Below are 57671 nucleotides of genomic sequence, written 5' to 3'. Positions count from 1 at the left end.
CAGCTCGGCGACGATCACGGTGAGCCCGGCGGCGGGCCCGCTGACCTGCAAGGGGGCGCCGCCGGCCAGCCCGGCCACGATGCCGCCGACGATCGCGGCGATCAGTCCCGCGGCGATCGGGGCGTTGGAGGCGACCGCGATGCCGAGGGAGAGCGGGATCGCGACCAGGAAGACCACCAGCGAGGCGGGGAGATCCCAACGCAGAACGGATACGCTCAGTGTCTTTATCATCACACGGCGTAGGCAATCATGAGGCACCGACATTCCGCCGACGCAAAACGAGGCGGGGCCCACCGGTGTCGGTGGGCCCCGCCTCGTCGCCGGTCAGCGGCGGTAGTCGCGGTGGCTCTCCCAGTCGTCCTGCTGCCGGTTCTGGTCGGAACCGGGGTAGCCGGAGTTGCCGGGGTTGGCGGGGTTGGCCGGGTTGGACCCGTACGGGCCCCCGCCCGTGTCGGACGGCGAGCCCTGGTAGCCGCCCCCCTGCGAGCCGAAGTAGCCGCCCCCGTACGCCTGGGTGGCGTTGGGGTCGTAGGCCTGCGTGGCGTTGGGGTCGCCGTAGCCGGAGCCCGCACCGCCGGATTCGGGCTCGGTGGTGCCGTTGTAGCTGCTGCCGCTGAAGTCGCCGTAGCGTCCGGCCTCGCTGCCCGAGCCCGTGTCGCCGCCGAACGAGCCGTAGGAGTCGCGGCCGGTGCCCAGCGGGTCGTCGTAGCGCGAGGAGTCGCCGTACGCCGGGGACGTGGGGTAGCCCTCGCCCTGGCCGGAGCCGCCGTAACCCGCGCCGGACCCGGACGGCAGCCCCGACAGGTTCTGCGTCCCGGCCGGGTCGGAGCCGGTGCCCGGGGACGACCAGGGCCCGGTGGAGCCGCTCGGCCCGTACGAGGAGGACGGCGAGGTGCCGGAGCCCAGCGGGTCGTTCAGCGGGTCGTTGAGGGATCCGCCGTACGAGCCGCCGCTGTCGGGCAGGCCGGAACCCGGGGCCGGGCCGGATGTGCGCTGCCGGTCGTGCTGGATGCGCTGCAGCAGCTCGTCCACGGTCGGCAGCTTGTGGCCGTCGGTGTCGGCCGGAGAGCCGCCGGGTGCGCCGCCGTAGCCGCCGCCCGGGGCCGCGGGAGCGGCGGGTGCGGGGGGAGCGGCGGGCGCGGGCGGCTCGGCCGGGCGCGGCGGCTCGGAGTGCGAGCCGAGCGGCAGCCCGAGCGGGTCGGACACGCGCGGGTCGCCGGCGCCCGGCGGGGGCGGCAGCGGCCGGTCGAACGCGTCGGGCCGGGACGATCCGGGCGGCGGGCCCGCGGCGACCGGACGGCCGCCCAGCGGGTCGCCGGCGTCGGGCGGCGGCGAGGAGGGCCGGTACGAGGACAGGTCGGACCCCCCGTAGGAGGGCTCGGACCCGCCGTAGGAGGGCTCGGACCCGCCGTAGGACGGGTCGGACCCGCCGTAGGACGGCTCGGGCCCCCCGTAGGAGGGCTGGTCGAGGCCGGAGCCCGACCCGAACGACGACGTCGACGACGGGTCGGAGGAGCCGTAGTCCGGAGCCCGGTAGTCGGAGCCGCCGAACGGCCCCTGCGGGCCGGTGCCCATGGACTGGCCGAGCGGGTCGGCGTTCATCGGGTCACCCGCGGTGGCGCCGGGGTCGCCGCCGTATGGTCCGCCGCCGAGCCCGGGGTCGCCCCCGTACGACGGGGACTGCGGGAACGCGGGCTGCTGCTGCGGGGGCGCGGACTGCGGGCCGGTCGCGCCGTAGTCGCCACCGGGCGGGCCGTACTCACCACCGGGCGGGCCGTAGTCGCCGCCGGACGGGCCGGACGCGGCGGCCAGGCCGCCGGGGATGCCGGGCCCGCCGGGAGCGGCGTGCTGCCCGCCCGGACGGTCGGCGGGGCCGCCCAGCACGCCGGGGCCGCCGAGCGCGCCTACCGCGCCGCGCGAACCGGGCGCGTCGGCGCCCAGCGAGACGGGCTGGGTCAGCATCGGCTCGGGAGCGGACGGCATGGGCGGCTCGTTGCGGTGGATCCCCATCGGGTCGCCCTGCGCGTGCATCGGGTGCTCGTGGACGGGCTCACCCGGCATCGGCTCCCCGGGCATCGGCTCGTCGGCGCGCGCGTTCAGCGGGTCGGCGGCCGGGTCGACGGCCTCGTCCGCGTGCTTGTCGTGCTGCCAGGGGAACTTGGGCTTGTCGAAGGTGATGGTGGCCCAGTAGTCGTCGTCTTCCATCTCGTCGCTGGCCTGGCCACCGGGAGCGGGTGGCGCGGGGGCCGGGGCGGGGGTGGGAGCGGCGAGCGGGCCGCCGGCGACGCGCCGGTCGTACTCGGGCTCGGGCTGGCCGGGCCCGGGGTGGCCTGGCCCGGGTGGCTGGCCCTGCCCGGGGGCGTAGCCGTCGCCCTCGTAGCCGCCGGCCTCGTAGCCGTTGTCATAACCGGTGTTGTCGTACCCGGCGTCGTACCCGGGGCCGTAGCCGTCGTCGGCCATCTCGTCCGGCGGGGCGGAGCGGTGGCCACGGGGAGCCGGCCTGTCGTCGGCCATCCAGTCATCGTCGTCGTCGCGTCCCGCCCTGCTGGCCCGCAGGCCCAGGGCAACCAGGACGACCACCAGCACCACGACCACGCTGAGGCCGAAGACCACGAAATACGTCATGCCACCACCCAATGCCTTGGTCCGGCGAGAGTCGCCAGAGCGGCCCCCGGGATCGTCCCGATTATCGCCAGCGGCCGGGCCTCGGCGGTTCTACACCGAGTCTGGCCGACCGCTATGACCGTTGTCACACCCTTCGCGCACATCTACCCTCACACGGCGCGCACCGATTGGCCAACCCGGCGCTCGCGCCCGTACCGGCCCACCTGTACGCCCCTTTCGGTTCCGGCCCCCCGAGGGGTCCGCCCTGACCTCGCGTCCCGGTGACGTTGCCGTTCCGTGACCGCAGGGTCAACGCGACTCATCGCTTCCGAAGTTCCCGGTGATCCGGCCCCGACCCACCGTGTGCTCGGCGATGGCACCCAGCGATTCCTTCAGCGAAGCGCCGCTGCGGAACGGAACCTCGGTGTCCAGCGCGTAGATGGTGAAGCGGTACCGGTGTTGCTCGCCCTTGGGAGGGCAGGGCGGCGCGTAGCCGACCTTCTCGCTCGTGTTCTGTCCTTCGACGGTCTTGCTCAACTGGGCGCCCTCGACCAGTTGCTGGACGGTCCCGTCGATCCCGCCGATCACCCAGTGGACATAGGCGCCGGTGTCGGCGTCCGGGTCGTCCATGACGATCGCGAACGAACGGGTCCCCGCGGGGGTACCCGACCATCGCAGCGGCGGGGTGGTGCCCGCTCCGCCAGGGTACGTCCTGCAGCCGTACCGCGTGGGCAAGTCGCGCCCATCGCGGAAGACGGGGCTGGTCACGGTGAACCACTCCGACAGTTCGGCGCCGGAGGTCTGCGGGTTGCCGAGGAACCCGCAGCCGCTCAGGCCGAGGGTGCCGGCGAGCGCGAGGGCACCCGCACCGGCCGCGATCGGACGCCGGTATCTGCTCATCATCGCTACGCTCCCGGGCGAGATCGTACGCCGCGCCCCGCCAGGCTCTCCGCACCGGGGCCTTCACGGCGGCGCGCGCGTTTCCCGGTGGCGTGCCCCCTTCCTCGTCCGGCCCCACCTTAGAGGTTCGCCTGCTGTGGGACGGGGCTTTCGCGGCCCGGGTTCCACCCCTCGGCGCAGGTGGTCGCCACGCTGTGATGTTCGTCATGAGATGTATCGTGCTCTATGTCCGAATCTTTGCGAAGGAGTGGCGTAATTCACGCGGAAGCAACGCTCCAAATTGACAAGATCGAAATTTTTTACAAAATTTCGCCATGATCCATTGGTGTTGGGTGCGGTCCATCAGGTAGCTTGTGAATGTCTTCACAAGCCGACCGTGACTGAGGAGGCCGCAATGGCCAGGACCGCCGAGGGCACCCCTGGCGCTCCCCACGTGCTCATCGTGGGTGGCGGCTACGTGGGCATGTACACGGCACTTCGACTGCAGAAGAAGCTCCGCCGCGAGCTGAAGCGGGACGAGGTCAGGATCACCATCGTCGACCCGAACTCGTACATGACGTACCAGCCGTTCCTCCCCGAGGCCGCCGCCGGGAACGTCTCCCCGCGGCACGTCGTCGCCCCGCTGCGCCGCGTGCTGCCCCGCTGCACCGTGCGCAACGCCCGGGTGACCGAGCTGAACCACGGCGAGCGATGGGCCATCCTGCAGCCGCTGGCCGGCCCGCCCGAGCGGATCTCCTACGACTACCTGGTCATGGCCGCCGGCTCGGTGTCCCGCACCCTGCCCATCCCCGGCCTGGCCGAGCACGGCATCGGCTTCAAGACCATCGGCGAGGCCATCCACCTGCGCAACCACGTGCTGGCCCAGCTGGAGATCGCCGAGTCCACCGACGAGGAGGAGATCCGCCGCAAGGCGCTCACCTTCGTCTTCGTCGGCGGCGGCTTCGCCGGCGTCGAGGCGCTGGCCGAGCTGGAGGACATGGCCCGCGGCGCGGTCAAGTACATGCGCAAGGTCACCCCGCAGGACCTGCGGTTCGTCCTCATCGAGGCGGCCGACCGGATCCTGCCCGAGGTCGGCCCCGACATGGGCAAGTGGACCGCCGAGCAGCTGCGCGGCCGCGGCATCGACGTCAAGCTCAAGACCTTCCTGCAGTCCGCGGTCGGCGGGAACATCGAGTGCTCCGACGGCAGCGCCTTCGCCGCCGGCACCCTGGTGTGGACGGCCGGCGTCAAGGCGTCCCCGGTCGTGCGCAACTCCGACCTGCCGTTGAACGAGCGCGGCCAGGTCAAGGCCACCGAGTACCTCACCATCGAGGGCGTCGTGCGGGCGTTCACCGCCGGTGACAACGCGGCCGTGCCCGACCTCACCCAGGAGGGCATGTTCTGCGCCCCCAACGCGCAGCACGCCGTCCGCCAGGCCAAGGTCCTCGCCGACAACCTGGTGCGCTCGCTGCGGGGCAAGTCCCTCAAGCCGTACGTCCACAACAGCGTCGGCTCCGTCGCGGGCCTGGGCCTGCACAAGGGCGTGGCCAACACCTACGGGTTCAAGGTCAAGGGCTTCCCGGCCTGGGTGATGCACCGCACGTACCACGTGTCCCGGGTGCCGACCTTCAACCGCAAGGTGCGGGTGCTGGCCGACTGGACGCTGGCGCTGTTCTTCAAGCGCGAGACCGTGTCCCTGGGCAGCATCGAGCAGCCGCGCGCCGAGTTCGAGCTGGCCGCACTGGGCGATGTCAAGGCCAGGGAGCGGGCCGGCGACGAGTCCAGGGAGAAGGCAGCCGAGAACGCGGCCTGACGCGCCGAGGCCCCGCCGGAGCCTCCGGCCGGAAAAATCCATAGGCGATGCCCCGACGGTCCATGGGATCGTCGGGGCCGTCGTTTTCAGGGGTTGGAACGGCTTCCGGCGGTGTGGGGGAGAATCGACGGGTGCGGATCGGGATCCTGGGGCCGCTGGAGGTGGTCGCGGACGGCCGTCCGGCCGAGATCGGGGGCGCGCGGCTGCGGGCCCTGCTGACCCTGCTCGCCCTGGACGCGGGCCGCCCGCTGACCGTCGAACGCATCATCGACGACCTCTGGGAGGACCGCGCGCCCGCCACCGCGCCCAACGCGCTCCAGGCCCTGGTGTCCCGGCTGCGCGCCGTGATCGGCCGCGGCAGCGTCGAGTCGCGGCCCGGCGCGTACCGGCTGGTCGTCCCGCGCGCGGCCGTCGACGCGCACGACTTCGAGGCCCGGGTGCTGGCCGCCCGGCGCATGCCCGGCGCGGAGGCCCGCTCGGACGAACTGGGCGCCGCCCTCGGCCTCTGGCGCGGTCCGGCACTCGCCGACGCGGCCGGGCTGCCGTTCGCCGACGGGCCCGCCGCCCGCCTGGAGGCGCTGCGCCGTGCCGCGCTGGACGAGCGGATCGACGCGGACCTGCTCCTCGGCCGCCACGAGGGGCTGATCCCCGAGTTGAAGGCGATGGCGGCCGCGGAGCCGCTCCGCGAGCCGCTGCGGGGACGGCTGATACGGGCCCTGTACGGCGCGGGCCGCCAGTCCGAGGCGCTGTCGGAGTACGCGTCGGTCAAACGCGCGCTGGCGGAGGAACTGGGCGTTGACCCGTCCCCCGACCTGGAGGCCCTCCACATAGCCGTCCTGCGGCAGGACCCCGCCCTGCTCCCTGGCGCCGCCGAAGAGCCCTCGCCCCCGGCCGCGACCTCGCCCGTCTCCTCGCCCGGACCGGACACCGCGCGGACCAAGCCGAACCACAACCTGCGCGCCCGCTTGACCAGCTTCATCGGCCGCGACGAGGACCTCGCCCGGATCGGCGGGAGACTGGCCGCGGGACGCCTGGTCACGCTGACCGGGCCGGGCGGCTCGGGCAAGACCCGGCTCTCCCTCGAAACCGCCGAACGGCAGCTCGATCGCATGCCCGACGGCGTGTGGCTCGCCGAGCTGGCCCCCGTCTCCGACCCGGCCGAGACGCCGCTGGCCGTGCTCACCGCCCTCGGGCTGCGGGAGGCCGCGCTGGTCACGACCGGGCACGGCCGGGTCGCCCTCGCCGAGACGAACGACCCGCTGGACAGGCTGGCCGCCGCGCTCGCCGGGAAGCGGCTGCTGCTCGTCCTCGACAACTGCGAGCACCTCCTGGACGCCGCCGCCCGGCTCGCCGACCGCGTCCTGGCCGACTGCCCCGGCGTGCGGGTCCTGGCGACCAGCCGGGAACCGCTCGGCATCACCGGTGAGGCCCTGTGGCCGGTCGAACCGCTGGAACCGCCCCCGGACGGCGCCGGCGTCGCCGAGGCCCTGGCCAACCCCGCCGTGCGGCTGCTCGCCGACCGCGCCGTCGCGGCCTCCCCCCGCTTCGCGGTCACGCCCGCCAACGTGGCGTCCATCGTGCGGATCTGCCGGGCCCTGGACGGCATGCCGCTGGCCATCGAGCTGGCCGCCGTCCGGCTGCGCGCGATGACCCCCGCCCAGCTGGCCGACCGCCTGGGCGACCGGTTCCGGCTGCTGGCCGGCGGCAGTCGCACCGCGCTGCCCCGCCACCAGACCCTGCGCGCCGTGGTCGAGTGGAGCTGGGACCTCCTGGACGAGGCCGAGCGCGCCCTGTGGCGGCGGCTCTCGGTCTTCGCCGGCGGCGCCACCGTGGAGGCCGCCGAGCGCGTCTGCGCCGGGCCCGAACTCGACCCGGCCGAGGTCCTGGACGTCCTCACCGCGCTGGTCGACAAGTCCCTCCTGATCGTCACCGCCGCCGAGCCGGGCCCCGTCGCCGAGGCCGACGACCCCCGGCCGCGCTACCGGATGCTGGAGACCATCCGCGCCTACGGCGCCGAACGCCTCGCCGAGGCGGGCGAGGAGGACCGGACGCGGCGGGCCCACGCGGAGTACCTCGCCGACCTCGCCGAGACCGCCGAGCCGCGCCTCTACCGCCACGACCAGCTCTACTGGATGGCCCGGCTCAACGCCGAGCACGACGACCTGCACGCCGCGCTGCGCTGGACGATGTCCGTCCCAGACGCGGCCCTGGCCGTACGGCTCTGCGCCTCGCTCGGCTGGTACTGGTTCCTGCACGGCATGGTCCGCGAGGCCGGGGAGCACTACGTCGAGCTGTTCTCCATGCCGGACCTCCCGGAGGATCAGACCACCGTGCTCGCCCTGGCGCACGGGGTGATGCTCACCTTCGACGGGCCCTGGGAGAACTCCCGCTCGGTGGAGTGGCTGCGGCGCGCCCAGGAGATCGGGGAGCGGCACGGCGGGCCGGTGCGGCATCCCGTCGTCCGGGCGATGACCGTGACGATGAACATGTACGTGACGGGCTGGAGCGCGGAGGCCATGGAGATCGTCCGGCCCCTGCTGGGCGACCCCGACCCGTGGGTGCGGGGCATCGGCTACTTCATCCACGCCCAGGTCGCCATCAACTTCGGCAGGCACGACGGCGTCGACGGCGACTTCCTTGAGGCCGAACGGGCCTTCCGGGAGGCGGGGGACCGCTGGGGCCTGTCGTTCGCGCTCACCGGCAAGGCCGAGCTGCTGGCCTGGCGGGGCGAGCACCGCGCCGCCGCGGTGCTGTACGAGGAGGCGCTGCGGCTGAACGAGCCCCTCGGCAGCGGCATGGGCATGTTCATCCAGGTCCACGCGAGGCTGGCCAACGAGCTGTACCTCCTGGGCGAGCGGGAGCGGGCCAAGACGCTCCTGGCCACCGCGCTGCGCGAGGCCGAACGGCTGGCCTTCCCGGACGCGCTGGCCGGCATCCACCAGCAGTTCGGGGAGTTCGCCCGGCGGGAGGGCGACCGCGCGGAGGCGATCCGGCGGTTCGACCGGGCCGAGGAGCTCTGCCCTCGGACGGGCGGGCCGCCCCAGTACCGCGCGCTCATCCTGGCGTCCCGGGCGCAACTGGACGCCGAGCACGGCGACGTGGACGCGGCGCGGGCCCGGCTGCGGGAGGCGCTGGCCGACGCCGTCCAGGCGGTGGACCATCCGATCGCCGCGCAGGTGCTGACGGGGCACGCCTTCCTGGCCATCGGCGAGGGCGACCCGGCCCGCGCCGCACGGCTGCTGGGCGCCGCGCACGGTGTACGAGGCGCCCGCGACCTGTCTCAGCCGGAGACCCGCGCCATCGAGGACGCGGCCCGCGAGGCGCTGGGCGAGGCCGCCTTCACCGCGTCCTACGAGAAGGGCCGCGCCCAGACCTTCGACGACGTCCTCGACGCCTTCGGCCTGGCGCGGCCGGTACCGCCGCCGGCCCTCGCGGGCCCGTCCGGCGACGGGCCCGCGACCGGCTGACCCCGCCCGCCCCGGAACCGGGAGGGAAGGGAGCGACCGGAGGACGCCAGGGGGCAGGCGGTCAGGCGCGCTTCTTGAAGGCGCGCAGCGACAGCGGGGCGAACACCAGGGAGATGGCCACCCCCCAGGCCAGCGCGATCAGGGCGTGCTCCATGACCGGCCCGCCGACCAGCAGGCCGCGCATCGCCTCGACCAGCTGCGTCACCGGGCTGTTGTCCATCACCCACGCCACCGGGCCCGGGATGCGGTCGGTGTTGGGGATGAACGCCGTGCTGAGGAAGCTCAGCGGGAAGATCACCACGAACCCGAAGATCTGCACCTTCTCCGGGTCGTCCACCTTCATCGCGATGTAGACCGACGTCCACGAGAACAGCACCGCGAAGCTGAGCAGCAGCAGGAACGCCATCAGCAGCGCTAGCGGGCCGGTCTCGATCCGGAACCCGATGATGAACCCCACGGTCAGCAGGATCAGCATCGACCAGGCCTGCTTGGTGGTGTCGGCGATGATCCGCCCCGCCAGCGGGGCGCTGCGGGCGATCGGCAGGCTCCGGAACCGGTCGAACACCCCCTTGGTGATGTCGGTGTTCAGCCCGAACCCCGTCGTCATCCCGGCGAACAGCGCGTTCTGCGCGATGATCCCCGGGATCACCACCGGCAGGTACGCCTCGACACTGCCCGCCATCGACGGCCCGAACACGTACGCGAACAGCAGCACGAACATGATCGGCTGGATGCTGAGGTCCAGCAGCTCCATCGGGTTGTGCTTGATCTGCACCAGGTTGCGCCAGGCCAGCGTGCCGATGTTGCGCACGGCCGTGGCCGGCGAGACCCGCCGTGACAGGCTCGGCACCGCCGGTGCCGCGACTCCCGAAACGCTCAAGCTCTGGCCTCTTCCTTCTGCTCGGCCTCGGCCAGCTCGCCGGCCTCGGTGTCGATGTCGTCGGTGTGGTGGCCGGTGAGGGCGAAGAAGACCTCGTCCAGGCTGGACTTGCGCATGGACAGCTCGCCCAGGACGACACCGGCGTCGTCGAGCCGGCGGACCAGCGCGGGCATGATCGCCGGATCGGTGATCGGGACCGACACCAGGCCGTCGCGGACCTCCGGGGCCGTCCCGGCCAGCTCGCCCGCGACCCGGGTGACCGTCACGTTGTCGGCCTCGTGCACCGGCCGCAGCTCCAGCACCTGGCCGCCCACCTGGGCCTTGAGCTCGTCGGAGGTGCCGTGCGCGATGACCTGGCCGCGGTCGATCACGATGATGTCGTCGGCCAGCTGGTCGGCCTCCTCCAGATACTGCGTGGTCAGCAGCACCGTGACGCCGTCGGCGGTCAGGCCGCGGACGATGTCCCACAGGCCGGTGCGGCTGCGCGGGTCGAGCCCGGTGGTGGGCTCGTCCAGGAAGAGGATCTGCGGCCGCCCCACCAGGCTGGCCGCCAGGTCGAGCCGGCGGCGCATGCCGCCGGAGTAGGTCTTGGCCGGCCGGGCGGCCGCCTCGACGAGGTCGAAGCGGTCCAGCAGCTCGCTCGCGCGGGCCTTGGACGCCGCGCGCGACAGGCCCAGCAGCCGGCCGATCATGACGAGGTTCTCGGTGCCGGTGAGCATCTCGTCCACCCCGGCGTACTGGCCGGTCAGTCCGATCAGCTGCCGTACCTGGTGGGCCTCCTTCACCACGTCGTGACCGCCGACCCGGGCGCTGCCCTCGGTCGGCTCGATCAGCGTGGCCAGGATGCGGGTGGTGGTGGTCTTGCCCGCGCCGTTGGGGCCGAGCACGCCCAGGACCGTTCCGGTGTCGGCGGTGAGCGAGACCCCGGCCAGCGCCTGGGTCTTGCCGAAGCGCTTCACCAGGCCGTCGGCCTGGATGGCATAGGTCATGTGATCTCCTGTTTCGGGACAGCCGGACCTTTCACGGCCTTGGCAGAGAGAGCCTGCCAACCTATGAGGAGTCCGGAGCGCTGCGCATCCAGTTTTTTCGCCCCCGCTGACAGATCGCTGACAGCGCGCTCTTGCCTGGGCCCAGGCTCGCACCCGGGTCTGACAAAACCCTGAAGCGGCGTCGACACCTGCTGGAACAGGGCGCCCCTCGAGGGCTATTCCGTCACCGGCGCGTCGCGCCCCGGCCGGTACCGGACCGACCGTGGCCTGGGTGGATCTAGACTCGTCACCGTGACGGCGGTGCGGCCCACCAACCCATCCGACGGCGGAGCACCGCACCCGCCGCGGTTGCGGCCGCCCGCCCACCGGGTCTCGCCGCGCGCCATCGCGCACTGGGCGATCGAGGCGTTGCTGGTGTGGGGCCTGGCGTTCGGCCTCGCCTGGGGCGTGGCCGCCTGGGTCGACTCCGCCGGCTGGGCGGACGGCACCGACTGGACGGGCGTCCCCCGCTGGCTCCTGGGCAACCTCGGCCGGCTGCCCGCGCTCACCGGCGCGGCCGGTCTGCTGATGGTGTTCGTCGCCCCGGTCTGGCGGTTCCGGGTGCATCGCTGGGAGGTGCGCGCCGATGTCGTCTACACCCGCACCGGGTGGTTCAGCCGCGAATGGCTGCTGGTGCCGGTGAGCCGGATCCAGACCGTCGACACCCGGCAGGGGTGGATCGAGCGTTTGCTGGGCCTGGCCACCCTGGAGGTCAACACCGCCTCGCACACCGGATCCTCGGAGGTGTCCGGGCTGCCGGCCGCGATGGCCGCCCGGCTCGCCGAGGACCTGGCCCACCGTGCGCACGACCTGCGCGACGACGCCACGTGAACGTCGAGGCCGCCGCGCCGCCGCCGCCCGGCGCCGCCGCCGGCACCGCGCGGCTGCACCCCCTGACCTTCGTCGTCGGCGCCGCCCGCGAACTGATCGCCCTGCTGGCGGCGGGCGCCGCCGGGCTGGCCGTGGGCGGCCTGTCCACGGCGTTCTACTTCACCCTCATCGGGCTCGGCTTCGGGCTCCTGCTCCACCTGGTCACCTGGGCCACGTTCACCTACACGCTGTACGACGACCGCATCGAGCTGCGCCGGTCGCTGGTCGGCCGTTCGGTCAAGACGATCCCGCGGCAGCGGATCCGCGGCGTCGACATCAGCGCCGCCCTCCCGCACCGGCTGCTGCGGCTGGCGATCGTGCACATCGACGCGGGCGCGGACGGCGGCGAGGGCGAGCTGAACGCCGTGTCCCGGCAGGAGGCCGAGCGGCTGCGCGCGCTGCTGCTCGGCCGGGCCGGCGCCGCGCCCGAACCGCGCCGGGAACTGGCCCGGATGCCGCGGCGCTGGTTCGTGTTCGCCCCGCTGAGCGGCGCGTACCTGCTCACCCCGTTCGCGCTCGCGGGCAGCCTCCTGGGCACCCTCTACAACCTGAGCGACGACTTCGGGCTGATCACTCCCGAGCGGCTGGCCGGCCTCGGGCACGACCTGGTCGGCCTGCCCACCGTCGTGGTCATCGCGGCGGCGGTGCTGACCCTGCTGGCCATGCCCGCGATGTCGGTGCTCGCCTTCGCCGCGATGAACTGGCACTTCACGGTGTACGCGCGGGACGGGTCGATCGTGGCCGAACGGGGTCTGGTCACCCGCCGCAGCGTCTCGCTGGAGCGCCGCCGCATCCGCGGCGTGGAGCTCACCGACAACCCGTTCGAGCGGTTCGCCGGTGTCGTGCGGCTGGACGCCCTGGTCACGGGGCTGGGCGACGCGGTCCAGCGGGGGCGGCTGTTCCCCGCGGCGCCGCGTCCGATCGCCGAGGGCCTCGCGTCCCGCGTGCTCGGGCCGCCGCCGGGGCCGCTGCTGCCGCATCCGCGGGCCGCGCGCGGGCGCCGCGTCGTGCGGGCGGTCGCGCCCCCGCTCGGCGTGGGCGCGCTGGCGCTGCTGGCCGGTCAGCCCTGGGTGGTGTACGGGTGCCTGGCCGCCGCGGTGCTGGCCGTACCGCTGGGCATCGACCGCTACCGGCAGCTCGGCCACGCCACCGACGGGGTGCGGCTGACGCTGCGGTCGGGGTCGCTGCGCCGCCGCCAGGTCGTCGTGGACCACGACGCGGTCATCGGCTGGCGGCTCCGCCAGAGCCCGTTCCAGCGCCGCCTGGGCCTGGCCACCCTGGACGCCGCCGTGGGCGCGGGGGAGGGCGGCTACCCGGCCCTGGACATGGCCGAAGGGGACGCGATCGCCTTCGCCGCGCAGGTCACCCCGCACTGGGTGGAGCCGCTGTCGTTGCTGGGGGACGACCCGCCGAGCCCCCGGAGCTCCTGACGGACCGGAGGGCGGGGGTGCGGGAGCCTTCGCGCGTCAGTCGGGGCGGCGCGCCCCGAACATGATCTCGTCCCAGGACGGGACGGAGGCGCGCTTGCCCTTGGACTTGCGGCGGTTGCGGGCGGGGCGCTGCGGTGCCGCCGGGGACTCGCCGGCGGCCGCCGCCGCGGCAGCGGCGGCGGGCGGGCCGACCGGCTTGTCGGCCGGGGCGGCGGGCATCGCCGGGCGTGCCGGGGACTTCTTCTTGGCCGGGGGACGGCCCGGCTCGCGGTGCGCGGGCCGCTGCGGCTTGGGCGGCGGCTGCGGCTTCTCCCGGGCGGCGGGCTTCTCCGGCGCGGCCGGGGGCGGCTCTTCGGCGACCGGTTCCTCGACCTCGGGCTCCTCGGCGACAGGTTCGTCGACCTCGGGCTCCTCGGCGGCCGGTTCGTCGGCGGGCTCGGGTTCCTGAGCCGCCTGCTCCTCCGCGGCGGCGGGCTCCGGCTCGGGCTCCGGCTCGTCGACCGTCTCGGCCGTCTCGGCCGCCTGGCTCTCCTCGTCCTCGGACACGGGCTCCTCGGCGGGCTCCGGCTCCGGGGCGGGCTCTTCCTGGACGGCCTCGGGCTCGTCCGCCACTTCGGGCTCGGGCTCGGGCTCATGCTCCTCGGCGGTCGGCTCCTCGGGCTCGGCGGCGGCGATGTCGTCGTCCTGCGCCTCGGGCTCGGCGGGCGGCGCCTCCGGCGCGGCCTCCGCGACGGGCGCGGGCTCGGGGGCGGGGGCGGCCTCCGCGACCTCGGGCTCGGCGGGCTCGAAGGCGGTGGAACGCTCCTCCGGCTCCTGGGGCGCCCTCTGGAGCGGCCGGGCGGCCGGACGCGACGCGACCGGCGGCTCGGAGGGCCGCGCGGGGCGCCGCTCGGGCGCCGGCTCGGCGATGCGGGGCCGGTTCACGCGCGGGGGCTCGGCGGCGCGCAGCGGCTCGGGACGGAGCTCGGGACGGACCGGGGCGGCGAAGTCGCGGCTGTCGGAGACGACCTTCATCGCCGGGCGGCGCGGCACCAGCGGGGTGACGGTGTCGGTCTCGCCGAGCGCCTCGTCGTCGTCCCACTCCACGGCGGTGAGCCGGGCGGCGACCTCGTCCAGCGGGGAGACGTGCCGGCGGCGCGGGTCGAAGACCCACTCGGCGGCGTGCGGGCGGCCGTTGTCGAAGAACGACAGCCGGATCCGCCAGGTGCTGTCCTCGCACTTCCAGGAGTCCCACTCGACCTCTTCGAGGTCGACGCCGCCGCGGCCGAGCCGCTCCTCGACGGTCTCGCCGAGCGGCGGGCCGGGCGTGGACTCGCCCGGGCGGCGCACCGCCACCCGCTGCGCCTGCTGGGCCATGTACTCGCGTTCCTGCAGGACCGGGCCCTCGAACCAGCGGACGCGTTCGACCGGGATGCCGGCCGACTCGGCGATCTCCTCCGCGGTCTCGCCGGACCGGATGCGAGCCTGGATCTCCTTGGGGCGCAAGGGACTCTCCACTTCGATCTCGAACTGGCCGAGGCGGGAGAAGTGCCCACGGACCGCTGCGCGCAGCCGATCGTCGACGGGCAGGGTGAACCGGGTGCCTCGGCCCGCGGTGGCCAGGACGAGGTACGTACCGTCCTCGCTGACCGCGACGAGGCGCAGCTCCTGCATGCGTGTCCTTCCTGCCCTTCCTGACGGCACGGAGGGTGCCGGACCGGCCGCGCGGTGCCGTGCCCGTCATGCCACGGGCGCGGCCCGGCGGTTCGGCCCGGTGCCCGCCGAGGGCGCATGCGTGCCCTTCCCCCGGGTTCCCGAGTCTCTCTTTCGGACACACCTGCTGCCAGCACCGTACCCGGCATGTCCGAACATCGCCGCTCTCGAAGCCCTCCTCACAAGGCCGAAGAGGGCGCTGACCAAGCTTGCCGGGGCCGGAGTGCGGAGGTGGTCGCCCTTCCCGTTTCTTGTGGATCCTTTTCCACACTGTGCCCGACGCGACGACCAGGCTCCAGTCCTTTGGGGTTGCCATCATCACGTGCCTGGCCGGAACACGACCGGGATGTCGCGAGTTCCCGTCTTGGAGTTGTTGTGGTCGACCGAAACGGGGGATTGAGTCGATGCGGCGGGCGGTGCCGGACCTGAGCACGACGCAACTGGCGGCCGGGGGGCTGGCCACCCTGGCGGCGGCGGTGGGCGCGTCGTTCCTCGGCGTGTACGGGACGATCATCGGCGCCGCGTTCATGAGCGTGGCGTCGACCGCCGGCGCCGCGGTGTGCAAGCACTTCCTCGACCAGGGGAGGACGCGGCTCAAGGAGCGGGCGCACCCGCACGGCGCCGGGGACGCCGCCGGGGCGCGGGCGGCGGCGGACCGGGCGACCAGCGCCGATCCGACGCGCACGGTGGTCTGGCCCGGCGGATACGACGGGGGCTTCGGCGGGGGCTTCGACGGGGACGGGGACCCGGGCGCGACCCGGTTCGATCTTCCGCCGGACGTGACCCGCGCCGACCGGTCGCCCGCCGAGACCGTCGCCGACGACTTGGCCGCGGCCGCGGCCGGCGGCGCAGGGGGCGGCGCAGGACGGGACGCGGCGTGGCGGGACGCCTTCCGCAGCACCCTGGACTGGGCCCGGCGGCGGTGGGCCGTGCTCGCCGTCTCCTCGGTCGCCGTCTTCGCCGTCGTCATGGCGGGCATCACGGTGATCGAGAAGATCACCGACAGGCCCGCGTCCGGATGGGTCGGGGCCAACGACGGCCGGGGCACGACCTGGGGCAACCTCGGGAACGGCGGCGGCGGGAGCGGCGAGACGCCCGCCGAGACGCCGTCGCCCGAGGGCACGCGGGAGACCTCGCGGCCCAGTGACGGGCCGTCCTCCGGCCCCGACGCGCCGGAGAGCCCGGCCCCGGGGCCGTCGCGGGAGCCCACGTCCGGGCCGACCGGTGACCCGGGGCCCGGGGCGCCGTCCCAGGAGCCCACGTCCGGGCCGACCGCGCCGCCGACCCCGCAGCCGACCCAGCCGACCGGCCCCGGCGGCGGGGAGCAGGACGGCGGCGGTTCCGGCTCCACACCCGACCCGCAGGCCGCGCCCGGCGCCGGATGAGCCCCTCCCGGGCCCGCGCGCTCGATCAGGCGCCGAAGACCTGGCGGATGTAGGGGTTGGCGAAGCGGCGGTCGGGGTCGAGTTCGTCCCGCAGCGCCTGGAAGTCGCCGAACCGGGGGTAGACCTTCTCCAGGTACGCGGCGTCGCGCGTGTGGAGCTTGCCCCAGTGCGGGCGCCCTCCGGCGGCGGTCATGATCTCCTCGACCCCCCGGAAGTACTCCTCGTGGGGTTCGCGGTGGTAGACGTGCACGGCGATGAACGCGGTGCGCCGCCCGTGGGCCATCGACAGCCAGGCGTCCTCTTCCGGAAGGAGGCGGACCTCGATGGGGAAGCTGATCCGCCAGTCCCGCCCGTCGATGAGCGCGCGCAGGTCGCGCAGCGCGGGCACGAGGTGCTCGCGCGGGATCGCGTACTCCTGTTCCTTGAAGCGCACCGTGCGCGGGCTGGTGAAGACCTTGTAGGAGATGTCGCTGTAGGTGCGCGCGCCCAGCGCCTTGGCGGAGATGCCGTTGACGAAGGGGGTCGTGGCGGGGGCCCGGTGGGTGACCCGGTTGACGAGTCCGAACACCGTGTTGGACAGGAACCGGTCGTCCACCCAGTACTTGAGCTTGGACAGCGGCTCCGGCGGGCCCTCGACGCGGTTGTTGCGCTTGGTCAGGCACCCTTCGGTGTGGGGGAACCAGTAGAACTCGAAGTGCTCGTTGGCGTCGTCGAACTCGTCCAGGCGCGCGAGCACCTCGTCCCAGCGCATCGGTTCCTCGCGCGCACGCAGCACGAACGCGGGGACGGTCCGCCAGGTGATCGCGGTGATGACGCCCAGCGCGCCCAGCCCGGCGCGGGCCGCGTCGAACAGGTCGGGGCGCTCCTCCCGCGAGCACGTCACCACGCTGCCGTCGGCGAGCACCATCTCCAGCGCGGCGGCCTGGGAGACCAGGCCGGCGGCCTCCCGGCCGGTGCCGTGCGTGGCGGTCTGTAGCGCGCCCGCGACGGTCTGCTCCTGGATGTCCCCCATGTTGGCCAGGGCCAGGCCGTGCTCGGCCAGGACCTTGTTGAACGCGTGCAGCGGGAGGCCGGCCTCGACCGTGACGAGGCCGCTGCCGGTGTCGACGGCGCGGACCGCCGTGAGGCCGCCCGGCCGCAGCAGGACGTCCTCCGCCACGGCGGCGCCGGTGAAGGAGTGGCCGGTGCCGACCATCCGGACCGTCTGGCCCGCGGCCGCGGCGGCGCGCACCGCGGCGGCGACCTCGGCCGTGGTCCGCGGGCTCGTCGCGCGCCGCGGGGTGGCGCGCTGGTTGCCTGCCCAGTTGCGCCAGGAATGTGTGCTGCCGGGGGACATGTGAGGACTCTACTCGGAGCCCCTATTGCGAGGAAAGTTCATGTTTTGTCGGGCGTTTCCGGCGGTTCCGGCGGGCGGCGGCGGGCGAGCGCCCGCGCCCCGGCCAGGCCCAGCGCCACCGCGGCCAGCGCCGCCGCCAGCGGCACCAGGAACGCCGCCTGGGCCCCGTACGCGTCGACCACCCGCCCGGCCGCCGACGCCCCGGCCGCCACCCCGATCCCGACCGACGTGGACACCAGCGCCAGCCCCTCGGTGAGCTGGTGCCCCGGCACGAGCCGCTCCACCAGCCCGTACCCCGGGATGATCGTCGGCGAGATCGCCAGCCCGGAGAAGAAGACCACCGCCATCATCAGCCGCAGATCGCCGACCAGCGTGGGCGGCACCATCGCGACCGCCAGCAGCGCCAGCCCGATCCGGAAGCGCCGCTCCAGCGGGGTGCGCCAGTGCCGCGCCCCGTACCAGAGCGCCGCCGTGCCGCTGCCCAGCGCGTAGCAGCCCAGCAGCACCCCGGCCAGCGGCTTGTGCCCCTGCTCGTCGGCGAACGCGACCGCGCTCACGTCGATCGCGCCGAAGACCGTTCCCACCAGCAGGAACACCGGTGTGATCACGCGGATCGCCGGGTTGGCCAGCACCCCGCCGCGGCTCCCGGGCGCGCGGGGGCGCGGCGCGGGCTCGGTCCCGCGCTGCGCCGCCAGCGCCAGGCAGCCCGACAGCGTGAACGCGGCGGCGGCGCCCAGGCCGGCCGCCGGATGCACCCCGGTGGCCAGCGCCGTCACGATCAGCGGCCCGGCGACGAAGATCGTCTCGTCCACCACCGACTCGAACGAGAACGCCGTGTGCAGCCGCGCCGGGCGCTCCCGCAGCGCGTGCGACCACCGCGCCCGCACCCAGGCGCCCAGCGACACCTGGGTCAGCCCGGCCAGCGCCGCCGCCGGGAAGAGCGTCCACACCGGCAGGTCCAGCCGCGCGCACAGGATGAGCGTGGCCACGCTCACCGCGTTGGCCAGCACCACCGGGACCAGCACGCGGTGCTGCCCGTACCGGTCGGCGAAGCGCGCGCTCAGCGGGGACCCCACCGCGTACGCCAGGGACAGGGTGGCGGCCACCGCCCCGGCGATACCGTACGATCCGGTGACCGCGGACACCAGCAGCACGACGCCGATCCCGACCATCGACATGGACATGCGGCCGACGAAGCCCGCAGCCACGAAGAGCCGAGCTCCGGGGACGCCCAGCAGTTCCCGGTAAGGGCCGCTCACCGCGCCTCCCTCCGCCCCGGGAAGCCGCTGTCCACCCCTGGCCCGCCGCTCGACTTCCACTCCAAGATCACGTTACCTGGGCGAAACAATTGCAAAGACCTGTAACCCCGCCATAGCGACTCTCGTTGGGAATGGATGTGGCTTCTCCTTCACCACCGCCCGCCCCCGCGGACGCCGACGCAGAGAACGAGGCCCGGAAGGCGGGGCAGGACGGAACCGCCGGCACCCGGCCGCGGCGGCCCCGCCCGCCCCGGCGACCGGCGCGCCCCGCACGACCGGCGCCGGCCGCCCGGCCGGGACGCCGCACGGGGCCGCGCCGCGCCGTGTTCACGATCGCGCTGCTGATCGCCGGGAGCCTCGGCGGGGGCGCCTACGCCGCCGTCCAGGCCCAGGACGACCGGGACCGCCGCACCGCCGCCCCGCGCGACCGCGACCGGCCCTCCGGCGGCCCCGCCGGGCCGGGCGGCCCGGTGACCAACGTCGCCGACGGCGCCCGGGTCGCCCCGCTGCGCCGGGTCGTGCCGCCGGACGTCCTCGCGGTCGGCGGCGGCCCCATCTCCGCGGCCCAGGTCCAGCGAATCGCCAAGCTCGGCCGGGTCCGGGACGTGATCGCCGTGGCGGGCGGGGCCGTCCAGCTCCAGGGCCGCTCGGTGAACGCCTTCGCGGTCGACCCGTCCACGTTCCGCTCCTGGACGCCGCCGCGCACCGCCAAGGCCGAGGACCTGTGGACGGCGCTGGCCGCCGACCAGTTCGTGGTCTCCGCCACCGCCGCCGAGCAGCTGCGGCTCAGCAAGGGCTTCCCGTACGCGGTGGTGGGCCGCACGATGCCGACCATCATGATGGGCGGCTCGGGGGCGCTGGGCCTGCCGGGCATCGACATGCTCGTCCACCAGAAGACCGGGCGGTCGATGGGCCTGGTCCCCAACATCGCCGTCCTGGTCAACGCGCCGGGCGTCCCGCCCGCCACCACCGTGCGGGCGGTCGGCCGGATCCTCGGACCGGCCGCCAACGTCGTGAACCTGCACGAGCAGCGCTTCCAGTCGCCCGCCAACGGCAGCTACCTCGACCTCTACAAGAGCGCCGCCAAGACGTGCCCCGGCCTGTCCTGGACGGTCCTCGCCGCCATCGGCCAGGTCGAGAGCGACCACGGGCGCAACCCTGGCCGCTCCAGCGCCGGGGCCCTGGGCCCCATGCAGTTCATGCCCGCGACCTGGAAGGCCTACGGCGTGGACGGCGACGGCGACGGCAAGGCCGACATCATGAACCCCTACGACGCCATCCCCGGAGCGGCCCGCTACCTGTGCGCGAACGGGGCTGGCAGGGGAGGCAAGCAGCTCTACCGGGCCGTCTGGCACTACAACCACGCCGACTGGTACGTCCAGAAGGTCCTCGCCCTGGCCAAGGCCTACTCCGACCAGTACCGCTAGAGGCGAGGGAGGCGGGCGCCGGGTGGCGTGATCCTGGCCACCGCGGGCCTTACCCGTGGAGGGGCACGGCGTCCCGGCTGGTTGGATGGAGGCATGAGTGAAGCGGGCACGTACGACGCGTTGCTCCTGGTGTCCTTCGGTGGGCCGGAGGGGCCCGACGACGTGATCCCGTTCCTGGAGAACGTCACCCGGGGACGCGGCATCCCGCGCGAGCGCCTCGAGAAGGTGGGGGAGCACTACCACCTGTTCGGCGGCGTCAGCCCGATCAACCGGCAGTGCCGGGAGCTCAAGGCGGCCATCGAGGCCGACTTCGCCGCGCACGGGCTCGACCTGCCGGTGTACTGGGGCAACCGCAACTGGGATCCGTACCTGGCCGACACCGTGCGGCGGATGACGGCCGACGGCGTCCGGCGCGCGGCGGCGTTCGTGACCTCCGCCTACAGCGGCTACTCGTGCAGCGACCAGTACGTCGAGGACATCGAACGGGCGCGTGCCGAGGTGCCGGGCGCGCCGGAGATCGACAAGCTGCCGGTGTACTGCCTGCGGCCCGGGTTCGCCGACCCGTTCGTGGACGCCGCGCGCCGCGCCCTGGACGAGCTTCCCGAGGACGGCGCCCGCCGCCTGGTCTTCACCGCGCACAGCGTCCCGCTGGCCCAGCCCGGCCGTCCCGACTACGTCGCGGAGCTGGAACGCGTCGCGGAGACCGTCGCCGAGCGCGCCGCGCCCGGCGTCCCGTGGTCGCTGGTCTACCAGAGCCGCAGCGGACCGCCCTCCCAGCCCTGGCTGGAGCCCGACGTGGTCGACCACCTGGACAAGCTGCACGGGGACGGCGTGACGGCGGTCGCGGTGGTGCCGATCGGCTTCGTCTCTGACCACATGGAGGTCAAGTACGACCTCGACGTCGAGGCCGCGAGGCGCGCCGGGGAACTGGGGATGGCCTTCGCCCGCGCCGCGACGCCCCACACCGACCCGCGCTTCGCCGCGCTGCCCCGCGAACTCCTGCTGGAGCACCGCGCCGCCGGCGGCTGACCGGGCGCCGACAGACCGACCGATCGCTTTCAGAACGCCGCGAGCTTGGGGGACCTTGAGATGAGCCTGCCCGACGACCTGCTGGAGCTGGCGGTGGCCACCGCGCGGGAGGCCGGCCGGATGCTGGTCGACAAGCGCCCCGCCGAGGGGCCCGACGTGGTGCAGACCAAGAGCAGCCCCACCGACGTGGTCACCCAGATGGACCAGGCCGCCGAACGCCTGATCATCGAGCGGATCCGCGCGGTCCGTCCCGACGACGGCTTCCTCGGCGAGGAGGGCGGCACCCGGGCCGGGGCCAGCGCGGTCCGGTGGGTGATCGACCCGATCGACGGCACCGTCAACTACCTCTACGACCTGCCCGACTGGGCGGTCAGCATCGCCGCCGAGGTCGACGGCGTCACCGTGGCCGGGGCCGTGGACATGCCCCGGCGCGGCGAGACCTACACCGCGGTGCGGGGCGGCGGTGCCCTGCTGCACACCGCGTCGGGCACCCGCGAGCTGCGCTGCAACGCCGGCGTGCCGCTGGAGCGGGCGCTGGTCGCCACCGGGTTCGGGTACGCCGCCGAGCGCCGCGCCCACCAGGCGCGGGTGCTGACCGGGGTGCTGCCGAACGTCCGCGACATCCGCCGCGGCGGCTCCTGCTGCGTGGACCTGTGCTCGCTGGCCGCGGGACGGGTCGACGCCTACTACGAGCGCGGCGTGCAGGCCTGGGACATCGCGGCGGGCGCGCTGGTCGTGCAGGAGGCGGGCGGGCGGATCGAGGGCCTGGACGGCGCTCCCGCCGGGCCGGAGCTGACCGTCGCGGGCGGGCCGGGCACGTTCGAGGCCCTGCACGCCCTTCTGAAGCCGCTGGAGCCCACCCGCGGCTGAGGGGCCGGGGAGAGGGCCCCGCGCGTCTCAGCGGGCTCTACGGCGTCTTCTGGGATTCTCAGGGATCCGGAGGGTCTTCGCGTTTCCCGGGGATCCGGAGGAGGCTCCCCGGGAGGGGGATCGTCGGGGCGGCCGCGCCGGGCGCTGCGTCCGTCGTGACCGCCCCGTGGATCTGGCGTCCTTGTTCAGTCGCAGCGGGGTGGTTCGACGCCGATATCGTGATTCGCTGCGATCCGGCGCAGTTCCTTGATCTCCTCCTGGCGGATGTCGGCCAGGTAGATGTCGCCGTCGGCGTGGGCGTGGCGCAACGACTCGTACGCGTCGTCGAGTCGCTGCTGGATCGTGCGTGACAGTTCGCCCATGGGCCTCCCTCCGGATCAGGCCCTCCCTACCCAGACCTACGCTGAAGATAAACCTGTTTCTGTCACGTGGCTTTACGGTGATTTTCCGGTGGATTCGCGGTGAGTCGCGAGACCCTCCTGAGCAGGGTCCTTGACGGGAACGTGAACGGCGGCCGCCCCCGGGCGCGACCGCCGGCGACCGGCGGTGGCGGCTTTAGGACGGGGCTTACGGGCGTCTTACGGGCGCCGTGGCATACCTGATCGTGGACGGCTCCGCGCCCCGGGGGGCCGCCGTCCCGGACACCGGACCGATGAGGGGGGCACAGTGCGTGTTCTAGTCGTCGAGGACGAGCGGGTGCTCGCCGACGCGATCGCCACCGGCCTGCGCCGCGAGGCGCTGGCCGTGGACGTCGCCTACGACGGCGCCGGGGCGCTGGAGAGGGCGGGCGTCAACGAGTACGACGTGATCGTCCTCGACCGCGACCTGCCCCGGGTGCACGGCGACGACGTCTGCAAGCAGCTGGTGACGCAGCGCTACCCGGCGCGGATCATCATGCTGACGGCGGCGGGCGAGCTGGACGACAAGGTCGAGGGCCTGTCCATCGGGGCCGACGACTACCTCGCCAAGCCGTTCGCGTTCGCCGAGCTGATCGCCCGGGTGCGCGCGCTGGGCCGGCGCGCCGCGGCGCCGCTGCCGCCGGTGCTGGAGCGGGCGGGGATCACCTTCGACCCGGCCCGCCGGGAGGTGGCCCGCGACGGCCGCGCGATCGAGCTGACCCGCAAGGAGTTCGCGGTGCTGGAGGTGCTGCTGAGCGCGGACGGCGCGGTGGTCAGCTCCGAGCAGCTGCTGGAGAAGGCATGGGACGAGCACATCGACCCGTTCACGAACGTGGTCCGGGTCACGATGATGACGCTGCGCAAGAAGCTGGGCGACCCGCCGGTGATCGAGACGGTGCCGGGCGTGGGGTACCGCCTGTGAGCTCCGATCAGGCCGCCGGCCCCGCCGCCGGGACGGCCGCCGCGCAGGACCCGGCCCAGCCCGCCGAGGGCCCCGCGGCGCGGCGGAACACCGGCCCGGGCGACACCGGCCCCGCCACCACCCCGGGGAACACCGGCCCGGCCGGGGGCGCGGGGGGCGCCGTGCCGCCGCTCGCCGGGGCCACGTCGCTCACGGGGGCGGCGACGAGGCCCGTGCCGGGAGGCCTTGCGCGGGGCAGGGGCGGCGGCCCGCGCGGCGGCGGCCCCGGGATCCGCGCCGACCTGCGCGGCCTGCCCGGCCGGGTCAGCGTGCGGCTGCGGCTCACCGTCCTGTACGGCCTGCTGTTCTTCATGGCCGGGGCACTGCTGCTCTTCGTGACGTACCTGCTGGTGGGGCAGATCCTCGACCAGGTCTTCCCGGAGGGCTACATCATCGTCACCCCGTCCGGCCCGCTCGATCCCGAGGTCCTCAAGGAGCTCACGATGCGGCAGCTGGTCGGGCGGTCGCTGGTGGCGCTGGCCGGGGTCGGGATCATCGCGCTGGTCCTCGGCTACTTCGTCGCCGACCGCGCGCTCAGCCCGCTGCAGCGGGTGACGACCACCGCCCGCCGCCTGTCGGAGAGCACCCTGCACGAGCGGATCGCGCTGGAGGGCCCCGACGACGAGATCAAGGAGCTGGCCGACACCTTCGACGCGATGCTGGAGCGGCTCGGCCAGGCCTTCGACTCCCAGCGCCGCTTCGTCGCCAACGCCTCGCACGAGCTGCGCACCCCGCTGGCGATCAACCGGACGCTGCTGGAGGTGGCGCTGGGCGCCCCGGAGGTCTCCGACGACCTGCGCACGGTCGGCCGCACGCTGCTGGCCACCAACGCCCGCCACGAGCGGCTGATCGAGGGCCTGCTGCTGCTGGCGCGCAGCGAGCGCGAGCTGACCAACCGCACCCCGGTCGACCTGGCCGAGGTCGCCGTCGCCGTGCTGGAGAACTCCGCGCGCCGGGCGGGCGAGCGCGAGCACGAGATCACCGTGCACCAGGAGCTGACCGCGGGCACCACGCTGGGCGACCCGGTGCTGCTGGAGCATCTGGTGTCCAACCTGGTCGACAACGCGGTCAAGCACAACGCCGACGGCGGCGAGGTGTGGGTGCGCACCGGGGTCCTGGAGGGGCTGGCCGCCGTCCAGGTGGAGAACACCGGCCCGGTGGTGCCCGCCTACGAGGTGGAGCGGCTGTTCGAGCCGTTCCGCAGGCTCAACTCCGACCGGGTCGAGTCGGCCAAGGGCGCCGGGCTGGGGCTGTCGATCGTGCGGTCGGTGGTGCTGGCGCACCGCGGGTCCGTGCACGCGGCCCCGCGCCACGGCGGCGGCCTCATCGTGACCGTGCTGCTGCCGCTGGGCCCGCCCCCCGCCGCGGCCTCCTGACGCCTCCCGGGGACGTTTCAGCGCCTTCCATGCCGTCCTCCGGCCCACCGTGCCGCACTGGGCGCCGCCGCGGTCACTTGTACGCGGCGGTGGCCAGCGTGGGGTCTCCGTCGTAGTCCATGCCCAGGCCCACCAGCTTGTCGCTGCGCAGCGCGGCGTTCCCGGTGAAGACGACCGGGATCAGGGCCATCTGGTCGAGGGCGATCCGTTCGGCCTCGCGCAGCCGGCTCGTGCGGGCGGCCTCGTCGGGCATCCCGAGGACCTCGTTCATGATCCGGTCGAACTCGGCGTTGCGCCAGCCCGAGAAATTGGTCTTGCCGTTGTCGGCGGTGGCGGCCTGGTCGCCCGCCAGCAGCGGCCGCATCAGGTTGTGCGCCGAGGGGTAGTCGGCCCGCCAGGCGAAGGTGGCCAGCCCCGAGGCGTCCTTGGAGGTGATCTCCCTGGCGTAGCCGCGGAGGTCGAGCTCGCCGGCCGGCTTCAGCTGCACCGACCAGCCGAGCGTGCGGTTGAGCTGGGCCACCACCATCTCGCCCCAGCGCTTGTGGGTGGCGGTGTTCCGCACGTACAGCGGCACGGTGGTCCCCGGGCCCAGCTTGGCCTCCTGGGCGAGCGCCCTGGCGCGAGCCGGGTCGTGCCTGTCGCACGACGCGCAGGTGCCGGGCTTGCCGAAACCCGCGATGGTGGGCGGGACGATCCCGTTCGCTGCCGGGTACGCGCCGCCGTACAGGCCGCTGCTCAGCGCCGCGCGGTCGAGGGCGTACGACACCGCGAGCCTGGCCTTGTCGGAGGCCATCGGCCCGCGCGCCGTGAGCGGCACCAGGTAGTTGAGGCCCGTCGTGGTCCTGGAGACCATGGACCGGTCGCCGCGGGACGCGCCCAGGTTCGCGGAGTCGAGCGGCGCCCACTGGTACAGCTGCCCCTGGAAACCGGTCCGCCCCTTGATGAGGGCGTCGGAGGACAGGTCGATCACGACCCGGTCGAGCTTGGCCTTGCCGAACGCCCACACGTCGTTGCGGACCAGCGTCACGGTGCGGTCCTTGACGTAGGACTCCACCCTGAACGGCCCGTTGCCGACGGGCTGGTCGTTGTAGGCGCCGTTGTCGGGCGCCCCCGCGCTCTCCGGGACCGGGAAGAGGAGGGGGTCGCCCAGCCGCCGCCCGAACTCGCAGTCGGAGCCGTCGAGGTCGACCTGGAAGCCCGACCCGTACGCCCGCAGCCCGGACATCGTGGAGCTCTTGCGGGACGCGACGTCCTGGAACCCCCTGACCCCGCCGATCAGCAGCGAGGCCAGCCCGTTCTCGGCCTGCGCGGCACGGGTCCAGCCGCGTACGAACGACTCGGGCGTCACCGGCGTCCCGTCGGTGAACTTCGTGCCGGTGCGCACCTCGATCTTCCAGCTCCTGCAGGTGGAGTCGGGCGTGATCGAGGTGGCCAGCCGGTTGCGGACCGTGCCGTCGGGGGCGGTTTCGACCAGCCCGGTGTAGAGCTGCTTGGCCACGATCCGTTCGGTGCCGTACCCGGCGTTGGACGGCGACAGGCCGGTGCTGTCGCTCGAGACGGAGTCCAGGGACATCCTGAGCTGCCCGCCCGTCCTGCCTCCGGGCGTGTCGCGCTCGGGAGCGCCGTCGTCGTCGCCGAGGAGCTGGACGGCGATGACGCTGCCGGCCACGATCAGCGCGACGAGCGCGGCGCTGCCCGCCCCGGCCAGGACGCCGATGCCCCGCTTCTTGCGGCCGCCGGTTTCGTTGGGCCATGTGCCCGGCAGGCCCCACTGCTGCTGGTACGGCCCTGGCGTCGCGGGCGTCCAGGCGTTCGGCTGGGGCTGCGGGAATGGCGCCGGCGCGGGTGGGGGCGGGGACGGCGGGACCGGAGGGGGCGCGCCCGGCACGGAGGCGAGCCGGATGCCGGTGTCGGTCGAGACGACCTCGGCCCCGTGGTTGATGATCGCGGCGGGCTCGGTCTCCGGTGCCCGCGGCCCCGTCCCGCCGCCGGCGCCGCCCGCCTGAGGAAGGCTGCCGGCCAGGTTCAGCAGGTGGATGAGCACCTGCTGCGAGGACGGCCGGTGCGCCGCCTGCTTGTTCAGGCACGCCTGGACGAGCCCGCGCAGCGGCTCGCCCAGCGACCCCAGGTCGGGCGGGAAGTTGAGGATGCGGTGCATGACCGCGGGGATCGAGTCCTGGCCGAACGCGGGCCGCCCGTTCGCCGCGTAGATCATCGTGGCGCCCCAGGCGAAGATGTCCGCCTGCGGCCCGACCGGGCCGCCGGTGATCTGCTCGGGGGCCATGTACGCGGGCGTGCCCACGGCGGTGCTGGACAGCGTGCCGGTGGCGTCCAGCGCACGGGCGATGCCGAAGTCGATGACGCGCGGGCCGTCGGGGGCCAGCAGCACGTTGTGCGGCTTGAAGTCGCGGTGCACCACGCCCGCCTGGTGGATCGCGGCCAGCGCCGTCATGGTGCCGATGGCCAGCCGGTCCAGGTCGGCGCCGGAGCGCGGCCCCTCGTCGGCCAGCACCCGCGACAGCGGCGGCCCGTCGATGTACTCGCTGACGATGTAGGGGCGGTCGCCCTCCACGTCGGAGTCCAGGATGCGGGCGGTGCAGAAGGCCGCGACGCGCTGCGCCACCCGCAGTTCGGCGGCGAAGCGCGCCCGCGCCCGCGCGTCCCCGCTGAGCCGCGCGTGCAGCAGCTTGATCGCCACCCGCCCGCCGGACGGCGTGTCGTCTTCGGGCGGAAGGTCGTCGTCTCCGGGGGGCGGGGACTCCTCGCCGAGGAAGACCGAGCCCTGGCCGCCCTCCCCGAGCAGGCCGATCAGCCGGTACGGCCCCAGCCGATCGGGATCACCCGCGCGCAGCGGGGTGATCTCGGGCATCGTTCTCCTCAAAACCTGGCGGCGACCCGGTGCCTCACGGCACCGGGTCGCCGCCCTGGATCAGTTCTCGATCATCCGGTCTCGATCACGGTCCCGTAGGCCGCGGCCGAGCCGGAGCCCTGGGTCTGCCGCCACTCCCAGCGCATGGTGGTGCCGGTGAAGTTGCTGAAGGTGACGTAGCCGGCCGCGCACTCGGACGGGTCCTGACCGGCCGACGGGGTCTCCCGGTACTCGGCCCGCCCGGCCTGCTCGCTGCCCGACAGCAGGCTCAGGCTCGTCCGGCAGGTCTTGCCGTCGCTGTAGGTGTAGGTGCCGTTGGCGGCGCTGTTGAACATGCCGAAGCGGACCTGGAAGCTCGTACGGCCCGTCCCGGCGCCGGGCTGGAACCCGGTGCCCCTGTAGATGCCGCTGACGCCGCGGTCGGAGGCGCTCGACCCGCTGGTCGGGCGGTCGGACGGCGGCGTGTAGACCGGCGTCGGCACGGACGGGAGGGTGTAGGGCGGGTCGTCGTCATCGCCGCCGCTCGCCAGCGCGACGACCACGATCACCACGATCACCAGGACCGCCAGCACGGCGCACCCGATGCCCGCGATGACCGGGCCGTTGGACGAGGACCGCTGCTGCGGCGGCGGCCCCGGGTAGGGCGGCCGCGGACCGGGCGGCATGCCGCCCTGCTGCATCGGCATCGGCATCGGCGGCGGTGGCGTCGCCCCCTGCTGGTACATCGGCATCGGGGGCGGCGTGATCGGCTGCGGCGGCGGGGTGTTGGGGCCCGGGCCCTGGTGCATCGGCATCGGGGGCGGCGTGATGGGCTGCGGCGGCGGGGCGTGCTGCGGCGCGGGCGGCACCCGCGGCGGCGCCGGCATCTGCGCGGCGATCCGGGTGCCCTGGTTGAGCAGGTCCTCCTGGCCGGCCGAGGGGTTGGACGGGGCCGCCCCGACGGAGCCGAGCAGGTGCAGCAGCAGTTGCGCGGCCGGCGGGCGCAGGCCCGCGTCCTTGGACAGGCAGCGGCCGATCATGTCGCGCAGCGGCCCGGGGGGCAGCGCGGACAGGTCCGGCTCCTCGTTGAGGATCCGGTTGATGATCACCGGCAGGGTGTCGGCCTCGAACGGCGACTGCCCGGTGCCGGCGAACACCATCGTGGCGCCCCAGGCGAAGATGTCGACCGCGGGCGTCAGCGGCGCCCCGGTCAGCTGCTCGGGTGCCAGGTAGCCGGGGGTGCCCACGACCATGCCGGTCGCGGTGACCGCGCTCTCCTGCGAGTTGACCGTGCGGGCGATGCCGAAGTCGACCACCCGCGGCCCGTCGGAGGCCAGCATGACGTTGTTGGGCTTGAAGTCGCGGTGGACGATCCCGGCCTCGTGGATGGCGGCCAGGGCGGTGACCGTGCCGATCGCCAGCCGCTCCAGCTCGGCGGCCCCGCGCGGGCCGTTGTGGGCGACCACGTCGTGCAGCGACGGGCCGTCGATGAACTCGCTGACGACGTAGGGCTGGTCGCCGTGCAGGTCGGCCTCGTACACCCGGGCGGTGCAGAACGGCTCGACCTTCTGCGCCGCGTTCACCTCACGGGTGAACCGGGCGCGCGCGGCCGGGTCGCTCGCCATCTGGGCGTGCAGCAGTTTGACGGCGACGTACTGGCCGCCCGGCGCCTTGCCGAGGAAGACCGCGCCCTGCCCGCCCGCGCCGAGCCGCCCGACGACCTCGTACTGACCCAGTGCCCGGGGATCGCCTGGCTCCAGCGGAGCGGCATCCGGCATTCTGATCCTCCCGTGACCCGCAGTGATGTCCCGCGATGATTCGGTATTGGTTACTAGCTGGTAATGATCCGGTGTTGTCGCCGTCCCCCGACGGTCGCCGGTCTCCGCCGGTTCCGCCCGCCCGCGGGGCCGCCTCCTCACGCCTCAGGCGGGCACGATATCGCGTAACTTCAGACGTTTCACCGCGGCGTCCGGTTCGCCTCCGCCCGGATCGGTTCCGCTCGATGGCCACCCGCGGCCGGGTCGGCGCGCACGAGGCCGCCGGGACCGGTATGATCCCCGCCGCCGCGGGATGCCCGGGTGGGCGTCTCGGCCCTGATCAACGTCGTGACGGCCGTCCGCTTCTGTGACATGCGCCACACCGGCGAGAGAGGGTCCAGGTGATCGGTGTCACCACAGGGACCCGTCGCGCCTCGTGTGTCGCACGCCACCGCCCGTGACAGAATTTCCCGCCCGGATCGGGCACAAGAACGGCCCCCCGTGCGTTAGATCCGCGCGACGGGGCGCATAAAGCACTGAGGGGGATGGAGATAGAAGATGGCGACCGACTACGACAGCCCGCGTAAGACGGACGACGACCTCAGCGAGGACAGCCTCCAGGAGCTCCAGGCCCGGCGGGCCGACAAGGCCGCGAGCATCATCGACGAGGACCTGGACGCCGGCGAGGTGGCCGAGCTGCCGGGCGCCGACCTGTCGAACGAGGAGCTGACCTTCCGGGTCGTCCCGCGCCAGGCCGACGAGTTCACCTGCACCCGCTGCTTCCTGGTGCACCACCGCAGCCAGCTGGCCACGGAGAAGAACGGCCAGCCGGTCTGCCGCGAATGCGCCGCCTGAGAGGCGCCGCAGGTGACGGGAGAACTCGAACGCCACGAGGACGACCGAGGCGCGGACAACGAGCACGAAGGGCACGGTGACCTCCTGCCGGAGAGCGCCGACGGCTCCGCCGAGATCGGCGAGCTGATCGGGCGCCTCTCCGGCGGGGAGGACATGGACCGCGAGACCCGCGGCCGCCTGCTGGGGCGGCTGGCCCGGCTGCTGGGCCAGTCCGCCCGCAGGGCGGGGGCCGTGGGCATCGCGCGGGGGCGCTGGCTGGCCGATCTGATGGTCGCGGCGGCGCCGCACATCCCCGTCCGGGACGTGCAGACCCTCAGCGCGCACCACCGCGGGCTGACCGGCGAGGAGCTGGCCGACAGCGTGGTGCGGGTGGCGACCAACACCACCACCGCCGTGGGCGCGGCCGCCGGCACGCTGGCGGCCGCGCAGTTCGCCGCCCCGCCGCTGCTGCTGACCACCCCCGCCCAGCTGGCGGCCGAGACCCTGGTGGTCGCGGCCATCGAGGTCAAGATGATCGCCGAGCTGCACGAGGTGTACGGGGTGCGCGTCGACGGCTCGGGCGCCACGCGGGGCGCCGCGTTCGTCACCTCCTGGGCCCGTCAGCGCGGCATCAACCCGCTGGAGGCGGGCTCGTTCACCAGCGCGCTGGGCTCGGCGGCCAAGTCGGCCCTGCGCAAGCGGCTGCTGACCGCGTTCGGCAAGAACATGACCATGCTCGGGCCGTTCCTGACCGGGGGCCGCCGCCGGCGCCGTGCTGAACCGCACCGCCACCAAGGGCCTCGCCGCGGCCGTCCGCAAGGACCTGGCCGCCGACCTGCTGACCCCGGCGCCGCTGGCCAGGCCGCATCCCTTGCCCGGGCCGCCGCATCCGAAGCCGGCCCTGGAGTCCGGCAAGCCGCGCAAGTTCCGACGTAAACGCCCGTAACGGCCGCGACACCGGTCGACGCTCAGGCCGCGGGCGCGTTCATCCCCTGCCCGCCCGCGCCATGGTCACCCGGCCGTCCGGTCCCGGCCCCGGTCCCCGTCCAGCCTTCGCAGACCCCGGCCCGCTCTCCCCGTCCGGCCCCTGACGCCCGTCCCCTTGGCGCCCGTCCTTTGGGGCTCCGCCGTCGAGGGGGCATCGTGGCCGGTCCCTTCGCGTGTACGGGACCGACCACGACCGGGAAGGGAAGGGGTGCCTCAGACCTCGGTCTTGAGGTGCGAGGGCAGTTCCCCGGTCCCCTTCGCCCACTGCTTCGCCGCCGCCCGGGTGGCCAGCAACCGGGCCAGCTCCATGCCGATGCCCATCACCACGACCCAGCCGATCGCCTCTTTCAGCTCGACCTCGGGCGACTCGGGATTGGTCGGCGGCTCCTTGCCGGTGCTCTTCTTCCAGGCGAATGCGATCGCCTTCTTGGCGACGAAACCGCCCGCGAAGGCCGCGGCACCGGCCATCACCCGCCAGCCCAGGTCGCCTCTGTCCGCCATGATCGTCCTTCCGTCGTCCGCGTCCGACCGACGCTACCGGAATGGCGTGCCCCGGAAGACCTTCGCCATGCCTGCCGCCCCGGCGCCAATCGGGCCGCGTCCCGTCCGGATGTCAATACCATTGACGCATGACAGCACAGCCGCGTACTCCGAACGTTCCTCCCAAGCCCTCCCTGGACGGCCTGGAGGAGAAGTGGGTACGCCGCTGGGACGACGACGGCACCTACCGCTTCGACCGCGAGCAGCCGCGCGAGCGCGTCTACTCCATCGACACCCCGCCGCCCACGGTCAGCGGATCCCTGCACGTCGGCCACGTCTTCTCCTACACCCACACCGACACCGTCGCGCGCTTCCAGCGGATGCGCGGCCGCACGGTCTTCTACCCGATGGGCTGGGACGACAACGGCCTGCCCACCGAGCGCCGCGTGCAGAACCACTTCGGCGTCCGCTGCGACCCGTCGCTGCCGTACGACCCGGAGTTCGAGCCGCCCGCGAAACCCGACCCCAAGCGGCAGATCTCGATCAGCCGGCGCAACTTCATCGAGCTGTGCGAGCGGCTCACCGAGGTCGACGAGAAGGCGTTCGAGGAGATGTGGCGCCGGGTCGGCCTGTCGGTCGACTGGAACCACCTCTACACCACGATCGGTGAGGAGGCGCGCGCGGCGTCGCAGCGCGCGTTCCTGCGGAACCTGGCGCGCGGGGAGGCGTACGTCTCCGAGGCGCCGACGCTGTGGGACGTCACGTTCCGCACCGCCGTCGCCCAGGCCGAGCTGGAGGACCGCGACCAGCCCGGCGCGTTCTACAAACTCCGTTTCCGGGGTCCGGGGTCGTCCCCGGAGGGGCAGGGCCTGGGGGACGACCGGCCGGTCTACATCGAGACGACGCGGCCCGAGCTGCTGCCCGCGTGCGTCGCGCTGGTCGCCCACCCCGACGACGAGCGCTACCGGGAGCTGTTCGGCACGACCGTCCGCACCCCGCTGTTCGGCGTCGAGGTCCCGGTCCTCGCGCACCGGCTGGCCGACCCGGGCAAGGGCACCGGCATCGCGATGATCTGCACCTTCGGCGACGTCACCGACGTCACCTGGTGGCGCGAGCTTGACCTGCCCACCCGCGCGGTCGTCGGCTGGGACGGCCGGCTGGCCGCCGAGCCGCCGCCCGGCGTCCCGGCGCGGCCCTACGACGAGCTGGCTGGCCGGACGCTGTTCTCGGCCAAGGAGCGGGTCGTCGAGCTGCTGCGGGAGTCCGGCGACCTGGACGGCGAGCCGCGCAAGGTCGTCCGGCCGGTGAAGTTCTACGAGAAGGGCACCAAGCCGCTCGAGATCGTCACCACCCGGCAGTGGTACATCCGCAACGGCGGGCGCGACCGCGACCTGCGCGGGCGGCTGCTGGCGCGGGGCGGCGAGCTGGTCTGGCACCCGTCCTACATGCGGGCCCGCTACGAGAACTGGGTCGAGGGCCTCAACGGCGACTGGCTGATCTCCCGGCAGCGGTTCTTCGGCGTCCCGATCCCGGTCTGGTACCGGCTGGACGACTCCGGCGACCCGCTGCACGACGATCCGATCGTGCCGGCGGAGGACGCGCTGCCGGTCGACCCGTCCTCGGACGTCCCGCCCGGGTTCACCGAGGACCAGCGCGGCAAGCCGAACGGCTTCGCCGGCGACCCGGACGTGATGGACACCTGGGCGACCTCCTCGCTCACCCCGCAGATCGCGGGCGGCTGGGAGCGCGACCCGGACCTGTTCTCCCGCGTGTTCCCCTACGACCTGCGCCCGCAGGCCCACGACATCATCCGCACGTGGCTGTTCTCCACGGTCGTCCGCGCCCATCTGGAGCACGGGACGCTGCCGTGGACGGGCACCGCGCTGTCGGGGTGGATCCTGGACCCCGACCGCAAGAAGATGTCCAAGTCCAAGGGCAACGTCGTCACGCCGATCGCGCTGCTGCGGGAGTACGGCTCCGACGCCGTCCGGTACTGGTCGGCCAGCGGCCGTCCCGGCACCGACACCGCGTTCGACACCGGTCAGATCAAGGTCGGCCGCCGGCTGGCCATCAAGATCCTGAACGCGTCGAAGTTCGTCCTGGGGCTGGGGGAGGTCGCGCCGGACGCGGCCGTCACCGAGCCCCTCGACCTGTCGATGCTGGCCGCGCTGGGCGGTGTCGTGGGCGAGGCCACCGAGGCGTTCGAGGGCTACGACTACACCCGCGCGCTGGAGCGCGCCGAGCGCTTCTTCTGGGAGTTCTGCGACGACTACCTGGAACTGGTGAAGGCGCGCGCGTACGGGGACGGACCCGAGGCGCGGTCGGCCAGGGCCGCGCTGCGCATCGCGCTGTCCACGCTGCTGCGGCTGTTCGCGCCGATCCTGCCGTTCGTGACCGAGGAGGTCTGGTCGTGGTGGCGGGACGGCTCGGTGCACCGCGCCGCGTGGCCGGAGGCGGCCGATCTGCCCGCGGGCGGTGATCCGGCGGTGCTGGCGGCGACGGCGGAGGTGCTGCGCCAGGTCCGCAAGGCCAAGTCCGAGGCCAGGGCGTCGATGCGCGCCGACGTCCGGCACGCGGCGGTCCGGGGTGCCGCGACCGGCCGGGTCGCGCGCGGCGACCTGGTCTCGGCGGGCCGGATCGCCGAACTGTCCCTGGAGGAGTCCCCGGACGGCCTGTCCGTCGAGGTCACGCTCGCCTGATCCGTCCTTTTCCTTCGTTTCCTTCGCTTCCTGCGTTACGTCCGATCCGTCGGCCGGCGATCCCCCGCCCATCTGAACCGAATGACATTCGGGTGCGCGGGGGATTAGCGTAAGTGGTCACTGATCGTCGTGGTCGGAGGAGCGCTGCATGACGGATCTGGACGAGTACGGCCGGCGGGCCCGCGCCTGGTTGGAGGCCAACGCGCGCGGCCTGCCCCGCGACGCCGATCTCACGACCGCCAAGACCTTCATGGCCGCGCTGTACGACGCCGGATACTCCGGCATCACCTGGCCGGCGGAGTACGGCGGGCAGGGCCTGAGCGCGGCCGAGGAGCGCGCCTTCCAGGAGGCGGCGCGCGACCTGACCCTGCCCATCGCGCCGTTCGGCATCGGGCTCGGCATGTGCGGGCCGACGCTGATCTCGATCGGCACCGAGGAGCAGAAGCGGCGCCACATCCGGCCGATGCTGCGCGGCGAGGAGATCTGGTGCCAGATGTTCTCCGAGCCCGGCGCCGGGTCGGACGTGGCGTCGTTGCAGACCCGCGCCGTACTGGACGGTGACACCTGGGTCGTCAACGGGCAGAAGGTGTGGACGTCGGCGGCGCGGCTGGCCGACTACGGGCTGCTCATCGCGCGCACCGACCCGGACGTGCCCAAGCACCAGGGCATCACGATGTTCGTGATCGACATGCACGACCCGGGCGTGACGGTGCGGCCGCTGCGCGACATGACCGGGGACGCGCACTTCAACGAGATCTTCTTCGACGACGTCCGCGTCGCCCCCGATCAGGTGGTGGGCGAGGTGAACGGGGGCTGGTCGGCGGCGGTGACGACGCTGCTGCACGAGCGGGTCTCGATCGGGACGGGCGCGGCCCGGATCGAGCGGCCCGCCTCGTACGCCGCGATGGCCGAGGCCGCGCGGGAGCGGGGGCTGCCGGCCGACCCCGCGGTCCGCGACCAGCTCGTGGACCTGTACCTGGCGGAGCGGGCCTTCGACCTGTTCAACGCCCGGCTCGCGCAGGAGGCCAGGGCGGGGATCCAGCCGGGGGCGCGCGGGTCGGTCGCCAAGCTGCTGCTGGCCGAGCTCACCATGACCGGGGCCGATGTCGCGAGCGAGATCCTCGGCCCGGACGCGGTGGCCTCCGAGGGCCGCGGCAGCATCGCCGCCGCGCTGTCGTTCGCGCCCGGGATGGCGCTGGGCGGCGGCACCAACGAGATCATGCGCAACATCATCGGCGACCGGGTGCTGGGGCTGCCGCGCGAGCCGCAGGTGGACCGCGGCGTCCCGTTCCGCGACCTCAAGGTCGGCACGCAGGAGAAGGAGGCGGGCCGGTGAGGCTGATCCGCACCGAGGAGCAGAACGAGCTGGCGGGGTCCGTGCGGGCGTTCCTGGCCGACACCGCGCCGATGGCCCGGGTCCGCGCGATCGCCGAGTCGGACGAGCCCTACGACCGGCGGACGTGGGAGCGGCTGACCGGCGAGCTGGGACTGGCCGGGCTGGCCGTCCCCGAGGAGCACGGCGGGGCCGGCGCCGGGCACGCCGAGGTCGCCGTGGTCATGGAGGAGCTGGGGGCCGCGCTGACGCCGTCGCCGTACTTCGCCTCGGCGGTGCTGGCGGCGAACGTCCTGCTCCAGTCCGGCGACGCGGAGGCCCTCAAGCGGCTGCTGCCCGGGATCGCGTCGGGCGGCACGGTGGCGACCTTCGCGGTCCCGGTGCCCGGCGAGGAGGCGCCGGGCGCGCGGGCGGCGGAGGGCGGCGGCCACGCGCTGCACGGTGTCGCGCCGCACGTGCTGAACGGCGCGGACGCCGACCTGGTCCTGGTCGCGGCGGTCCTGGCCGACGAGGTCGTGGACGGGGACGGGCCGCTGGGGCTCTTCGCCGTCGAGGCGGGGGCCGCCGGGGTCACGCGCACGCCGCTGACCACGCTCGACCTGACCCGTCCGCAGGCCCGCGTGGAGTTCGCCGGCGCCCCGGCCCGCAGGATCGGGTCCGGCGACGCCGGGGAGGCGGTCCGGCGGGCGCTGGACCTGGCCGCCGTGGCGCTGGCGGCCGAGCAGCTGGGCGGCCTGCGCCGGTGCCTCGACACGATCGTGGAGTACGCCAAGCTGCGCGTGCAGTTCGGCCGGTTCGTCGGCTCGTTCCAGGGCGTCAAGCACAGGCTGGCCGACATGCACTGCGTCCTGGAGCAGGCCGAGTCGGTCGTCCGGTACGCGGCGTGGGCCGCCGACGAGAGCCCGGAGGAACTGCCCGTGGCCGCGGCGACGGCCCAGTCGTACATGGGCCGCGCCTATTTCCAGGTCGCCAAGGACCACCTGCTCCTGCACGGCGGCATCGGGTTCACCTGGGAACACGACGCGCATCTCTACTACAAGCGCGCCAAGAGCGCCCAGCTCCTGCTGGGCTCGCCGCGGCACCACCGCGCCCGGCTGGCCGAGCGCCTCGGCCTGCTCGCCTGATCCGCGGTGACCGTCAGTACGTGAAGCGCAAGTGCTTGATGCCGTTGATGAAATTGGAGAAGAGGCGGTCCGGCTCGCCCGCCGCGCGGATTTCCGGGACCCGGGTGAACAGTTCCCGGAACATCACGGTGATCTCGCGGCGGGCGAGATTGGCGCCCAGGCAGAAATGGGGTCCGGGGCCGCCGAATCCGACGTGCGGGTTCGGTGAGCGGGTGATGTCGAAGACGCCGGGGTCCTCGAACACCGTCGCGTCGCGGTTGGCGGAGTTGTAGAAGAGCAGGACCTTGTCGCCGGGACGGTAGAGATGGCCGTTCATCTCGTGTTCGCGCGTCACCGTGCGGCGGAACTGGATGACCGGCGTGGCCATGCGGACGATCTCCTCCACGGCGCCGGCCACGCGGCCGTCGAAGTCGTCCAGGAGCAGCTCGCGCTGGCCGGGATTGTCGGTCAGCAGCTTGAGCCCGTGCGACATGGCGTTGCGCGTGGTCTCGTTGCCCGCGACGACCAGCAGGATGAAGAAGGAGCCGATCTCCTGGTCGGTGAGGGACTCGCCGTCGACGTCGGCGGCCACCAGCGCCGAGACGAGGTCGTCGCCGGGGTCGCGGCGGCGCCGGCGGGCCAGCTTCATGGCCAGGTGGTTGAGCTCGTACCCGGCGGTCATGGCCCGGGCGAGGCCGTACAGGACGCCGGAGCGGGTGATGCGCTCGCGGACGAACGCGCGCCCGCCGGTGTACTCGGGGTCGCCCAGGCCCAGGATGGTGTTGGTCGCCTCGTACACCATGGGGCGGGCGGCCTCGGGGATGCCCATCATGTCGCAGATGACCTGAACGGGCAGCCGCGCCGCCACGTCCGTGACGAAGTCCCCGCCCGCGCGGTCGCCGGGGGCGCGGGCGAGCAGGTCGTCGACGATCCGGGTCGCGGTGGCCTGCAGGTCGGTCTCCAGCTTGGCCAGCACCCGCGGGGTGAACGCGCGGGACACGATCCGCCGGATCTTGGCGTGCCGCGGATCGTCCATGTTGATCATGGAGCCGAAGTAGCGGGCCATGTAGCGGGGGAGGTCGGCGATGCTGTTGGAGCACGGCTCGCTGCTGAAGACGTCGGGGGTGCGGCTGGCCTCCACCACGTCGGCGTGCCGGACCAGCGCGTAGTAGCCCGCGCCGGACTTGATGAGGGGCAGCTTGAGCTCGGGGAAGAAGGGCGGGTCGTCCAGCTCGCGCAGGGTCGCGAAGGCCCGCTCCCGGGCGGCCGGGGGCCGGGACCAGAACGTCAGGTCCGACAGGTCGGCGTCGGGCGGGCGGTGGGTCCGGGTCGTCATGCCGTCCCTCCGTGGTCGGAATCCATCGTCAGAATGTCAGAATGCGATTCGGTTTCCATCGAAACCACCGCCCGCCACGGCGTCAAGCGCCGAGCCTCAAGAGCCGGGCCTCAAGAGCCAAATGTCAGGACGCCGCGACCACGCGGCGGTGCAGGATCGCCCGCTCCGCCGCCGCCCACGCCGTGGAGGTCAGCAGGTAGAGGCCCGCCGCCAGCGGGACGAACGCCGCGACCGCCACCGTGCCGAACGGCAGCAGCCGCGCCACGCGCCCCATCGGCCCCTCTGCCGTCACCCGCCGCGACGACCACCACGCCACCAGGCCCAGCAGGACGAGCAGCACGAGGAACACCAGGGCGCCCGGGGAGAACAGCCCGACGCTGAGCAGGTTCTGGCCGAGCGGGACGCCCGCCAGGGTGTGCGTCAGCAGGAGGTTCTGGTGGCCGGCCACGGTCGCGGAGACGAAGAGCTGGTACATGACGGCGAAGAACGGCCACTGCGCCAGGGCGGGCAGGCACCCGGCGAGCGGCGACGCCCCCTCGGCCGCGTACAGGCCGGCCATCTCCCGGCGCAGCCGTTCGGGGTCGCGGGCGTGCTTCTTCTGCAGCGCCCGCATCTTGGGGAGGAGCCGCAGCCGGGCCCGTTCGCCGCGGGCCTGGGCGACCGCCAGCGGCACCAGCAGCAGCCGTACGGCGGCGGTGAACAGGATGATCGCGGCGGGAGCGGCCAGGCCGCCCGCGACCGGGTCGAGCGCGCCGGCCAGCGAGCCGACCAGGTCATGCGTGATGGAGACGGGGACGTCGAGCAGGAACATGAGGAGCCTTCCGGGACGAGGAGGAGATCGACGGGACGGTCGTGATCTCCAGCCCGGGGGCTCTGGGACGGGGGCGCCCCGCCGCGTCGGGGTCGCGCTGGGACAGGAAGGCCGTGCGGAGCGTACGCTCGCGCAGGGTGGTGCGGACGCCCGCGGGGAAGGCGCGCCGGCCGCGCCGTACGACGAGGCGCGCGGCCAGCAGCAGCAGGCCCGCGATCGTCAGCGCCGCCAGGCTCGCCGCCGTGCTCTGCCCCGTGAAGAGGTCGGCCACGGCGAGCAGCAGCGGCAGCAGGAACACGGCGGGCCTTCCTCGGTGCGATCGATCCACCCACATCGACGCCCGGACCGGCTCAAGGGTTCCAGCGCGCGCGGCTTCCCGTGAGCGCGGGCGCGCCTGGACGGAGCGGGCCGGGACGATCGGTAAGGTCGGTCTGGCCGGTCCGAACGGTTCTGTGGCCGTAGGGCGAGCCATGACTGCCGTCCCCGCCATCGCGACCGTGAGGTGACACTCCGTGACGAACAAGGTCGACGTCCTCGTCCGCCGGCTGGACCCCGAACTGCCCCTCCCGTCCTACGCGCACGCCGGTGACGCGGGCGCGGACCTGGTCGCCCGCGTCGACGTCGAACTGCCCCCCGGGGAGCGCGCGGTCGTGCCCACCGGCATCTCCATCGCGCTGCCCGACGGCTACGCCGCCTTCGTTCACCCCCGCTCCGGATTGGGCGCTAGGTTGGGGGTGACCATAGTGAACGCTCCCGGTACCGTCGATGCCGGCTACCGGGGTGAGATCAAGGTGACCCTGCTGAACACCGACCCCCGCGGCACCGTCCGGCTGCGGCGCGGCGACCGCATCGCCCAGATGGTCGTGCAGCGGGTGGAGCGCGCGGTCTTCCACGAGGTCACCGAGCTTCCGGGATCCGCGCGCGGCACCGGCGGGTTCGGTTCCACTGGCGGGTTCGCCGATAATGGGCAGAGCGAAGAAGGAGCGTGAGTCGTGGCTTTTGGACGTCGCCGTCAGGCCGATGAGCCCGCCAAGGGGCCCGAGCCGGCCGACGAGGAGACCGAGGTCGCCTCGGCCGAGGACGCCGCGGCCGACGAGGCTCCCGAGAATGACGCCGGCAGCGGCCCCTGGGACTCCGAGGACGAGTACCCGGAGCTGCAGCGCCTGGACTTCGGGTCGCTGCAGGTGCCGGTGGCACCCGGGCTGGGCTTCCAGGTGAACTTCGAGGCCACCCAGGTCGACGACGAGGGCAACCCGCTGGACGGGCGCCCGGTCGCGGTGCTGGTGCAGTACGAGGAGAGCGCCATGCAGCTGCAGGCGTTCGCCGCTCCCAAGCGCAGCGGGATCTGGGACGAGGTCCGGCGGGAGACCGCCAAGGACATCCAGGAGGAGGCCCAGGGCCAGACCCAGGACAACGAGGGCCCGTTCGGCCCCGAGCTGCTGGCGATGGTCCCCGCGGCGCTGACCGAGGAGGTCCTCGCCGAGATGCCGCAGGAGGTCCGGGAGCAGATCCCGGCCGAGTTCATCGAGCAGGGCTGGGCGCCGCAGCTGATCCGCTTCATCGGGGTGGACGGCCCGCGCTGGTTCCTGCAGGCCGTGGTGCAGGGCGCCGCGATCGAGGACGAGGAGCAGTGGCAGGTCCTCGAGGACGTGTTCCGCAACATCGTGATCGTCCGGGGCGAGTCGCCGATGCCCCCGCGGGAGCTGCTGGAGCTGCAGATCCCCAAGGAGTTCAGCGAGGCGTCCGAGGACGAGGAGGAGGAGAAGGTCGAGACCTTCAACCCCTTCGAACGCGGACCGGAGATCACCGAGGTCCGCTGACCCGGCCTTTCACCGCGGGCCCGCCGGAGCGATCGCTCCGGCGGGCCCGCGGCGTTCCCGCCTCCCGCCCTTCCGCCCGCGCCACGATTTCGCAACCGGCACGGACGTGAAAGACGCCCCTCCCGCCCGCCCGGCAGCATCGGCCGCGATACGAGCCGATCGCGGACGATGCGGGAACGAGGAGCGGACATGACGGCGGAACGGCCCTCGCGGCGGAAAGTGATCAAAGTGGCGGGCGCGGGCGCGCTGGCGGCGGCCTCGGCGGGGGCGCTGGGCGGCACCGCGGCCGCGTCCGGCGGCGCCCCCGGCGGGCGCGCTCCGGGCGGACGGGACCTGGTGACGCGGGAGATCCCCGGCACCGGCGAACGGGTCCCGGCGGTGGGACTGGGCACGTTCATGACCTTCGACAAGCTGCCGCACGCCCCGCGCGGCCACATCAAGGAGGTCATGAGCCGGTTCTGGGAGGGCGGCGGCCGGGTGGTCGACACCTCCGCCCTGTACGGGACGTCGGAGGCCAACGTCGGGGAGTTCGCCCGCGAGCTGGGCATCACCGACCGGCTCTTCCTCACCGACAAGAGCTGGGCGTGCGGGGAGTTCTTCAACGACGACAGCCATGCGGTGCGGCAGTTCGAGCAGTCGCTGCGGCGGCTGCGCCGGAGCCGGCTGGACGCCGTCCAGGTGCACAGCCTGACCAACGCGCCCATGATCCTGCCGATCCTGCGGCGGCTGAAGCGCGAGGGGCGGATCCGGTACCTGGGCGTCACCCACCACGAGATCCCCGAGCAGGCCCCGGCGGTCGAGCGCTGGATCCGCACCGGGGACCTGGACGTCGTCCAGGTCCGGTACTCGATCTTCATGCGGGAGGCGGAGCGGCGGATCCTGCCGGCGGCGGCCGACCACGGCACCGCCGTCATGGTCAACATGCCGCTGGAGAAGGCCCGGCTGCACGCGGTCGTGGGCGACCGCGGGGTGCCCGGGTTCGCGCGGGAGTTCGGCTGCGAGACCTGGGCGCAGTTCTTCCTCAAGTACGTGATCTCGCACCCGGGGGTCACGTGCGTGCTGCCCGCGACGACGAACCCGGCGCACGCCGAGGAGAACGTCGCGGCCATGCGCGGCCCGCTGCCCGACCGCGCGGCGCGGCGCCGCATGGTGCGGTACATGGAGTCGATCCCGGGGTTCTCCGGCATCGACTCCGCCCCCTGGTACCCGGGGAAGGTGTTCAAGGACGGGCTGGTCGAACTCTAGGGCTCTAGGGTTCAGACCGGATCGCCGTGGGCGCGGCGGTAGGCGTGCGGCGTCGCCCCGTACCGCCTGCGGAACGCGGTCGTCAGGTGGCTCTGGCTGGACAGGCCCACCTGGTAGGCGATGTCGGCGATCGCGTGCGGCGGGTCGGCGCGCTCGCGCAGCAGCCGGGCGGCCAGCTCCAGGCGCCGCTCGGTCACGTACCGGTGAGGCGGGGTCCCGGTCGCGGCCTTGAACGCGCGCGCGAAGTGGTGGCGGTCCATCCCGGCGACGGCCGCGAGAGCGTCCATCCGCAGGTCCTCGCCGAGGTTGCCGTGGATGTGGTCGAGCACCGCGCGCAGCGCCGTCCCGTTCAGGGGCCGGGGACGGCGCGGCGCCGCCGCCCGGTGCGGCCCGGCGAGGTTGGAGTAGCGCCGGACGAGGTGCAGCATCAGCGTCGTCGCGAGGCTGTCGGCGAAGAGCTGGTCGGCGGCGCCGCCGCCGGGCGGGCCGTCCACCAGCGCCGCGGCCAGCTGGTGCAGGAACGGGTCGGGCCGGTTGGTGAAGGCGCCGAACTCGATCCGGCGGGTGTCGCCGAGGCGGCCGGCTCCGCCGAGGGCGTGCAGGTGGGACGGGTCGAGCCGGAGCGCGGCATAGGTGATCGTCCCGCCCTGGTAGCGGGTCCAGCGGCGGCGCGTGCCGGGGATGAACGTCGCCGCGCCGGGGAAGTCGGCGGTCTCCGAGCGGCGCTCCCCGTCGACGACGGCGGTGGTGCGCCCGGTCGTCCCGGAGAGGGTGACGAACAGCAGGTGCTCGGGGCGCTCGGTGAGGCCCTCGGAGTCATCGGCCGCCCGCCAGCGGACGTGCTCGACGGCGATGCCGTTCCACTCCAGGGACCGGCGCCACAGGTCGCGCCCGCCGTACCGGTGGATCGGAGCCGTTCGTCCCGCCATGGACCCGCCCTTCGCTCCCGCCCCGCCGCTCCCGAGGATGATCCCGCCCGCCGCCGAAAGGAGGGCTAAAACCGGGGCGGAACCTCCCGGCGGCCGGGGGAGTCCCATCCATTGAAGATCACTTCGATGCGGCGGGGGCGGGCCCATGAGCGGACGGATGCGCTGGACCGCGGTCGCCCTCGCCGTGGCGGTCCTGGTCGCCGGGGGCTGGGTGTGGTTCTCCGCCGGGTCCGAGCCCGGCCCCGAGCCCCTGCCTGACGGGGAGAGGAGTCCCGGCCCCGTCTCCTTCAGCGAGCGGCCCCTGTGGGAGGGGGTCAGGCTCGGCCTGAACAAGAGGACGGGCGTGGAGCTGCGCGGTGGCGACGCCGTCGTCGGCGACGCCGAGGGCCGGCTGGCGGTGGTCGACGCGGCGACCGGGCTGCCCCGCTGGACCCTGGAGCGCGGCGCGACCCTCAAGGGCGGCGGCGGAGCCGTGTACCAGGCGGCCCGGACGGGGTCGACGGCCGGTGGAGCGCTGGGCGGTACGGGACGCCCGGTGCTCGCGGGGACCGGGGACGACTGGACCGTCCTCGTCCCCTACTACGTCGGCGACACCTTCGAGGCGCCGCGTGAGCAGGGCGTCGCGGCCCTGTCCGGCCGGGACGGGAGCGTCCGGTGGAAGCGCCCGATCGTCCGGCCGGGCGAGGACGACGGCGACGCGCTGGAGCGGCTCGGCGGGGAGATCCGGCCGATGGCGGCCGGTGACCGTGCCGTCCTGGCCGTCGCCCGCACCGCCTCGGGGGACGGGCTGGTGACGGTCGCGCTCGACGCCGCCGGAAAGCGCGAGCTGTGGCGGCGGCCGGGCGTCTGGGGCCTGCGGTTCGCTGGAGATGTCGTCCTGGCCGAGAAGTACGCGGGGATGTCCGACACCCCGGCCGGCCTTTCCGAGACCGGGCCCTCCGAGTTCGGGCAGGTGTCGCTGGTGGCCCTGGACGCCGCCACCGGACGGGACCGCTGGAGCCTGGGCTCTGGCCACACGAGCTCCCAGCTCATGGCGGCCACGCCCACGCACGCCGTCGTCCGGACGGGCAGCACGGTGGACGGCTCGGGCAGCCTGCTGGTGAGCACCGCGACCGGCGGGGTGGTGCACCGGCTGCGCGCGCAGGTGGCCGGGTGCGCCGACGACGGGCACGGCCTCATCGCCTGCTCCGTCCGGTCCGGCTCGCTGGTCACGGTCCGGATCGCGGGCGGGAGCGGCGTGCCGTCGATGACCGGGAGGAGGGTGCTCGGCGCGGGGGCCGCCAAGGTGTCGGTGGACGCCGTCCACGGGAACCGGATCTTCCTCAGCTCGCTGGACGAGGACGACGTCCACGTCGGCGCCGTGGTGGACCGCGCCGGCAACAGGCTCGGCGACGCGCTGCCCCAGCCGGTCGCGGCCGTCGCGGACGGGTTCCTCGCCTTCCGGACCCGGGTCGAGGGCGACACCGGTCGCGCCGAGCCGAACGGGCTGGCGATCCACCGTGCCGCCGCCGGACCGGTCCGTCCGCCGGGCCCTGACCCCTCCGGCGCTCCGGAGCAGGGGCCGCTGGCCGTGGAAGCGCGCCCCCTGTGGCAGGGGAAGGCCACGCTGCGCTCGGGATCGGCGGGGGCGAGCGAGCTCGGACTGCGGAGCGTGGCGCGGCTGCGGCTCGTCGACGAGACGCTCGTCTACTCCGGGCGGGACGCCCGGGGCGGGAACGGCTGGCGGGTGGGCGCCGCCGACGCCGCGACCGGCCGGGAACGCTGGTCGGTGTCGGTGGAAGGCACGCTCGGCGCGGGCCTCCGGCTGGCCTCCGCGGACTTCGAGGTCGCCGCCGGACCCGGACGCGAGCGGCTGCTGGTGGTGCCGTACACGGACGTGTCCGACGGCGACGCCAGGACGCGCGGTGAGAACGGAGTGGTGGCGCTGTCGCCCGTCGACGGCAAGGTCCGGTGGAAGACCGCGTTCTCGGAGAAGGAGCGGGCACCGACGACCGTGGTCGCCTCCGGCCGGACGGTGGCCGCCGGCTCCGGTCACCGCTCCGTGTACTCCCGTCCCGACGACGTCGTCACGACCGTCCTGGACGCCGCGACCGGGCGCAGGGCGTGGTCCCGGCCCGGCCACGATCCCGTGGGCGTCGCCGGCGGGATCGTCGTGGTCAGGAAGCGGGGCGGCGGCGTGGCGGGGCTGGACGCGGCCACCGGCAAGCCACGCTGGAGCCGTCCCGGAGCGGAGCCGCTCCACCTGGCCGGGGCCACGGCGGTCATCGTCCGGCTTCCCGACGGCGCGGCGGCGCTCGACCCGTCCACCGGCCGCGAGCTCGCCCGCACCGGCGCGCCGCTCGACCGCTGCGAGGGAGGCGAGCGGCTTGTGGCGTGCCGGGCGGTGGCCGGTTCCAGGCCGGACGGCAGGGTCACCGCAAGCGGCCGCGACCGGGTCCCCTACGCCGTCGCCGTGCGGCTCGCCCCGGGCCGCGCCGCCTTCGCCGCGCTGCCCTGGACGGCCATCACCGGGGTCACCGCCCACGACGACCGGCTGTTCGTGACGTGGAAGAAGCCGACCTCGTACGGGCCCGCCGGCGCGAACAGCGGGGATTTCCTGACCGCCGACGGCGCGGGGCGCGTCGTCTCCGACCGGCTTCCGGGGCTGCCGCACCTCGTCGGCCCCCGGTACGTGGTCGTCCTCGACGGTTACGGCCTCGGCGACCTGAGCGGGACCACCTCGTTCGCCGTCCACCGCAGGACGGCCTGACCCGCCCCGCCGGCGTCAGGGCTCGATGAGCTCGAACGGCATCGCGTGGGTCACGCCGACCTGCTCGCCCGCGGGGCCGACCAGGCCGGTCAGGAACTCGCGGGCGTCGAACTCCTCGCCCAGCCCGGCGAAGTAGACCTTGTGGGCCTCCAGGGAGGCGATGCCCGCGTCGAGGTGGCCGGTGACGTCCACGTAGTGGGTGCACTCCGGGGAGCCGCCGAACAGCGCGAACCGGACGCCCTGCCACGGCTCCAGGTCCAGGTCGCGGAACACCCAGCGGTTGGAGGCGTCCCGCATGGCGTCCACCACGGCCAGGCCGAGCGCCCGGTGGTCGGCCATGTTGAAGCCCCCGCCGGGGAAGGTGTCGCGGAAGTTCAGCGAGAGGACGACCTCGGGCCGGTGCCGCCGGATGGCCTCGGCCAGGAGCCGGCGCAGCGGCAGCCCGTACTCCAGGATCCCGTCGGCCAGGTCCAGGAACTCGACGTTCTCCACGCCGACCGCGCGGGCCGCCTCGACCTGCTCGACGCTGCGGACCCGGGCCGCCTCCTCCGGGTCCATCCCGTCGATGCCCGCCTCGCCCCGGGTGGCCAGCAGCTCCACCACGGTCTTGCCCTGCGCGGTCCACTTGGCGACGGCGGTGGAGCCGCCGTACTCCAGGTCGTCGGGGTGCGCCACGATCGCCAGCGCGCGCGTCCAGTCCTCAGGTACCGGTTCCATGCCCCGATTCTGGCCGATCTTGCTGGGCCGCGGGTGCGGGAAGGTGGGGTTTTGCCTACCTCGAGCGGCGGTCTGGGACCATCGTCGGCCGCCCGCGGGCTCCGTAGCGTCGATTCCAGGCGCCGAGGGGCGGTCGTGGAGGAGTTCAAGGAGGTAGGGCGATGCTGGGGAGCAGGCGGCGGGCGGGCGAGCCGGTCGGCACCGGGGAGGCGCTGAGGCTTGAGGACGTGCGCAAGGTCTACGGGACGGCGGGGAACCGGGTGGCGGCGCTGGACGGCGTGTCGCTGTCGCTGCCGACCGGGACGTTCACCGCGGTGATGGGCCCGTCCGGGTCCGGCAAGAGCACGCTGCTGCAGTGCGCGGCGGGGCTGGACCGCCCGACCGGGGGCCGGGTCTACGTCGACGGCGCCGAGCTGGCGGCCGGGGGCGGCGAGGCCGCGCTGACCAAGTTCCGGCGGCAGCGGATCGGGTTCGTGTTCCAGCAGTTCAACCTGCTGCCGACGCTGACGGTGATGCAGAACGTGACGCTGCCGCTGAAGCTGGCGGGCCGGAAGGTCGACCGGGCCCGCGCCCGCGAGGTGCTGGCACGGGTGGGGCTGGCCGACCGGCTGCACCACCTGCCCGCGGAGCTGTCGGGCGGCCAGCAGCAGCGGGTCGCGATCGCGCGGGCGCTGGTGACCGAGCCGAAGGTGGTGTTCGGGGACGAGCCCACCGGCGCGCTCGACACCCGCAGCGCCCGCGAGGTGCTGGAGCTGCTGCGGGAGTCGGTGCGGCTGTACGGGCGGACCGTGGTCATGGTCACCCACGACCCGGTCGCGGCCTCGTACGCCGACGCGGTGCTGTTCCTGGCCGACGGCCGCCTGGTCGGCAGCCTGCAGACGCCCACCGCCGAGGCGGTGGCCGAGCGGATGACGCACCTGGCCGACGAGGTCGAGCGCCAGCGCGTCGCGGCGGGGGTGTGACGATGCTCGGGCTGGCTCTGCGGTCGCTGCGGGCGCGGGCGGGCGGGTTCGCCGCCAGCTTCCTGGCGATGTTCCTGGGCGCGACGATCCTGATGGCCTTCGCGTCGATGCTGGACACCGCGGTGGCCGGCGAGGCCACCGGCGCGGCCCGGGAGACGCTGGTGATCATGGCCACGGTGGTGGGGGTCTGGGGGCTGATGCTGGTGGTCCTCGCGGTCACCTCCACGCTGACCCTGTCGGTCCGGCAGCGGGCCGAGGAGATGGCGCTGCTCAAGAGCGTGGGCGCCACCCCGGCCCAGATCGGCCGGATGGTGGTGGGCGAGGCGTCCGGGCTGGCCGTGGCGGCCTGGGCGCTGGCCGTCCTGCCCGGCTACCTGGCGGGCACCGGCCTGCTGGAGCTGCTGCACTCCACCGACCAGGTGCCGGAGTCGGTGCCGTACTCCTTCGGCCCGTTCGCCCTGGCGATGGGCCTGGGCATCACGCTGGTGTCGGCGGCCGGCGCCGCCGTCATCACGGTGCGCCGGACGGTGCGGGGCCGGGTGGCCGAGTCGCTGGCCGACGCGGCCGTGGGCCGGGTCAGGGCGGGCAGGGTCAGGGTCGCGGCCGGGATCGTGTTCCTGCTGGTGGCGCTGAACCTGGCCGTGGTCACCGCCACGGTGATGCGCGGCAAGGGCATGGACGCCATGGCGACCGCGGGGCAGGCCGACATCCTGGCCTCGCTGGGGCTGGCGCTGCTGGCGCCGTGGCTGATCCGGACGGCCGCCGCGCTGCTGGCCCGCCCGCTGGGGTGGTTCGGCGTGGCCGGCGACCTGGCGGTGAGCACGCTGCGCCGGCGGACCGGGCAGATGGCCGGGGCGGTCATGCCGATCATCCTGTTCACCGGGGCCGCGGTCGGCACGCTCTACCTGCAGGAGATCGAGAACGACGCCATGGCCGCGGCCGGTCTGGCGTCCACGGTGGAGCAGAAGAACATCGCCACGCTCAACTTCGTGGTCATCGGGATGATCCTGGTCTTCACCGCGCTGATGCTGGTGAACACGCTGATCGCGGCGACCGCGTACCGGCGCCGGGAGTTCGGGCAGCAGCGGCTGGCGGGCGCGACGCCGGGCCAGGTGCTGGGCGCGGTGACGCTGGAGGGCGTGCTGCTGACCGGGATCGGGGTGGCGTGCGGGGCGTTCGCGTCGCTGTTCACCGTCCTGCCGTTCGGCGTCGCCCGGGCCGGGACGGCGCTGCCGGAGCTGGAGCCGCTGACCTTCGCGGCGGTCGTCGCCATCGCGGTGGCGCTGACGATGGCGTCGGCGGTCGGCTCGGCGCGCCGCGCGGTCCGCGTCCCGGCGGTGGAGGCGGTGAACGTCTGAGAACCAGAACCGCGCACCCGGGAGCGGGGCGCCCGCCGCGAGGCGGACGCCCCGCTCCGGCGTGCACGGGGTGCGGTGCTGGTCGGCGGTGGTCACGGGGGGTGGACGGGGGCGCGTAGGGTCCCTCGTGTGGACGAGCGGGTGAATCGGGAACCGGAGGACGGCGCGCGATCGCTCCTGAGCGAGGAGCGGGAGGAGGCGCCCGGCGGCGGCGAGCCGGCCGGGCGGGCGGGCGGCGGGCGGGGCCGGGAGCGGCGGGCCGGGGAGGAGCGCGGCGCGGCCGTCATGCCCGCGGTCTTCGACGCCGCCGAGCGGTACGAGCCGCCCACCGAGCCGGAGATCGGCCTGGTCCCGATGCGCGACCCCGGCGACGTCGGGGACCCGGGCGTGGCCGACCGGCCGGGCGCCGAGCGGGACGAGGTCCGCACCGCCGCCCGGGCGGCCCGGCCCGGGGTGGCGCACTCCAGCGCGGTCATGGCGATCGGGACGGTGTTCTCCCGCGCCACCGGGTTCCTGCGCACCACCGTGCTGAGCGCGGCGCTGGGCGTGGGGCTGCTGGGCGACGCCTACCAGACCGCCGACATGATCCCCTTCGCGGTGTACGCGCTGCTGCTGGGCGGGCTGCTGTCGAGCGTGTTCGTGCCGTTCCTGGTCAAGCGGCGCAGGCGGGACGCCGACGGCGGCGCCGCCACCGAGCACCGGCTGTTCACGGCCGCGGTGGCGGGGCTGCTGGTGCTCACCGCGGCCGCGATGCTGGCGGCGGGCCCGCTGGTGTCGGCGTACGCGGGGTACGCGGGCCGCCAGTACGACATCGCGGTGCTGCTGACCCGGCTGCTGCTGGCGCAGATCCTGTTCATCGGCGTCAGCGGCGTCGCCGGGGCGCTGCTGAACGCGCGGGAGCGGTTCGGCGCGCCGATGTGGGCGCCGATCGTCAACAACCTCATCACCGTCGGGGCCGGGGCGGCGTTCCTGGCGGTCGCGGGGCCGGGCCGGACCGTGGACTCGGTGACCGACGGCGAGCTGACCCTCCTGGCGCTTGGCTCGGCGCTGGGCACGGCGGTGCAGAGCCTCATCCTGGTCTGGTCGCTGTGGCGGGCGGGGTTCCGCTGGCGGCCCCGGCTGGACCTGCGCGGCTCGGGTTTCGGGGAGGCGGCGCGGAGCGCGCTGTGGATGCTGGTCTACATCGTGGTGGCGCAGGGCGGGCTGCTGGTCTCCACGAACGTGGCGACCCGCGCGGGCGCGCGGGCGGCCGAGGAGTCGGGGGCCCCGGGCGCGGGGCTGGCGGCGTACAAGTTCGCCGAGGTGGTGTTCCAGCTGCCGTACGCGATCATCGCGGTGTCGGTGATCACCGCGCTGCTGCCGCGGATGAGCGCGCACGTGGCCGACGGGCGGCGTGACCTGCTGCGGGCCGACTTCTCGCGCGGGCTGCGGCTGGCCTCGGCGCTGCTGGTGCCGCTGTCGGTGGCGATGCTGGTGTTCGCGGTCCCGGGGGCGGTGCTGCTGTTCGCGTACGGGAGCACCGAGCCGGTCGACGCGCGGCGGATCGGGCTGGTGCTGATGGTGTTCGCCGTGATGGTGATCCCGTTCACGCTGTTCCAGCTGCAGATGCGGGTGTTCTACGCGCTGGGGGACACCCGGACGCCGGGGCTGCTGGCCGTTCCGGCGGGCCTGGCGCAGGCGGCGATGGCGGTGGGGCTGCTGGCGCTGCTGCCGGCCCGGCACGTGGTGTTCTGGCTTCCGGTGTCCTACGGGTTGTTCTACGTCGTGGGCACGGCGGGGGCGACGCTGGTGCTGCGGCGGAGGCTGGGCGGCATGGACGGGCGGCGCATCCTGCGCTCGCTGACGCTGCTGTACCTGGCGGCGCTGCCGGGCGGGCTGTTCGCGGCCGGGTGCGTGTGGGCGTTCGGGCACCTTCCCGGGGACCGGGTGCCGGGGGTGCTGGCGATGGCGGTGGGCGGTCTCGGGGGCGGGCTGCTGTACGTCGCGGGCGCCCGGCTGCTGCGGGTGGCCGAGGTGGGCTTCTTCCTGGACGTGGCGCGGGCGAGGCTGCCGCTGTTCCGCCGGCCCGCCCGCCAGGAAACCCCCTGATTTATCGACAAATGGGAATAAAAGCGGCGGCGGAGGTGTTGGCGCGGCCATGATGACTCCGCCGCCCGCCATGGCGCGGGACGTGTCGCCCCCCACCGTGCTCCGGTACGCGGCGTTCACCACCGACCCGTGCGGCGGCAACCCGGCCGGGATCGTCCTGGACGCCACCGGCCTGGACGACTCGGCGATGCTGGCCATCGCGGCGGAGGTCGGGTACTCCGAGAGCGCCTTCCTCACCCGCGCCCCCGACCACCTCGGCGAGCCCGGGCGCACGTGGGCCGTGCGCTACTTCAGCCCCCGCGACGAGGTGTCGTTCTGCGGCCACGCCACCATCGCCACCGCCGTGGCCCTGGCGGAACGCTCCGGGCCCGGGACGATCTCGTTCGCCACCCAGGTCGGGCTCGTCCCGGTCGAGGTGGAGGCGGGCCCGGACGGCCTGCCGCGCGCGACGCTCACCAGCGTGGAGCCCTACGTCCAGGAGATCAGCCCCAGCTACCTCGCCGAGGCGCTGGCCGCGCTGCGCTGGGACGAGGCCGACCTCGACCCCGCGCTGCCGCCCCGCGTCGCCTACGCCGGGGCGCGGCACCTGGTGCTGGCGGCCGGGACCCGGCGGCGGCTGGCCGACCTCGACTACGACTTCGACCGGCTCGCCGCGTACATGACCGCCCGCGACCTCACCACCGTGCAGCTGGCCTGGCGGGAGACGCCCGACACCTTCCACGTGCGCGACCCGTTCCCGGTGGGCGGCGTGGTGGAGGACCCCGCGACCGGGGCGGCGGCCGCCGCGTTCGGCGCCTACCTGCGGCGGCTCGGCGCGGTCGAGGTCGCCCCGGCCGCCCGGCTCACCCTCCACCAGGGCGAGGACATGCGGCGGCCGGGCGTGCTGCACGTGGAACTGCGCGAGGACGACACCCGCGTCCGCGTCTCCGGCACCGCCGTCCCCATCCCGCACTGACCGAACCGGGACATCAGTGGGCGCGACCGTCCACGACCGGGCGCTCGAGGGCGCTGCCCGCCATCCACTGCTTCCACGAGAGCTGCCAGAAGCCCCACCCGTTGTAGGGCTCCAGGGCGCGGTCGGTGCCCGTCACGTGCACGATGTCGCCGCGCAGTGAACGCGCGTAGAACCATTGGGCGAACTCAGGGGAGGCGTTGACGCAGCCGTGGCTGACGTTCGCGCGCCCCTGCTGCCGGAGCGACCAGGGCGCCGCGTGCACGTACTCCCCGCTGCTGGATATCTGCACGGCGTGGCGCACGCTCTTCTTGTAGTAGCGGGGGTCGTCCTCGTCGGTCACGCCCATCCAGGCCGACGTCATGGTGATCGGGTCGTTCCTGCTCATCGCCAGGTGGACGCCGCTGGTGGTGGTGTACGCCCGCGTCCCGCCCTTGCCCGCGCTGATGCCCGCCGACCGCACCGTCCTGCCGTTCTCCTGGACGGTCATGCGGTGCCGCCGCACGTCCACGGTGCTGATCCGGCGCACGCCCACCCGGAACCCCGCCGTCCGGCCGGACGCCCCGTACACGCCGGGGGCCGCCCGCACCCCGGCCGTGTGGGCCAGCAGCGTCACCCGCTGGCCCGACGGCCAGTAGCGGCGCGGGCGGAACACCACCTGGCGCGGGCCCGTCCAGCGCCAGGCGCCCGGCACCGCCCGCCGCATGCGGACCTCCAGGGCCTCCTCCACGGCGGCGCGGCGCGCGATCGGCCGGTCGAAGGTGACGATCAGCGGCATGCCCGCCCCGACCACCTCGCCCGCGCGCGGCGTGACGTCGCTGATCGCGAACGTCCCCGGCGGCCGGAGCGTGGTGAACCGGCCGGTGAGCGCGGTCGGCTCGCCCCTGGCGCCGGTGCCGGTCGCGGTCACCGTGTAGGTGGTGGCGGGACGCAGTGTCCAGCGGGTGCGCCAGGTGAGCCGGTCGGGGGACAGCCGCCCGTCGGCGCGGTCGCCGCCGCCCCGCAGGACCACCTTGTGGAGCGTTCCGCGCGCCGCCGTGACGATCACCGGCCGGTCGGGCCGCACGTCGCGGGCCCCGTCGCCGGGCGTGAACCGGATCGGGGCGGGCGGGGACGGCGCCGCCCGCCCGGCCGGGCCCCCGGACCCGTCCCCTCCGCCGTCGCCGCCCCCGCACGCCACGGCCCCCGGCGCCACCAGGACCATGGCCGGTACCAGCCGATACGCGCGTCGCAGCATTGCCGCCCCCGTTGCCTTTGCCGCGTTCATTCAATTCCGTACTGATTCGTAGTGATTTGTTTACTCAGAGTGATAGACGCACGCCAACCTAGCCCGTCGGCCGTCCCGGCGTGGCCGTGCCGGGCCGCCCGCGCGGTCTCGGTTCGGTGAAGGCCCCGGGGGTCAGGACGAGATCCCCAGATCTCGCCATCCATCCGCTCATCTGGAGCTTCGTCGGCCGTCGGGCGGTTCGTCGGGCGGTGTGATGCCTTAGGGTTTCGAACATGGACGAGGTGCCGGCCGACAGGAAGCCGGAAACGGGCGAGCCCGCTTCCACCGCCGCTCCCGAGGACGGGCGCGGCCGCGGCGGGCTGCGGCGCTTCCTGCGCCGCATGGCCTCCAGCAAGGCCGAGCTGGAGGCCGAGGAACTGCAGAAGACCTCCGACGAGGAGGGGGCCACGCCGATCACGGCGTGCGCCGCGCGCAAGCGCGCCCGCGTGGCGGGTACGCTACGGACCGTGACCCTGCGACCCCGCGGCGGTGCCCCGGCCCTGGAGGCCGAGCTCTACGACGGCACCGACGTGATCAACCTGGTCTGGCTGGGCCGGCGGAAGATCGCCGGGATCGACCCCGGCCGGCGGCTGCACGCCGAGGGCCTGGTGAGCGTGCAGGACGGCCGCAAGGTCATGTTCAATCCCCGGTACGAACTGCGCGGCGGCTCGTGACGGACGTACCCACCGAACGATCCGAGCGGGAGAGGACGCCTTGCGACCGATGAGCGAGGGACCGGCGGCCACCGGCGCGGCCGCCGAGACCGAGAGCGCCGAGACCGAGACGGCCAAGGCCGAGACCGCCAAGGCCGCGGAGAGCGCGGACGCCGCGGACGCCGCGGAGGGCGCGGACGGCGGCGCGACCGCGGCGGCCCGGGGCGGCAGCGCGCACGACACCGTCGAGGCGGCGGTGCGGGCGCAGCTGTCCAAGGCGCTCGGCGGCGTCCGCGGCATGGTCGAGGCCGCCGTCCCCACCATCGGCTTCACCGCCACCTACGTCGTGACCCACGAGGTCAGGACGGCCGTCACGGTCGGCATCGGCGCGGCCGTGCTGCTGCTGGCGGTCCGGCTCGTCCAGCGCTCCAACCCGCAGTTCGTCCTCAACAGCCTGCTCGGCATCGCGATCGCGGCGTTCTTCGCGCTGCGCTCGGGCAAGGCCGAGGACGCCTTCATGCCCGGCATCCTGGTCAACGCCGGCTACGGGGTGGCGATGCTGGTGTCCATCCTGGCCCGCTGGCCGGTGGTGGGCTTCATCATCGGCTCGGTCACCGGCGACCCGACCGGCTGGCGGTCCGACCCGCAGATCCTGCGGCTGTGCTCCCGGCTGACCTGGATCCTGCTGGCGCCCTGCGTGCTGCGGGTGGTCGTGCAGTACCCGATCTACCTCGCCGACGGCGACCAGAGCGCGCTGCTGGGCGCCACCAAGATCGCCATGGGCTGGCCGCTGCAGGTGGCGGCGCTGGCCGTGATGGTCTGGGTGCTGGCCCGCGGCCGCACCCCGCTCCGGCCGGGGCCCGGCGCCCGCTGACGGCCGGGGCCCGGCGGGCCCCGGGACGCCGCGGGCGCCGTCGCTCAGCGGGCGCCGAGGAGCTCGGCCAGCTCGTCCTCCACGTCCTGGCTGGCCACGAACATCAGCTCGTCGCCCGGCTCCAGCGTGTCGTCGGCGGCTGGCACCAGCACCCGCCCCTCCCGCAGGATCGCCACCAGGGCGGTGTCGCGCGGCCAGTCCACCGACCCGACCCGCTCGCCGCCCAGCGGCGCGTCCTCCGGCAGCGTCAGCTCCACCAGGTTGGCCTCGCCCTGCCGGAAGGTCATCAGCCGGACCAGGTCGCCGACGCTGACCGCCTCCTCCACCAGGGCCGACAGCAGCCGCGGCGTGGAGACGGCCACGTCCACACCCCACGACTCGTTGAACAGCCACTCGTTCTTGGGGTGGTTGATCCGGGCCACCACGCGCGGCACCCCGTACTCGGTCTTGGCCAGCAGCGACACCACCAGGTTGACCTTGTCGTCCCCGGAGGAGGCGACCACCACCTGGCAGCGCTCCAGCGCGGCGTCGTCCAGCGAGGCGATCTCGCAGGCGTCGGCCAGCAGCCACTCGGCCCGCGGCACCATCTCCACCTTGATGGCCTTGGGGCTCTTGTCGATCAGCAGCACCTCGTGGCCGTTCTCCAGCAGCTCCTGGGCGATGGAGCGGCCCACCGCCCCCGCCCCGGCGATCGCGACCCGCATCACGCGTCCTCCTCGGTGCGCACCGCGACCGCGGCGTTGATCCGTTCCAGATCGCCGGCACGGGCGATGATGTGCACGATGTCGCCGTCCTGGATCACCGTGTCGGCGTGCGGGACGAGCGCCTCGCCCATCCGCGACAGGAACGCCACCCGGGTGTCGGCGGCCTCCTCCAGCGTGGTCACCTTGTCGCCGACCCAGATCGGCCCGGTGTCCAGCTCGGCCAGCACCACCTCGCCGGTCGGGTCGCGGTACAGCGGCTCGGCGCCCTCGGGCAGCAGCCGCCGCAGGATCTGGTCGGCGGTCCACCGCACCGTCGCCACCGTCGGGATGCCCAGGCGCTGGTAGACCTCGGCGCGGCGGGGGTCGTAGATCCGCGCCACCACGTTGTCGACGCCGAAGGTCTCCCGGGCCACCCGGGCGGAGATGATGTTGGAGTTGTCGCCGCTGCTGACCGCCACGAACGCGGAGGCGTGCTCGATGCCGGCCTCGGCGATCACGTCGCGGTCGAAGCCGAAACCGGTGACGCGGCGGCCCTTGAACCCGCTGCGGAGCCTGCGGAAGGCCTCCGGGTTCTGGTCGATGATGGCCACCGAATGACCCTTGTCCTCCAGGATATGGGCGAGCGTCGACCCGACGCGGCCGCACCCCATGATCACGATATGCACGCCCGTTCCCGTTCCTTCCCCGTTCCTACGCGGGATCGCTCACTCACTGCTGCTGCCGGGCTGCAAAACTACACATCCGCCCAGACAAGTACTACCCGGCCGGACCGCCGCCCGCCACGCCCACCAGCGGCTGGACGCGATTCGCCCCCAAGGGGTGGGCTTATCACAGGGACGTCGGCCGCGGGGGCTAGAGTCTCCTTCCGTGTCGAAGGTTCCCGACCTTGTGAAACGCGCACTGCTGGGCCGCGCGCTGCGCAGCGCCCAGCAGCACGAGCAGCTGCTTCCCAAGAGGATCGCGCTGCCGGTGTTCGCCAGCGACGCGCTGTCCTCGGTCGCCTACGCCCCGCAGGAGATCCTCATCACCCTGGGGATCGCCGGGCTCGCCGCCTACCAGTTCACCCCCTGGGTGGCGCTGGCCGTGGTGGTCATCCTGCTCACGGTGGTCGCCTCGTACCGGCAGAACGTGCGCGCCTACACCAGCGGCGGCGGCGACTTCGAGGTCGCCACCGAGAACCTGGGCGGCAACTGGGGGGTGGTGGTGGCCAGCGCCCTGCTGGTCGACTACGTCCTCACCGTCGCGGTGTCGATCTCCTCGGCGGTCGCCAACCTCGGGGCCTTCGTGCACATCGTGGGGGAGCACAAGGTCGCGGCCGCGATCATCCTGGTGGTCATCCTGACCGTGCTCAACCTGCGCGGGCTCAAGGAGTCCGGGATGGCCTTCGCGATCCCGACCTACCTGTTCATGTTCGGCATCTTCTCCATGCTGGTCTGGGGGTTCGGCCGGCTTCTGATGGGCGCCGACCTGCAGGCCGAGACCGCGCACTTCGAGGTCCGCGGCGAGGAGATGGGCGTCGGCGGCTTCGCGCTGATCTTCCTGCTGATGCGGGCGTTCGCGTCCGGCTGCGCCGCGCTGACCGGCGTCGAGGCGATCAGCAACGGCGTGCCCGCCTTCCGCAAGCCCAAGGGCCGGAACGCCGCGACCACGCTGCTGCTGCTCGGCGTGATCGCGATGACGATGTTCTGCGGCGTGACCGCGCTGGCCTACATCACCGACGCCAAGTTCGCCGACCCCAGCCACGGCAGCACCCTGATCGACCCGGCCACCGGACGGGACGTCTCCCAGCAGGACCCGGTGGTCGCCCAGGTCGCGCACACGGTGTTCAGCAACGCCCCGGTGATGTTCGGCTTCGTCACGCTGATGACCGCGCTGATCCTGGTGCTGGCCGCCAACACCGCCTACAACGGCTTCCCGGTGCTGGGCTCGGTGCTGGCGCAGAACCGCTACCTGCCGCGCCAGCTGCACACCCGCGGCGACCGGCTGGCCTTCAGCAACGGCATCATCATCCTGGCCACCGCGGCCGGGGTGCTGATCTACGCCTACGACGCCGACGTCTCCAAGCTGATCCAGCTCTACATCGTGGGCGTGTTCGTGTCGTTCACCGTCAGCCAGACGGGCATGGTGCGGCACTGGAACAAGCTGCTGGCCACCGAGACCGCCCCGGCCGCGCGCCGCGAGATGAAACGGGCCCGCGCGATCAACGCCTTCGGCCTGATGATGACGGGAACGGTCCTGGTCGTCGTGCTGGTGACCAAGTTCACCCACGGCGCCTACATCGTCTGCATCGCGATGCCGGTGCTGTTCCTGCTGATGAAGGGGATCCGGCGGCACTACGACCGGGTCGCCGCGGAACTGGTGCCCAGCGGTGAGGACGTGGCGCTGCCCGCCCGCAACCACGCGATCGTGCTGGTGTCGAAGATCCACAAGCCGACGCTGCGGGCCCTGGCGTACGCCCGCG

Annotated in this window: 46 protein-coding genes (2 of these 46 cut by a window edge); 26 read left to right on the top strand and 20 right to left on the bottom strand. The window is 74.0% G+C overall.

Features of this window, described 5'->3' with window-relative positions:
* The 3 genes from ACZ466_RS06295 to ACZ466_RS06285 form a co-directional block, all read right to left on the bottom strand.
* Positions 1-231, bottom strand: the 5' end (the start) of a protein-coding gene (locus ACZ466_RS06295) for a SulP family inorganic anion transporter (RefSeq protein ID WP_378285767.1). The gene continues 2139 nt to the left of window position 1, outside the view; the window shows 231 of its 2370 coding nt (coding positions 1-231); its start codon is at positions 229-231; the stop codon falls past the left edge of the window.
* 93 nt (positions 232-324) lie between these two features.
* The gene (locus ACZ466_RS06290; RefSeq protein WP_378285768.1) at positions 325-2625 is read right to left on the bottom strand and encodes a hypothetical protein; all 2301 of its coding nucleotides are present in this window, start codon (positions 2623-2625) and stop codon (positions 325-327) included.
* 288 nt (positions 2626-2913) lie between these two features.
* The gene (locus tag ACZ466_RS06285) at positions 2914-3507 is read right to left on the bottom strand and encodes a YbhB/YbcL family Raf kinase inhibitor-like protein (RefSeq protein ID WP_378285769.1); all 594 of its coding nucleotides are present in this window, start codon (positions 3505-3507) and stop codon (positions 2914-2916) included.
* Between the two features lie 391 nt (positions 3508-3898).
* Here ACZ466_RS06285 and ACZ466_RS06280 point away from each other — a divergent pair, with 391 nt between their 5' ends.
* Complete coding sequence (locus ACZ466_RS06280; protein ID WP_378285770.1) at positions 3899-5296, top strand: NAD(P)/FAD-dependent oxidoreductase; 1398 nt, start codon at positions 3899-3901, stop codon at positions 5294-5296.
* A gap of 131 nt (positions 5297-5427) precedes the next feature.
* A complete protein-coding gene (locus tag ACZ466_RS06275; RefSeq protein WP_378285771.1) occupies positions 5428-8763 on the top strand; it encodes an ATP-binding protein in 3336 nt (1111 codons plus the stop codon).
* 61 nt (positions 8764-8824) lie between these two features.
* On the opposite strand, the gene ACZ466_RS06270 is transcribed toward ACZ466_RS06275, so the two are convergent.
* The gene (locus ACZ466_RS06270) at positions 8825-9643 is read right to left on the bottom strand and encodes an ABC transporter permease (RefSeq protein WP_378285772.1); all 819 of its coding nucleotides are present in this window, start codon (positions 9641-9643) and stop codon (positions 8825-8827) included.
* Positions 9640-10632 (bottom strand): ATP-binding cassette domain-containing protein, encoded by a 993-nt coding sequence (locus tag ACZ466_RS06265; RefSeq protein WP_378285773.1) that lies wholly within the window; start codon positions 10630-10632, stop codon positions 9640-9642. Before ACZ466_RS06265 ends, ACZ466_RS06270 begins: the two co-directional genes overlap by 4 nt.
* Positions 10633-10923: 291 nt before the next feature.
* Here ACZ466_RS06265 and ACZ466_RS06260 point away from each other — a divergent pair, with 291 nt between their 5' ends.
* The gene (locus ACZ466_RS06260) at positions 10924-11502 is read left to right on the top strand and encodes a PH domain-containing protein (RefSeq protein WP_378285774.1); all 579 of its coding nucleotides are present in this window, start codon (positions 10924-10926) and stop codon (positions 11500-11502) included.
* Positions 11499-12971, top strand: a complete 1473-nt coding sequence (locus ACZ466_RS06255) for a PH domain-containing protein (protein ID WP_378285775.1) — start codon at positions 11499-11501, stop codon at positions 12969-12971. Before ACZ466_RS06260 ends, ACZ466_RS06255 begins: the two co-directional genes overlap by 4 nt.
* A gap of 36 nt (positions 12972-13007) precedes the next feature.
* Here ACZ466_RS06255 and sepH read toward each other — a convergent pair whose 3' ends face one another.
* Entirely contained in the window at positions 13008-14624 is a 1617-nt protein-coding gene (sepH, locus tag ACZ466_RS06250; RefSeq protein ID WP_378285776.1) for a septation protein SepH, read from the bottom strand.
* Between the two features lie 443 nt (positions 14625-15067).
* On the opposite strand from sepH, the gene ACZ466_RS06245 reads away from it, so the two are divergent.
* Positions 15068-16048, top strand: coding sequence for a hypothetical protein (locus tag ACZ466_RS06245; protein WP_378285777.1), 981 nt, complete (start codon positions 15068-15070; stop codon positions 16046-16048).
* 25 nt (positions 16049-16073) lie between these two features.
* Here the strand turns inward: ACZ466_RS06245 and ACZ466_RS06240 are convergent, their stop codons facing one another.
* Entirely contained in the window at positions 16074-17384 is a 1311-nt protein-coding gene (locus tag ACZ466_RS06240; RefSeq protein ID WP_378285778.1) for a D-arabinono-1,4-lactone oxidase, read from the bottom strand.
* 38 nt (positions 17385-17422) lie between these two features.
* Positions 17423-18643 (bottom strand): MFS transporter, encoded by a 1221-nt coding sequence (locus ACZ466_RS06235; RefSeq protein ID WP_378285779.1) that lies wholly within the window; start codon positions 18641-18643, stop codon positions 17423-17425.
* Positions 18644-18966: 323 nt separating this feature from the next.
* Between ACZ466_RS06235 and ACZ466_RS06230 the strand changes: the two genes are divergently transcribed.
* From ACZ466_RS06230 to ACZ466_RS06220, 3 genes are all read left to right on the top strand, one after another.
* The gene (locus ACZ466_RS06230; protein ID WP_464042989.1) at positions 18967-20070 is read left to right on the top strand and encodes a lytic transglycosylase domain-containing protein; all 1104 of its coding nucleotides are present in this window, start codon (positions 18967-18969) and stop codon (positions 20068-20070) included.
* 93 nt (positions 20071-20163) lie between these two features.
* Positions 20164-21099: a ferrochelatase gene (locus ACZ466_RS06225; RefSeq protein WP_378284294.1), complete on the top strand. Its 936-nt coding sequence runs from the start codon at positions 20164-20166 to the stop codon at positions 21097-21099.
* 60 nt (positions 21100-21159) lie between these two features.
* Positions 21160-21969, top strand: a complete 810-nt coding sequence (locus tag ACZ466_RS06220) for an inositol monophosphatase family protein (protein WP_378284292.1) — start codon at positions 21160-21162, stop codon at positions 21967-21969.
* 185 nt (positions 21970-22154) lie between these two features.
* Here the strand turns inward: ACZ466_RS06220 and ACZ466_RS06215 are convergent, their stop codons facing one another.
* Positions 22155-22331, bottom strand: a complete 177-nt coding sequence (locus ACZ466_RS06215; protein ID WP_378284291.1) for a hypothetical protein — start codon at positions 22329-22331, stop codon at positions 22155-22157.
* 304 nt (positions 22332-22635) lie between these two features.
* Here ACZ466_RS06215 and ACZ466_RS06210 point away from each other — a divergent pair, with 304 nt between their 5' ends.
* Together ACZ466_RS06210 and ACZ466_RS06205 are read left to right on the top strand one after the other, a co-directional pair.
* Entirely contained in the window at positions 22636-23289 is a 654-nt protein-coding gene (locus tag ACZ466_RS06210) for a response regulator transcription factor (RefSeq protein WP_378284290.1), read from the top strand.
* The gene (locus tag ACZ466_RS06205) at positions 23286-24704 is read left to right on the top strand and encodes a sensor histidine kinase (protein ID WP_378284289.1); all 1419 of its coding nucleotides are present in this window, start codon (positions 23286-23288) and stop codon (positions 24702-24704) included. The genes ACZ466_RS06210 and ACZ466_RS06205 overlap by 4 nt, the downstream gene beginning before the upstream one ends.
* 73 nt (positions 24705-24777) lie before the next feature.
* Here ACZ466_RS06205 and ACZ466_RS06200 read toward each other — a convergent pair whose 3' ends face one another.
* Positions 24778-27573, bottom strand: a complete 2796-nt coding sequence (locus tag ACZ466_RS06200) for an ABC transporter substrate-binding protein (RefSeq protein WP_464042985.1) — start codon at positions 27571-27573, stop codon at positions 24778-24780.
* A gap of 71 nt (positions 27574-27644) precedes the next feature.
* On the bottom strand, positions 27645-29330 hold the full coding sequence (locus ACZ466_RS06195) for a serine/threonine-protein kinase (protein ID WP_378284288.1): 1686 nt from the start codon (positions 29328-29330) through the stop codon (positions 27645-27647).
* A 537-nt stretch (positions 29331-29867) separates the two neighbouring features.
* Here ACZ466_RS06195 and ACZ466_RS06190 point away from each other — a divergent pair.
* Both ACZ466_RS06190 and ACZ466_RS06185 read left to right on the top strand, forming a co-directional pair.
* Positions 29868-30164: a DUF4193 domain-containing protein gene (locus tag ACZ466_RS06190; protein ID WP_117404125.1), complete on the top strand. Its 297-nt coding sequence runs from the start codon at positions 29868-29870 to the stop codon at positions 30162-30164.
* Between the two features lie 12 nt (positions 30165-30176).
* Positions 30177-31079 (top strand): hypothetical protein, encoded by a 903-nt coding sequence (locus tag ACZ466_RS06185; RefSeq protein WP_464042982.1) that lies wholly within the window; start codon positions 30177-30179, stop codon positions 31077-31079.
* A 264-nt stretch (positions 31080-31343) separates the two neighbouring features.
* Here the strand turns inward: ACZ466_RS06185 and ACZ466_RS06180 are convergent, their stop codons facing one another.
* A complete protein-coding gene (locus ACZ466_RS06180; RefSeq protein ID WP_378284285.1) occupies positions 31344-31631 on the bottom strand; it encodes a DUF4235 domain-containing protein in 288 nt (95 codons plus the stop codon).
* Between the two features lie 128 nt (positions 31632-31759).
* Here ACZ466_RS06180 and valS point away from each other — a divergent pair, with 128 nt between their 5' ends.
* From valS to ACZ466_RS06165, 3 genes are all read left to right on the top strand, one after another.
* Positions 31760-34309 (top strand): valine--tRNA ligase, encoded by a 2550-nt coding sequence (gene valS / locus ACZ466_RS06175; protein WP_378284284.1) that lies wholly within the window; start codon positions 31760-31762, stop codon positions 34307-34309.
* A gap of 148 nt (positions 34310-34457) precedes the next feature.
* On the top strand, positions 34458-35645 hold the full coding sequence (locus tag ACZ466_RS06170; protein ID WP_378284282.1) for an acyl-CoA dehydrogenase family protein: 1188 nt from the start codon (positions 34458-34460) through the stop codon (positions 35643-35645).
* Positions 35642-36766: an acyl-CoA dehydrogenase family protein gene (locus ACZ466_RS06165; protein ID WP_378284281.1), complete on the top strand. Its 1125-nt coding sequence runs from the start codon at positions 35642-35644 to the stop codon at positions 36764-36766. Before ACZ466_RS06170 ends, ACZ466_RS06165 begins: the two co-directional genes overlap by 4 nt.
* A 13-nt stretch (positions 36767-36779) precedes the next feature.
* Here the strand turns inward: ACZ466_RS06165 and ACZ466_RS06160 are convergent, their stop codons facing one another.
* The 3 genes from ACZ466_RS06160 to ACZ466_RS06150 form a co-directional block, all read right to left on the bottom strand.
* A complete protein-coding gene (locus tag ACZ466_RS06160; protein ID WP_378284280.1) occupies positions 36780-38081 on the bottom strand; it encodes a cytochrome P450 in 1302 nt (433 codons plus the stop codon).
* 124 nt (positions 38082-38205) lie between these two features.
* On the bottom strand, positions 38206-38892 hold the full coding sequence (locus ACZ466_RS06155; protein ID WP_378284279.1) for a YidC/Oxa1 family membrane protein insertase: 687 nt from the start codon (positions 38890-38892) through the stop codon (positions 38206-38208).
* The gene (locus ACZ466_RS06150) at positions 38855-39190 is read right to left on the bottom strand and encodes a DUF6412 domain-containing protein (RefSeq protein WP_378284278.1); all 336 of its coding nucleotides are present in this window, start codon (positions 39188-39190) and stop codon (positions 38855-38857) included. Before ACZ466_RS06150 ends, ACZ466_RS06155 begins: the two co-directional genes overlap by 38 nt.
* Positions 39191-39404: 214 nt before the next feature.
* Here ACZ466_RS06150 and dut point away from each other — a divergent pair, with 214 nt between their 5' ends.
* From dut to ACZ466_RS06135, 3 genes are all read left to right on the top strand, one after another.
* On the top strand, positions 39405-39881 hold the full coding sequence (gene dut / locus ACZ466_RS06145; protein WP_378284277.1) for a dUTP diphosphatase: 477 nt from the start codon (positions 39405-39407) through the stop codon (positions 39879-39881).
* Positions 39882-39884: 3 nt separating this feature from the next.
* Positions 39885-40712, top strand: coding sequence for a DUF3710 domain-containing protein (locus ACZ466_RS06140; protein ID WP_378284276.1), 828 nt, complete (start codon positions 39885-39887; stop codon positions 40710-40712).
* A 189-nt stretch (positions 40713-40901) separates the two neighbouring features.
* Positions 40902-41957 carry an aldo/keto reductase gene (locus ACZ466_RS06135; protein WP_464042978.1) on the top strand — a complete coding sequence of 352 codons (1056 nt, stop codon included), beginning with the start codon at positions 40902-40904 and terminating at the stop codon, positions 41955-41957.
* Between the two features lie 11 nt (positions 41958-41968).
* Here the strand turns inward: ACZ466_RS06135 and ACZ466_RS06130 are convergent, their stop codons facing one another.
* Positions 41969-42886: a helix-turn-helix domain-containing protein gene (locus ACZ466_RS06130; RefSeq protein ID WP_378284274.1), complete on the bottom strand. Its 918-nt coding sequence runs from the start codon at positions 42884-42886 to the stop codon at positions 41969-41971.
* A 145-nt stretch (positions 42887-43031) separates the two neighbouring features.
* Between ACZ466_RS06130 and ACZ466_RS06125 the strand changes: the two genes are divergently transcribed.
* A complete protein-coding gene (locus ACZ466_RS06125; protein WP_378284273.1) occupies positions 43032-45635 on the top strand; it encodes an outer membrane protein assembly factor BamB family protein in 2604 nt (867 codons plus the stop codon).
* A gap of 15 nt (positions 45636-45650) precedes the next feature.
* Here the strand turns inward: ACZ466_RS06125 and ACZ466_RS06120 are convergent, their stop codons facing one another.
* Positions 45651-46352, bottom strand: coding sequence for a PIG-L deacetylase family protein (locus tag ACZ466_RS06120; protein WP_378284271.1), 702 nt, complete (start codon positions 46350-46352; stop codon positions 45651-45653).
* A 161-nt stretch (positions 46353-46513) separates the two neighbouring features.
* On the opposite strand from ACZ466_RS06120, the gene ACZ466_RS06115 reads away from it, so the two are divergent.
* From ACZ466_RS06115 to ACZ466_RS06100, 4 genes are all read left to right on the top strand, one after another.
* Positions 46514-47314, top strand: coding sequence for an ABC transporter ATP-binding protein (locus tag ACZ466_RS06115; protein WP_378284270.1), 801 nt, complete (start codon positions 46514-46516; stop codon positions 47312-47314).
* Positions 47315-47316: 2 nt separating this feature from the next.
* Entirely contained in the window at positions 47317-48672 is a 1356-nt protein-coding gene (locus ACZ466_RS06110) for an FtsX-like permease family protein (protein ID WP_378284268.1), read from the top strand.
* Between the two features lie 285 nt (positions 48673-48957).
* Positions 48958-50760 (top strand): murein biosynthesis integral membrane protein MurJ, encoded by a 1803-nt coding sequence (murJ, locus tag ACZ466_RS06105; protein WP_378284297.1) that lies wholly within the window; start codon positions 48958-48960, stop codon positions 50758-50760.
* Between the two features lie 49 nt (positions 50761-50809).
* Positions 50810-51715 carry a PhzF family phenazine biosynthesis protein gene (locus tag ACZ466_RS06100; RefSeq protein ID WP_378284267.1) on the top strand — a complete coding sequence of 302 codons (906 nt, stop codon included), beginning with the start codon at positions 50810-50812 and terminating at the stop codon, positions 51713-51715.
* 13 nt (positions 51716-51728) lie between these two features.
* Here ACZ466_RS06100 and ACZ466_RS06095 read toward each other — a convergent pair whose 3' ends face one another.
* Complete coding sequence (locus ACZ466_RS06095) at positions 51729-52949, bottom strand: L,D-transpeptidase (RefSeq protein WP_378284266.1); 1221 nt, start codon at positions 52947-52949, stop codon at positions 51729-51731.
* A 263-nt stretch (positions 52950-53212) separates the two neighbouring features.
* Here ACZ466_RS06095 and ACZ466_RS06090 point away from each other — a divergent pair, with 263 nt between their 5' ends.
* Positions 53213-53653: an OB-fold nucleic acid binding domain-containing protein gene (locus ACZ466_RS06090; protein ID WP_378284265.1), complete on the top strand. Its 441-nt coding sequence runs from the start codon at positions 53213-53215 to the stop codon at positions 53651-53653.
* Between the two features lie 49 nt (positions 53654-53702).
* Entirely contained in the window at positions 53703-54506 is an 804-nt protein-coding gene (locus ACZ466_RS06085) for a DUF3159 domain-containing protein (RefSeq protein ID WP_378284264.1), read from the top strand.
* A gap of 44 nt (positions 54507-54550) precedes the next feature.
* Here ACZ466_RS06085 and ACZ466_RS06080 read toward each other — a convergent pair whose 3' ends face one another.
* On the bottom strand, positions 54551-55210 hold the full coding sequence (locus ACZ466_RS06080; protein ID WP_378284263.1) for a potassium channel family protein: 660 nt from the start codon (positions 55208-55210) through the stop codon (positions 54551-54553).
* Positions 55210-55875, bottom strand: a complete 666-nt coding sequence (locus tag ACZ466_RS06075; protein ID WP_378284262.1) for a potassium channel family protein — start codon at positions 55873-55875, stop codon at positions 55210-55212. Before ACZ466_RS06075 ends, ACZ466_RS06080 begins: the two co-directional genes overlap by 1 nt.
* A gap of 202 nt (positions 55876-56077) precedes the next feature.
* Here ACZ466_RS06075 and ACZ466_RS06070 point away from each other — a divergent pair, with 202 nt between their 5' ends.
* Positions 56078-57671: the 5' portion of an APC family permease gene (locus ACZ466_RS06070; protein ID WP_378284261.1), read on the top strand. Its footprint extends 455 nt past the window's final position; 1594 of the gene's 2049 nt are visible here — the first part of the coding sequence; its start codon is at positions 56078-56080; its stop codon lies beyond the right edge, outside the window.

This window comes from Actinomadura rugatobispora (assembly GCF_055379765.1).
The sequence above is the reverse complement of the archived record's forward strand: the minus strand, read 5'-3'. Positions and strand labels throughout refer to the sequence as shown.

Coding starts and splice junctions, on each gene's coding strand:
- ACZ466_RS06290 (WP_378285768.1), bottom strand. CDS start 2,625: ATGACGTATTTCGTGGTCTTCGGCCTCAGCGTGGTCGTGGTGCTGGTG.
- ACZ466_RS06285 (WP_378285769.1), bottom strand. CDS start 3,507: ATGATGAGCAGATACCGGCGTCCGATCGCGGCCGGTGCGGGTGCCCTC.
- ACZ466_RS06280 (WP_378285770.1), top strand. CDS start 3,899: ATGGCCAGGACCGCCGAGGGCACCCCTGGCGCTCCCCACGTGCTCATC.
- ACZ466_RS06265 (WP_378285773.1), bottom strand. CDS start 10,632: ATGACCTATGCCATCCAGGCCGACGGCCTGGTGAAGCGCTTCGGCAAG.
- sepH (WP_378285776.1), bottom strand. CDS start 14,624: ATGCAGGAGCTGCGCCTCGTCGCGGTCAGCGAGGACGGTACGTACCTC.
- ACZ466_RS06245 (WP_378285777.1), top strand. CDS start 15,068: ATGCGGCGGGCGGTGCCGGACCTGAGCACGACGCAACTGGCGGCCGGG.
- ACZ466_RS06240 (WP_378285778.1), bottom strand. CDS start 17,384: ATGTCCCCCGGCAGCACACATTCCTGGCGCAACTGGGCAGGCAACCAG.
- ACZ466_RS06225 (WP_378284294.1), top strand. CDS start 20,164: ATGAGTGAAGCGGGCACGTACGACGCGTTGCTCCTGGTGTCCTTCGGT.
- ACZ466_RS06220 (WP_378284292.1), top strand. CDS start 21,160: ATGAGCCTGCCCGACGACCTGCTGGAGCTGGCGGTGGCCACCGCGCGG.
- ACZ466_RS06215 (WP_378284291.1), bottom strand. CDS start 22,331: ATGGGCGAACTGTCACGCACGATCCAGCAGCGACTCGACGACGCGTAC.
- ACZ466_RS06200 (WP_464042985.1), bottom strand. CDS start 27,573: ATGCCCGAGATCACCCCGCTGCGCGCGGGTGATCCCGATCGGCTGGGG.
- ACZ466_RS06195 (WP_378284288.1), bottom strand. CDS start 29,330: ATGCCGGATGCCGCTCCGCTGGAGCCAGGCGATCCCCGGGCACTGGGT.
- ACZ466_RS06190 (WP_117404125.1), top strand. CDS start 29,868: ATGGCGACCGACTACGACAGCCCGCGTAAGACGGACGACGACCTCAGC.
- ACZ466_RS06180 (WP_378284285.1), bottom strand. CDS start 31,631: ATGGCGGACAGAGGCGACCTGGGCTGGCGGGTGATGGCCGGTGCCGCG.
- valS (WP_378284284.1), top strand. CDS start 31,760: ATGACAGCACAGCCGCGTACTCCGAACGTTCCTCCCAAGCCCTCCCTG.
- ACZ466_RS06170 (WP_378284282.1), top strand. CDS start 34,458: ATGACGGATCTGGACGAGTACGGCCGGCGGGCCCGCGCCTGGTTGGAG.
- ACZ466_RS06160 (WP_378284280.1), bottom strand. CDS start 38,081: ATGACGACCCGGACCCACCGCCCGCCCGACGCCGACCTGTCGGACCTG.
- ACZ466_RS06155 (WP_378284279.1), bottom strand. CDS start 38,892: ATGTTCCTGCTCGACGTCCCCGTCTCCATCACGCATGACCTGGTCGGC.
- ACZ466_RS06135 (WP_464042978.1), top strand. CDS start 40,902: ATGACGGCGGAACGGCCCTCGCGGCGGAAAGTGATCAAAGTGGCGGGC.
- ACZ466_RS06130 (WP_378284274.1), bottom strand. CDS start 42,886: ATGGCGGGACGAACGGCTCCGATCCACCGGTACGGCGGGCGCGACCTG.
- ACZ466_RS06125 (WP_378284273.1), top strand. CDS start 43,032: ATGAGCGGACGGATGCGCTGGACCGCGGTCGCCCTCGCCGTGGCGGTC.
- ACZ466_RS06120 (WP_378284271.1), bottom strand. CDS start 46,352: ATGGAACCGGTACCTGAGGACTGGACGCGCGCGCTGGCGATCGTGGCG.
- ACZ466_RS06115 (WP_378284270.1), top strand. CDS start 46,514: ATGCTGGGGAGCAGGCGGCGGGCGGGCGAGCCGGTCGGCACCGGGGAG.
- ACZ466_RS06110 (WP_378284268.1), top strand. CDS start 47,317: ATGCTCGGGCTGGCTCTGCGGTCGCTGCGGGCGCGGGCGGGCGGGTTC.
- murJ (WP_378284297.1), top strand. CDS start 48,958: ATGCCCGCGGTCTTCGACGCCGCCGAGCGGTACGAGCCGCCCACCGAG.
- ACZ466_RS06100 (WP_378284267.1), top strand. CDS start 50,810: ATGATGACTCCGCCGCCCGCCATGGCGCGGGACGTGTCGCCCCCCACC.
- ACZ466_RS06095 (WP_378284266.1), bottom strand. CDS start 52,949: ATGCTGCGACGCGCGTATCGGCTGGTACCGGCCATGGTCCTGGTGGCG.
- ACZ466_RS06090 (WP_378284265.1), top strand. CDS start 53,213: ATGGACGAGGTGCCGGCCGACAGGAAGCCGGAAACGGGCGAGCCCGCT.
- ACZ466_RS06085 (WP_378284264.1), top strand. CDS start 53,703: ATGAGCGAGGGACCGGCGGCCACCGGCGCGGCCGCCGAGACCGAGAGC.
- ACZ466_RS06080 (WP_378284263.1), bottom strand. CDS start 55,210: ATGCGGGTCGCGATCGCCGGGGCGGGGGCGGTGGGCCGCTCCATCGCC.